This window comes from Flavobacterium tistrianum (assembly GCF_003254545.1).
In the GTDB taxonomy this organism is placed as follows: domain Bacteria; phylum Bacteroidota; class Bacteroidia; order Flavobacteriales; family Flavobacteriaceae; genus Flavobacterium; species Flavobacterium tistrianum.
Genome location: NZ_QJRH01000058.1, coordinates 1 through 57,671, shown reverse-complemented (window position 1 = coordinate 57,671; position 57,671 = coordinate 1). Strand labels below are relative to the sequence as shown.

Genomic DNA, 57,671 nt, shown 5'->3' with positions numbered 1-57,671 from the left:
ATCTTTAGACGATTTACTTCTGGCAAGAGCTTCAGTAAATATTCCGCTTTTGCGAAAAGAATTTATTGTAGACGAATACCAAATCCTTGAGGCAAAAGCACACGGAGCCGATTTGATTCTTTTGATTGCTGCAGTTTTAACCCGCGAAGAAATTAAATCTTTATCTGAATTTGCACAGAAATTAGGTTTAGAAGTTCTATTGGAAGTTCATAATCAGGAAGAACTAGAAAAATCGATTATGCCGACTTTAGATATGATTGGCGTGAACAACAGAAACCTAAAAACTTTCGAAGTAAGTTTAGATTTTAGTAAAGAATTAGCATCACAAATTCCAAATGATTTTGTAAAAGTTTCTGAAAGCGGTATTTCATCTATTGAAGCTATCCAAGAATTAAAACCATATGGCTATAAAGGTTTCTTAATTGGAGAAAACTTCATGAAAACTGATAATGCTGGACAAGCAGCAACGGATTTTATTAAAAATCTGGGCGTTTAAAAAATAGCCACGAATTCACGAATGATTGTAAATTAAATTCGTGAATTCGTGGCGGAAAAACTTTGCGAACTTTTTAGCATTTTACACAATACAAAACAAAAAACCTTAGCGCACTTTGCGGTAAAAAAACACAACGAAATGAAACTCAAAATATGCGGTATGAAATATCCTGAAAATATTCTCGAAGTAGGCGCGCTTTTGCCTGACTATATGGGGTTTATTTTCTGGGAAAAATCCGCGCGATATTTTAACGGAACAATTCCTGAACTTATAAAAACAGTCAAAAAAGTAGGTGTTTTTGTAGATCAAAGTCAGGAAGAAATTCTGGAAAAAGTCGCAAAATACAATTTACAAGCCGTTCAATTACACGGAAATGAATCCGTCGAATTTTTATCAGAACTAAAAGAACAATTACCTAAAAAGGTCGAAATCATAAAAGTTTTTTCTGCCGATGAAAATTTTGATTTTGAAGTTATAAAACCTTTTGAACCTGTCAGCGATTATTTTTTGTTTGACACAAAAGGAAAATTGCCTGGCGGAAACGGAACAACTTTCGACTGGAGTATTTTAAAAAAATATAATTCGAAAAAGCCTTTCTTTTTAAGCGGAGGCATCGGAATGAAGGAATTAAAAGCCATTGAAGAAATTTCAAAAACCAATTTACCGATCTACGCTGTCGATGTAAATAGTAAATTTGAAATTGAACCAGGGCTAAAAAACAGAAATTTATTTAGCAATTTCAAACGCAAATTTGATGTTGCCAACTTTTAAAATTTAAAAAAATGAGTTTTAACGTTAACGAAAAAGGATATTACGGAGAATTTGGAGGAGCTTATATTCCAGAAATGTTATATCCAAATGTAGAAGAATTACGTCAAAAGTATTTAAGTATAATGGACGAACCTGATTTTAAAGCTGAGTTCAATCAATTGCTAAAAGATTACGTTGGACGCCCTAGTCCATTGTATTTTGCAAAACGTTTATCTGAAAAATACAACACTAAAGTTTATCTAAAAAGAGAAGACCTAAACCATACCGGCGCGCATAAAGTAAACAATACAATCGGACAGATTTTATTAGCGAAACGTCTGGGCAAAAAAAGAATTATTGCCGAAACTGGAGCTGGTCAGCATGGTGTTGCAACTGCAACAGTTTGCGCTTTGATGGGAATTGAATGCATCGTTTATATGGGCGAAATTGACATTGCACGTCAGGCACCAAACGTTGCTCGTATGAAAATGTTAGGCGCAGAAGTTCGTCCAGCGCTTTCAGGTTCACGCACTTTAAAAGATGCCACAAACGAAGCAATTAGAGATTGGATTAATAATCCTGTTGATACGCATTACATTATAGGATCTGCAATTGGACCGCATCCTTATCCTGATATGGTAACTCGTTTTCAGAGCATTATTTCAGAAGAAATCAAATGGCAATTAAAAGAAAAAGAAGGACGCGAAAACCCTGATTACGTTGTGGCTTGTATCGGCGGAGGAAGTAATGCTGCTGGAACATACTATCACTTTTTGCATGAGCCAGAAGTTGGAATTATTGCGGTTGAAGCTGCAGGAAAAGGTGTTGATAGCGGTCACAGTGCTGCAACGAGTAAATTAGGAAAAGTTGGAGTTATCCATGGCTGTAAAACACTTTTAATGCAAACTCCTGACGGACAAATTACAGAACCTTATTCTATTTCAGCAGGTTTAGATTATCCGGGAGTTGGTCCATTGCATGCTCATCTAGCGCAAACCGGACGTGGTGAATTTTTCTCTGTAACTGATGATGATGCTATGAACGCTGGTCTGCAATTGACAAAACTAGAAGGAATTATTCCTGCGATCGAAAGCGCTCACGCTTTTGCAGTTTTGGATCAAAAGAAATTCAAGCCTGAAGATATTGTAGTGATTAGCCTTTCTGGACGTGGCGATAAAGATTTAGATAATTACATTGATTACTTTAAATTGTAATAAAAGTATTAATTTGCACGTCTCTAATCGCAACTATTAACGAGAAAATATAATTATGGAAAAGTTATTCTCATACGGAACATTAAGATCGAAACAAATTCAGATGCAGATTTTTAAAAAAGTACTAGTTGGAACTCCAGATCAACTTCTGGGTTATAAGCTAAAAAGTTTGCAAATCGAAGAAGAATTCGGAATGGCAGATTATGTGGTTGCAATTGCAAGTGAAAACGCGGAAGAAAATATACATGGTGTTGTCTTTAATGTTACCAGTGCAGATTTAGCAAAAGTCGATTTATTTGAATCTAATTCGTACCGAAGAGTTCAGGTTAAACTGCAATCTGGAACAGTTGCTTGGGTTTATACCGAAAACAAATAATTGAAAAAATGATTTTAGCGGCCGCACAAACAAAACCAAAACGTGGAAATATTGCTTCAAATTTATTAGACCATTATAGGCTTATTGAATTGGCGGCACAAAATGGAGCTCAATTGATCGCTTTTCCTGAAATGTCCATTACTGGATATGAAAGAGAAAATGCTTTGGAAATGGCTTTCGCCGAAGATGATTATAGAATAGACCATTTGAAAGATTTAGCAACTGACAATAATATTGTCATTATTGCTGGTGCTCCAATTTTAATTGAAAATCAATTGTTTATTGGCGAATATATTATTGCACCCAACGATTTGGTTTCTATTTATACAAAGCAGTTTTTGCATGAGGGTGAAGATGGATTTTTCCAGTCTTCGTTTGATAATAATCCGATGGTTACGATTGAAAATCAAAATATTGCTTTTGCGATTTGTGCTGATATTGATAATCCGAAACATCCTGAAAATGCTGCAAAAAATAACGCTGACATTTATGTTGCCAGCATTTTCTTTTCGCCAAACGGGATTCCGAATGCGTACCGAGATTTACAGAATTATGCCGAAAAACACAAGATGAATGTTTTGATGTCTAATTTCAGCGGTGAATCTTGGGGTTCACCTTCGGCTGGACAAAGTGCTTTTTGGAATACTAAAGGCGAATTAGTTGCCCAAATGAATGACTCAGACTCTGGATTATTGATTGTTGAAAAACAAAATGATAATTGGATAAGTAAAATCATAAAAGTTTAAGTTCCTGCAAGGTTTTCAAAGCCTTGTAGGCATTATTAAATTACATAAAATAAGAAAACCTACAAGGTTTTAAAAACCTTGCAGGAGAAAAACATACTAAAAATGAACAGAATAACTCAAAAATTACAAGAAGATAAAAAGATCCTTTCGATCTATTTTTCTGCAGGTTACCCTAACTTAAATGATACTGTGCAGATTATTCAGGATTTAAAAAAAAACGGCGTTGATTTAATCGAAATCGGACTTCCTTTTAGCGATCCTTTGGCTGATGGACCAACCATTCAAGCGAGTTCTACACAGGCGCTTCATAACGGAATGACAACTCAAATTCTTTTCGATCAGCTGAAAAACATCCGCGAAAGCGTGAAAATTCCATTGATAATTATGGGATATTTTAATCCGATGCTACAATATGGCGTTGAAGCTTTCTGCCAAAAATGTGCTGAAATCGGGATTGATGGTTTAATTATTCCAGATCTTCCTGTTGATGTTTATGCTGACGAATACAAAGCAATTTTCGAAAAATACGGTTTGATCAATGTTTTCCTGATTACGCCTCAAACTTCAGACGAACGTATTCGTTTTATTGACAGCGTTTCCAACGGATTTATTTATATGGTAAGTTCTGCAAGTGTTACGGGATCACAATCTGGTTTTGGAGATATTCAAGAAAGTTATTTTGAAAGAATCGCTAATCTAAATTTGAAAAACCCTCAAATTGTTGGTTTCGGAATTTCGAATAAAGAAACTTTCAATCAAGCTACTAAATATTCTAAAGGTGCAATTATTGGAAGTGCTTTCATTAAACATTTAAGCGAAAGCGGAAGTGGGAAAATTGAAGAATTTGTTGGAAGGATTCGATAATTTAGCAAAATAAACACACCGTTTGTCATTCTGAGGAACGAAGAATCACACTCGTAACTCGACAAAGATTGACGAAATAGATTGCGGAATTTCTAGTGTGATTCTTCGTTCCTCAGAATGACAAAAAAACGTACTAAAGCTGAAATACTAAAGTGTTTCAGCTTTTTTATTTTAACTAATTAAAGAACAAATTAACATAAATTATCGAAAACGCTTTATGTTAATATTATGTTAAAACAAAATTAAACAAGCGTTTAAATTAAACAAGTGTTTAATTTTGCATCCGATTAGAAGCAATACCATGTCACACATCGAATTGAACGATAAAAAAATTCAGATTCTTAATGTTGCAGAAAGGCTTTTTTCTGAGAAAGGATTTGAGGGTACATCGATACGGGATATCTCCAAAGAGGCCAAAATTAACATTGCCATGGTCTCTTATTATTTTGGGTCAAAAGAAAGACTTCTAGAAGCTCTTATTTTTCACAAAACTGTTGATTTAAAACTACAACTCGAAAATTTATTACAAGAAGAAATCGAACCTCTTGAAAAAGTCAATAAATTAATCGAAATTTACATCAACAGAATTTGCCTTAACAAAGGGATTTACAGGGTTTTACATTTTGAACTTTATAACAAAAAGAGAGAAAAAAGCCTTCAAGCTTTTACTGAACTTAAAAAAGGAAATTTAAAATCGGTTGAAAGCATTATCAAACAAGGTCAAGCCCAAGGAGTTTTTAGAAAAGATGTTAATATCCAACTTATTACGCCTACGATTATCGGAACCTTTTTTCACTTTCACATGAATCGCTCTTTCTTCGAAGAATTATTTGATTTAAAAACAGAAGAAATGTTTAACAATTACATTAAAAACGATCTTACAAAGCACATTCAACAAACTATAAAAGCGCTACTTGTTTATGAAAATTAGTCAATTAATGCTCTTTGGAGTTTTCTTCATCGGAATATCTTCAATAGAAGCACAAGAAAAAACAAGTTTAACCTTGGGCGAGGCCGTGCAAATGGCTTGGGAAAAGAGTAACGAAGTTACGCTTGCCAATACTAAGGTAAACACAAAAAAATACGAATTAAAAACCGTAAAAAACAATCAATACCCAGATCTTAAGATTTCTGGTCAATATCAGCGTCTTACAAAAGCATCGATTGATATGCCTAATCAAGGCGAAAGTGCTTCACTGGCTTCTCCAGACCGCGCAATGCTTGGAATGGCTAATTTAAGTCTTCCTATTTTTGCTGGATTTAAAATTCAAAACAGCATTGATGCCTATGAAGGAATGTACGAAGCGGAAACTGCCAATGCTGCAAAAACTAAAGAAGATGTTGCTTTAAAAGCAATTACTTATTACACAGCACTGTACAAGGCTCAAAAAACTTTAGATGTTTTAAACGAAAATCAAAAAAGCGCAAAACAGCGTGTTACTGATTTTACAGAGTTGGAGAAAAACGGAATTATTCCGAGAAATGATTTATTAAAAGCGCAATTATTAGTTTCTAAAACGCAATTATCTATTGATGAAGCTAATAATAATATTAATAACATCAATTACTACTTAACGACTTTGCTTAAATTAGACCCGAATGTAAAAATTGAGGTAAACGAACAAGATTTCTTTAATCTAAAAACAAGCAATTCTATAACATCTGATGCTGTTGCACTTGAAAGCAGAAAAGATTTAGAAGCAATAAGATTGCAAAGCAAAGCTTCTGAAGCTAATGTCAAAATTGCAAAAGCAGCATATTATCCTTCTGTTTCACTTTTAGGTGGCTATACTGCATTTGACTTAAAAGACATTGTAACTGTAAAATATGCGATGAACTTTGGAATCGGATTATCTTACGATTTATCTGGAATTTTAAAAAATAATGTTCACGTAAAAGAAGCAGAAAGCAGAGCTTTGGAAGTAAAAAATACCGAAGCAATTATGACAGACCGCATTAAAGTAGAGGTTCAAAAATCTATTGAAGATTATGACCTAGCAATTAATCAAAGTGTGGTTTATGAAGAAGCATTACAGCAAGCAGCAGAAAACTACAGATTAGTAAAAGATAAATTTGACAATGGTTTATCTGACACTAATGATTTGGTAGAAGCAGATGTAGAGCATTTAAATGCCAAAATTCAAACTGCTTTATCTAAAGCAACCATTATTCAAAAATATTACGAATTACTTTCAGTATCAGGACAATTATCACAATCATTCAATCTTTCTAAAATATAATCGATAGCTCTCATGGAAAAGAAAAAAACAAATAAAAAATTCATCATAATACTTGCAGTTCTGATTTTAGGAGGCGGAACTTACGGAATATCTAAATACCTGCACGGTCAAGCTCACGAAGAAACAGATGATGCTCAGATCGAAAAAAGAATGAACCCGATTATCCCTAGAGTTTCAGGATATATCAGCAAAGTTTATGTGAAAGATAATGATTATGTAAAAAAAGGAGATACTTTATTTACTATCGATAAGAGAGATTATCAATTAAAGATTGATGAAGCTAATGCAGCATTATTGGGAGCTGAAGGTCAATTTGAAGCAGCAAAAGCAGATATTGGAAGTGCTTACGCAAGCATCTCTGTTTCTGATGCACAAATGAAATCTGCAAGCGGTTCTATCGAAAGTGCAAAAATTAGATTGAGACAGCTTACAAACGATTATAACCGTTACAATAACTTGTACAAAACGCATACTATTACAAAACAACAGTATGAGCAGGCTTTGACAGCAAAAGAAGAAGCTGAAAATCAGGTACGTGTTTTAGAGCAACAGCAAAAAGCTAGTTCTTACCAAAAATCGGTTATTCAATCAAAATCTAAAGTTTCTGATAAACAGACAGAAGTTGCTGCTGCAAATATCAAAAAAGCAAAAACAATGCTTGATGTGGCTCACTTAAACCTTTCTTATACTGTAGTTACTGCTGCAATTGACGGTCAGGTTTCTAAAGTTGATATTCAGCCAGGACAATTGGTTCAGCCAGGACAATCTTTATTCTATATTATCAATAATAATGAGGCTTGGGTTGTAGCTAACTTTAAAGAAACACAATTGAACAAAATGGTTGTGGGACAAAAAGTGAGTTTAAAAGTTGATGCTTATCCAAACTATGAGTTTAAAGGAACAGTATCTTCTTTCTCTCCTGCAACAGGATCTCGTTTTTCATTATTGCCTCCTGATAACGCAACAGGAAACTTCGTAAAAACAATTCAGAGATTACCAGTAAAAATTACCATAGACGAATCTAACGATCCTGAAAAAGTGAAACTTTTAAGACCAGGTATGAACGTTGACGTAGATGTACATTTGAAATAAGATAAATGGCTACAGCAGTACAAGACGACGATTTAGTAGAATACGGTTTCAGACGTGTTATCATTACGATTACAGCAGTGCTTTGTGCACTGTTGGAAATTGTTGATACGACGATTGTAAACGTAGCGCTGACGGACATGCGCGGAAGTCTTGGTGCTACCTTGACCGATGTTGCATGGGTAATTACAGCATACGCAATTGCGAATGTTATTGTAATTCCGATGACGAGCTGGCTATCGCAGCAATTTGGAAGACGTAATTATTTTGTGGCTTCCATTATAATATTTACAGTCTGTTCTTTTTTGTGTGGTAATGCCACCAATATTTGGGAACTAGTAGCTTTCCGTTTCGTACAAGGTATGGGTGGTGGAGCATTACTAGTAACAGCCCAAACGATTATTACAGAAAGTTATCCAGTAGCAAAACGAGGAATGGCACAAGCTATTTACGGAATGGGTGTAATTGTTGGTCCAACATTAGGTCCGCCTTTGGGAGGATATTTGGTAGATAATTATTCTTGGCCTTATATTTTCTATATCAATATTCCGTTAGGAATTATTGCTACTATTTTGGCTTTAACTTTTGTTAGAAGTCCGAAATATGGAGAAAAATTAAAAGCCAATCAGGTGGACTGGTGGGGAATTATATTGTTGAGTACTTTCATTGGTTCCTTACAATTCGTTTTAGAACACGGGCAACAGGATGACTGGTTTAATGATTCACTAATTGTAACTCTAAGTGTTGTTACGGTTTTAGGATTGGTTCTTTTTATTTGGAGAGAGCTTACCTATGAATATCCAATTGTAAACCTAAGTGTTCTAAAAGATGGAAATCTTAGAATAGGAACTGTAATGTGTTTTATTCTTGGTTTTGGTTTGTACGGTTCTACTTTAATTATCCCAATTTACACACAGTCTATTTTAGGATGGACAGCAACAGATGCAGGATTATTATTGATTCCGGGATCTATCACAACGGCTATTATGATGCCATTTGTGGGTAATATGATTCAGAAAGGTGTACCTCAAGGATATATGGTGGGAATAGGATTTTTGATTTTCTTCTTCTTTACTTTCATGATGTACAGCCGTATGACACCTGACACAGGAGTTGAACATATGTACTGGCCATTAATTTTGAGAGGAATTGGTTTAGGATTGCTTTTCGTTCCTATTACAACGCTTTCGCTTTCAACATTAAAAGGGAAACAAATTGGTGAAGGAGCTGCATTTACTGGAATGATGCGTCAATTAGGCGGATCTTTTGGTATCGCGATTATTACGACTTTCATCACACGTTTCAGCCAGTCGCACCGAGTAGATTTGATTAATAACCTAGATCCTGCTAAATTTGACGTACAGCAGCGTATTGCAGGAATGCAGCACGCCTTTATGGCAAAAGGATATAGTGCAGATGTCGCTTTGAAAAAAGCATATCAAGCCATAGAATATTCAGTAATGAAACAAAGTACTGTAATGGCTTATATGGATATTTTCCTTTATCTAGGAATTATGTTCTTATGTTGCATACCGATTATTCTCTTTATCAAAAAAGGGAAGAACAAAATTAGTGCAGCCGACGCAATGCATTAATGATAATAGATTTATAATACGCAGAAACGCCGAATTCATCATTTAGAATTCGGCGTTTATTTTTTTAGTCACAGTTTTCAGTGCCAGTTTTCAGTTTATAAGCTTTATGCTAAAACCCCTCTGAACCTTTGCAACTTTGAGCCTTTGTCCCTCAAAAAATCTATCTTGTAAAAACCAAGTGATTTCCTTTAGAAAGATTCGCATCAAACTGATATCCTTCATAATTAAAACCTTTTAAGTCATCTATAGTTTCAGCATTTGTATCAATAATATAACGAACCATCATACCTCTCGCCTTTTTAGCAAAGAAACTGATCATTTTTAATTTTCCGTCTTTATAATCTTTGAAGTCTGGCGTAATAACTGGAACTTTTAAAGCTTTTACATCAACCGCTGAAAAGTATTCGTTACTAGCCAAATTCACAAACAATTCTCCTTTTTTCAATTCTTTGTTTAAAGCTTTTGTCACGGTTGGTTTCCAGAATTCATGCAAGTTTTTAAATTCGCCAACCGGCATTTTAGTTCCCATTTCTAAACGATACGCCTGCATTAAATCTAATGGTTTCAAAAGTCCGTAAAGTCCAGATAAAATTCTCAATTTATCTTGCAAAACATCTAATTTTTCTAACGGAATGGTATATGCATCTAAACCTGTATAAACATCGCCATCAAAAGTATAAACTGCTGGTCGCGCATTTTCCGCAGTAAAAGGCGTTTTCCATTCTTGGTTACGTTTCCAGTTTAAATCGGCTAGTTTGTCTGAGATAGACATTAGTTCTGATAATTCAGCTGGTTTTTTAGTTTTCACTACTTTATGAACCACTCTTGCTTCTTTTAAAAATGAAGGTTCAGTATATTGAGATGTTGGTAATTCTTTTTCGAAATTCAATGATTTCGCAGGAGATATAACAATTTTCATTTGTACGTTTTTGTATGATTCAAAAATACAAATTGAATTTCTAAAAATAGATTATCGCAATTGATTTGTTCTATTGGCGTATATTTTTTTTCTGCCACGAATTCACAAATTCTTTTTTTCAAATCTGTTAACTCAATTTGTATTAATTCGTATAATTCAACACCCTTTTTTTAAAATCAATTAAAAATAATTCGTGAATTCGTGGCGGAAAATTTAGATTAATTCGAATCGTTCGCCACCACTGTTTTTTATTTTAATAAAATTCAATTGAAAAATTGTGAATTTATTCAAAAAAGTGAGTAATAGATTGTAATAGGCATTTTCTATGTTGTAAATTTGCAACCATAAAATTCCAAAAACATTTTCAATACAAAATTGAAAGTTGTATTCTAAATAATAGCCACAAATTCACGAATTAACTTTTTAAAAAATAAATTAGAAAAATTCGTGAATTCGTGGCGGAAAAAATTTAGATTATGTCAAAAATATTGTATCAGCAGGAAAGCTATCAGATAATGGGAATTTTATTTGATGTTCATAGAAATTTAGGTGGAGGATTTTCTGAAATCTTATATAAAGATGCTTTAGAATATGAATTCAAGAAAGCCAATATTCCATTTGAAAGAGAAAAAGAATATTTGGTAAATTATAAAGACATAATATTAGATCACAGATTTTATGCTGATTTTGTTTTGTTTGATCAAATTATACTTGAAATAAAATCAAGCGATTATTTACATCCAAAATACATTTCACAATGTCTTAATTATCTAAAAGTTTCCAAAAACAATTTAGCGATTTTAGCAAACTTTAATTCTACCTCACTTGAACATAAACGTATTATTTTATAAAAATTAGTGAATTCGTGGCGATACAAACAAACTATAAAACTGCTTTACAAAACAAAATCTTCGATATCATTTCGAAAGCTTCTCAGGAATTAAAAGTTGACTCTTATGTGATAGGAGGATTTGTTCGTGATTTGCTTTTAAACCGAGGTTCTAAAAAAGACATTGATGTAGTGGCTGTTGGAAGCGGCATCGAATTGGCTCTTAAAGTTTCAGATTTACTTCCGAATAAACCAAAAGTTCAAGTTTTTAAAACTTACGGAACAGCTATGCTTCGTTTTGAAGATACGGATATCGAATTTGTTGGCGCTCGAAAAGAATCTTATACTAGAGACAGCCGAAATCCGATTGTGGAAAACGGAACTTTACAAGATGATCAAAATCGTCGTGATTTTACAATCAATGCGCTGGCTCTATCCTTAAATGAAAATAATTTTGGAGATCTTTTAGATCCTTTTAACGGACTAACCGATTTAGAAAATAAAACAATAAAAACACCTTTGGATCCAGATATTACCTATTCTGATGATCCATTGCGAATGCTTCGTGCCATTCGTTTTGCGACTCAATTGAATTTTGAAATTGAGGAAAATTCATTGAATGCAATCACCAAAAATGCTGATCGCATTAAAATTATTTCTGGAGAAAGAATCGTTGATGAGTTAAACAAAATTCTCATGACCGATAAACCTTCAACAGGATTTTTACTTTTATACAAAACAGGACTTTTAGATTTAATCTTACCCGAATTAACAGCGTTGAATCAGGTGGAAGAAATTGAAGGTCATACACATAAAAACAATTTTTACCATACGCTAGAAGTTGTCGATAACATTTGCCCAAATACAGATGATGTTTGGTTACGCTGGTCGGCATTACTGCATGATATCGGAAAGGCACCAACCAAACGTTTCACTAAAAAACAAGGTTGGACTTTTCACGGACATGAATTTCTGGGCGGAAAAATGGCGAAGAAAATATTCGAACGTTTGCATATGCCTTTAAACCATAAAATGAAGTTCGTTCAGAAAATGGTTATCATGAGTTCACGTCCGATTGTTTTGGCGCAGGATATCGTGACTGACAGTGCTGTTCGTCGTTTGGTTTTTGATGCTGGTGAAGATGTAGAAAACTTAATGACATTATGTGAGGCAGATATCACAACCAAAAACCCTTCAAAATTCAAGAAATATCATAAAAATTTCGAACTCGTACGCAAGAAGATTGTTGAAGTCGAAGAACGCGATCATGTTCGTAATTTTCAGCCACCAATTACTGGTGAAGAAATTATGGAAATGTTCGACTTAAAACCTTCACGAGAAATCGGAATTTTAAAAGAAGCAGTAAAAGAAGCAATTCTTGAAGGCGATATTCCAAACGAATATCAAGCGGCTTATGATTTTGTGATTAAACGAGCTGAGAAATTAAATCTAACACCTAAGAAGTAATGGATTTTTTAGGTGGCTTTTTTTTAGTAACATTTATTTTAATAATTTTTTACTCAAATTTTATATTTTTTAAAGAGCTAAAAAAGACCGAAAAAAAACATTTTAAACATAAATTATTCTACTTACTAATATCTATTTTTTTTCCTTGCTTTATAGTTTTCATTATCGCAGCTATCCTAACTAGTCCTGCTTTAATTGAAATGTCAGATTTAAAGATTAACATTAGTAACAACATCAATAGATTGATTTTTGGAAGTTCAATATTAATAACAAGTATTTTAATAAATCTATATATAGCAAAATTCTATTTAAAAAGAATTTTAAATACCAAAAAAGAAAACGAAATCGAATTAATCGGAAAAGAATGAAAAAAGAGAATAAATCAGTAATCATTTGGTTACTATCGGGCTGTGTTTTATTGTTTTTAATGGTTGTTGTTGGCGGTATCACGCGTTTGACCAATTCAGGTTTATCTATGACCGACTGGCATTTGGTAACCGATACTTTCCCGCCTTTAACAGAAGCCAAATGGCAAGCCGCTTTTGACGAATACAAGAAATTTCCAGAATATCAGAAAATCAATATTCACAACGATTTTCAATTAGCCGATTATAAATTTATTTATTTTTGGGAATGGTTCCACCGTTTCATCGGGCGTATTATTGGTTTGGTTTTCTTTGTTCCGTTTGTTTACTTTTTAGCGAAAAAGAAATTAGATACTCCAACCATCAAAAAATGCATCGTACTTTTGGCAATGGGAGCTTTCCAAGGATTTTTAGGATGGTTTATGGTAAGAAGCGGATTAATTGACAATCCAGATGTAAGCCACTTCAGACTTTCATTACACTTAACTTTTGCTTTTATCACTTTCGCTTACACACTTTGGGTAGCGTTGGATTTGATTTATCCAGAAAGAAATATCAACAAGATTTTACCTTTAAGAAATATTGCTCGTTATGCTTTGGTCGTGTTACTAATCCAAATTATTTACGGTGGATTTGTGGCAGGTTTAAATGCGGGATTAATTCACAATCATTGGCCTTTAATGAGTGACGGAGAATTTATTCACGAATCTGTTTTTATTGAGCAGTCTTCTTTAATAAAAAACTTAATTGAAGGAAAAAGCGGTGTTCAGTTTGTTCACAGAACTTTTGCTTATGTTGTAGTGGGGATCATTCTTTTCCTTTTCTTCAAAAGCAAAAAATATACACTTACTCATACTCAATCAAACGGAATCAAAACTTTAGTTGTTTTTGTTTTCATTCAGTTCTTGCTTGGCGTTTTCACTTTATTATATAGTGTTCCTTTGGCTTTAGGATTAATTCACCAAATTATGGCGTTTTTCCTTTTAAGTGCTATGACGTATACATTGCATAGATTAAGTAAATAAATCGAAATATATTAAAACGTTAAAAAAGCTGTCTCAAAAGGGCGGCTTTTTTTATAAGCTTCAGAGAAGCGAAATATTTATAGCAAAAGATAAATCTTTACAATATAAAAAGCTCCGGAGGAGCGACATATTCTTTTAGTCTTAATATATGTCGCTCCTCCGGAGCTTATTTTATTTTGTGTATTATAATTCTATAAATATTGCACCCCGCTGGGGTTTTTACTGAATTAAAATCTGCTTATTTTCTACTTTTAAAAATATAATTTTATCCCAACCAAGCTTTAAAATCCTGCACTTTTTCTCGGCTTACAATTACCTCATCATCTTTGTAGCTCGGCAAAATAACTTTTAAGCGTGAATTAGTATACACCTGAATTTCTTTAATCGCTTTCAACGGAACAATAAATTTTCTGCTTACGCGAAAGAAATCCTTTTTATCCAGTTCTTGCTCTAAGATTTCTAAAGTCGAGTCGATCAGATAATCGCGATTGTCATAAGTATGAATGTATGTTCCTTTATTTTCGCTAAAAAAACATTCGATTTCTTCTGTAGTAATTACTTTTAAATGCTGTCCGATTTTAACTGTAAATCTCTTTTTATATGTTTTCTCAAAAGGATTTGAAAGCATTTGGCGAATCTGCTCAAAATCCAATTGCATGTTTGAGCTTTCAGCTTTTGGAAGACGCGATTTGAATTTTGAAACCGCTGTTTCCAAATCATCTTCATCAATTGGTTTTAGAAGATAATCGATACTATTTAATTTGAACGCTTTTAAAGCATATTCATCATACGCCGTAGTAAAAATGATAGCGCTTTTAATGTCTATTTTTTCAAAGATTTCAAACGATAAACCATCTGACAATTGGATATCCAGGAATATTAAATCGGGATGCGGATTATTTTTAAACCAATGAACCGATTCTTCAACGGAATGAAGCATGGTTTCTACGGTTACATCTAGCTTTTCAAGTTTTCTCTGCAACAGTCTTGCAGCTGGTTTTTCGTCTTCTATAATTAATGTGATCATTTACTATACTATGAAATTTGAAAAAAATATGAATTCAAAGTTACTCCCATTTATTTTTATTTGCGGCATCTCTTTCCATGTATTTTTGAATTTTTCTTTTCTCCCAATCTGCACCAAAAATCCAATCAGCGCCAAAAACAGATAATGCGTGACCTAACAAACCAATTCCCCAATAAAATGCAGTAGAATAAGTGTGCCATTCTGTTAAACCGCTTAAATCCATTACCAGAAGACCTGCAGATCTGTCTCGAGTCAAACTCGATACAATGATAATAATATTTACTATAATGAAAATTTTCAAATGCGAGTAAAACCTTTTAAGTCTTTTTACTCTTCTATAAGCTGCATTGTAATTTGGATCGCCTGTATACTCTCCAAAATGATGTCTTGCATAATCTTCGTACATTTCTCTTCTAAAACGTCCCATAACTATATGTTAATTATTTCCACTTATTTTTATTCTGTTTTTCCTTCTCCATAAATTCTTTGATTTTTCTTTCTTCCCATTCCTTACCCATTCCTGGAAAAACCTCAAAGACTTTTAATCCATGAAAAACAACACCAACTCCCCACCACAGCAATGGCCAGAAGAACCATAAATATTGAGGCGATGTATATAAATTGATAAAGATTAAAATGGCATTTACTAAAATGTACGCTAAAAGATTTCCATAAAATCCTTTAATGTTTTCAACTTTCTTTTTGGCTTGGATATATTTTTCCTCGTCGCTTAAATTCCTTTCCATAACTATTCCCATTTTTGTTTTTTATACTTTTTTTCTAAAATGCTTTTTAATTTTCGCTCTTCCCATTCTTGTCCAAAAATCTTATAAGAAGCAAACAAATCGATTGCTGAACCTACAATTACAGCTGTCCAAATAATTACAATCACCCAATTGATATATTTTATAGGGAAGAATTGTAATGGCAAATTGGTATATTCCTTTAAAAGGAAAATAATCAATGCAATAGTGTAAATGAACAAATGCTTATAAAAATATTTCAGCTGAATTACTTTTTTGCTGGCTAATTCTTGCAGCATTGCTTCTTCTTGATCGTTATTCAAATTTGTTTCCATGACTATTTGCTAAACGTTGCTGGTTTTCTTTTTCTAGAATTTCTCTTATTTTTTTCTCTTCCCATTTCTTATTGAAGAAAGGAGGAAGACTAAAAACTTTCAGTCCGTGTAAAACAATTGCTATTCCCCAGCCCATTACAGACCATATCCACCACAGGTATTCTGGAGAAGTCATATAATTTACAACAATCACAATCGGGTTGCATAAAACGTAGACGGTCAAATGCTCGTAAAATCCTCTTATTTCTTTTACTTTTTTCTGAGCATCATAATAACGAACTGTTTCCGTGAAATCTTTTTCCATTATTTCCACGTTTTTTGGTTGTTATCTTTTTCTAAAATCTCGCGAATTTTTCTTTCTTCCCAATCAGAGCTATATCCAAAAACTTTAAAAGCATGCATCGCAACTCCAAATCCCCAGCCTAAAGCCGAAAACCAAAACCATTGAAATCCTGGCGAAAATTTTAAATTAATGAAGATCAAAAACGGAATTACACAGCAATATGAAATTACATTTCCATAAAATCCTTTGAGTTCTTCTACTCTTTTTTTAGCTCTATAATAAGCTTTTGCTTCGTCTGTATATTCTGCACTCATTTCCATAACGGCAATTTGTTTGGTTAAAATTGGAATTCTAACAGTGAAATTCTTTCCATCTTCCTCAATCTTCACTTTTCGATCGGTTATAATTCCGTATCTGTTTACAATATTCTGCAGTCCGACACCTTGCCTATCCTGCAAAACTTCTTTTTTCTGAAGATCATTCTGAATAGCCAGATAATCTTTATCAATAAAAATTCTAATGTGAAGCGGTTTTTGTTCGCTTACCACATTATGTTTTACGGTATTCTCTAGCAAAAGCTGTAGAGAAAGCGGTACTACTTTGGCTTCTGGATTGATGTTTTCTTTTGGCAATTCGTAAAACAAACTATTTTCGAAACGCATTTTCAGCAGATTCATATAGGTTTTTGCAAATGACAATTCGTCTTCAACCGAAACCAATTCTTTGTCTTTCTGTTCTAAAACATACCGGTAAATTTTAGATAATGAAGTTGTAAAACGCTGTGCATTATCTGGATTCTCCTCTATTAAAGAACTAAGAACATTTAAACTATTAAAAAGAAAATGCGGGTCAATCTGGTTTTTTAAACTTTCGAATTTAGCATTTGCCGTACCTGCGATAATCTTTTGCTGGGTAACTTTGTTTTCCTGATAAAGTTTATAAAAATTAAGTCCGTGAAAAAACAATAGGACAATAAAGGTCATTACTGCAGATTCTATATAATTTTCTGCCCGCTCATTTGCCAGAAAACCTATAATTGTCTTGTTGTCGATTATTACGCTCGTAAACAAACGCAATACAACAATGATAATCATCGACACAAAAAATGAACTTACAAAACCTATTAATATTCTCTTTACCGAATATGGATTTTCTCTAAATACTCTATCTAAAAAATCAAAAAGAACGACGTTTACGATATACAAAACCACACTGTAAAGCATGCAGTACAAGAAATAAATATAAAGATTCTTGTTAAAGACTGCTGTTCCTAAAGAAGCAAACCGAATTAGGAAAGAGAACAAAAATACTATTCCTCCAACTAAGCATGCTTTTAACAAATTAGGTTTTAATATCATCATATTTTATAAACTACTGATTATTTACAAGTTTTTTGAATTTCTAAAGCTCTATCCAATCCCCATTTTGGAGCGTAAGGCGTAGCTGGTTTAAAAGTATTAAAAAGTTCAATAGATTTATCAACTTGCGCGCATAAAGGTTTTGTATCTACTCCTGTCCATTTTGCTCCTCCTAATTGATAATCGGCTTCTCCAAAAACTGCTCTCGGGTTATTTGGATCTAATGCTTTAGCTTTCGCGTAAGCTTCCATCACTTTACTAGAATATTTCATTCCGTTTGTCATCGGGTCAGCCACAACATATCCTGTATAAATTAAAGCCTGCATTACATACAATTCAGAATTGGTTTGGTCCTTTATCAATTCGATATCCAAGGCATCTTGCGCTTTTGTCAATAACAAATCGATTTTTGTTTTGTCTTTTTCTGTAAAAACAGCCGTTGCATTAATTAAAGCTACGTAATAATTTGGCAAATAACTGTTTTTCTCCGCAGCAGCAATTCTTTCAAACAATGCAGAAGCTTCAGTATTTTTTCCTTCTTTCCAAAGTCCGAACGCTTTATTCATTCCTTGCTCAAATTGTGTTTGAGCTGAACTTACTACTACTACCAATAATGCGACTAATGTGATGATTTTTTTCATTTTATAAGTTATTTAAGTGGTTTGTTTTTATAGATTAGTTACTTATTTATTAAAATACAATTTCAATTTTTGAATCTTTAGTGACATTAAATTTAGCATCACTATACAAAGGAGGTCCCATAAATCCTTTTGCATTGTTTGAAGCCGCGTATTCTTCTATTGGCATTCCCATTGAGTTTCTGTCAAGCTTTCCGTTGATATTTTCATCATGATAAGTTGAAATTGCATATTCTCCAGCAGGAAGGTCCTCAAAAGTTACAACCGCCTGATTATTTTTAATTTCGGAAGCCAAACTTTTATAAGTTGTTTTAAGGAAAGTTCCATCTGAATTGTATAATCCTACTTTAACAACGCCTGTATCATTTTTTAAACCTGAAACAGCAACAGTTAATTTTACATTCTGTGCAGACATTAAACTGCAGATAAATAAGATAGTTATTGTAATAATTTTGGTCATGATTTCTTTTTTTTTAAGGTTCTAAGTTACTAAGGTTCTGAGGTTCTAAGTTTTTTATTGATGATTAAAACTCTTTTTTTAAGGTTCAGAGGAACAAAGTGGCAAAGTGGCAAAGGTTTCTTTTTTTAACTTATGTAAGATTCAAAACCTTGAACCTTTGTCACTTTGTTTCTTTGTTCCTTTTAATTTACACTTCAAAAGTATGCTGGTTTTTAGTCTTTTAAAATTAAATGATACTGAGTTGTTGATTTTGGTTACTGAATTGTTTTTTTCTTGAGGTTCAAAGGTTCAGAGTTACAAAGGGACAAAGGTTTTCTTGAGATTAAGAGAAACAAAGGCTGAAAGAGGCCGGTTTATTTATATTATTTTTTTTCCATTCAACGAAAATCTCTGAACCTCTGTCCCTTGGAACCTCTGCACCTAAAAAACTACAAGTTTTTTAATTGATTCTCATTCTTATTCTGACTAATCGTCCAGAAGAAACCTACGAAGAAGAATCTGTCTGCTGTTGGAACAACGGCTTGTCTTTGATAAACACCGCTTGCATCTGGTGTTTTGGCGTAATCGTATCCGAAGATATTTTGAGTTCCTAAAACATTTGAAACTGAGAAATAAAGGATTTTTTGTGTTGTTAATAAATACGCCCAACTAAAACTTAAACTATTGTACGATTTTGTTTTTCCGTTCATAAACTGCGTCTGATTCGGATCGTTGTACGGACGACCTGAGCTGAAACTGTTTGTTAAACTAACCTGAGATTTCCAATCTGTAATAAAATATTTTGCTACGACAGATAAATTATGATTGGCAATAAAACTTGGAGTTGCCATGTATGGAAAGTTTTTATACTGCCTTTCTGAATCGATATATGAATATGAAATCCAATATTCTAAGTTTTTGTGCAAATTGCTGTCTCTCCAAAATAAATCCAATCCTTTTGCATAACCAGATCCATTATTATTGAAAACCGAATTGTATTGAATATCTCTCGTATTGTACTGCACCAAATTGCTATAATCTTTGTAATAAGCCTCAGCTCTAAGCGTTTGTCCAGGTCTTGTAAACGTATAATTTAAAATATAATGACTTGCTTTTTCGCTCTCAAACTGATGGTATTTAGAAAACTTAATATAATCTACAACTGGCGTTTGAGAATAATCTCCGTAAGCAAAAGAGAACTGGCTGCTTTTTGAAGCTTTGTATCCTAATGAAGCTCTTGGTGCTATATTGTTTTCGTTTAACAGACTGTTGTTTGAATATCTTAAACCAACCTTCAATGCTAATTTTTTAGAAAACATAATATCTCCTTCAACATAAGATGCAAAGATGTTTGAATCGTATCCGTTTGTAACATCAAGCGTAATATGATCTGCTACATTTTCATCGTATTTTGTAATGAAATAATCGGATCCGAAAGACAACTTAAAATAGTTTGAAAACTTCTTGCTAAACTTCAATTTCAGCTGAGCTGCGTTTTCCTGGCTATCGATTCCTGTAATATCATATTTCAGTTTGTTTTTACTGTAACCGTAACTAACTCCAGAAGTTAACTGCCACCCCGTTCCGAAACTTCCTTTATAAGATGAATTCAAATAAAAGTTATTGTTGTTCATATCAGTTCGAATCGGATTCTCGAAATTGATGTTTTTTTGATTCAAATCAAATTTTTCAGAATCAAAAGAAGCATACAACTTAAATATTCCGTTTGTGAAATTATATCTGTAAACTGTCTCTCCCCCAAGTGATTGATACGGATTATTCCAATCTACGTTTTGTGGAATAACAGCTTGGTAAGGAGCCAAATTGATGTAAGCCATATTTACGCTTAAAGAGCTTTTTTTGAATTTCTGAGTATTTCCTAAACTCAAACCAACCGTCATTAATCCGATATCTGTTTTTTCATGATCTTCTTCATCCTGTGTATTTAAAAGCAAAACACTTGATAAAGCTTCGCCATATTCTGCAGAATAACCTCCAGTAGAAAATGCGATTCCGCTAAACAAGAAAGGAGAAAAACGGCTTCTAGTTGGCAAATTATTGGTTGTTGCACCGTAAGGCTGCGCGACACGAATTCCGTCAACAAAAGTTTGTGTTTCGCTTGCTTCTCCCCCACGCACAAACAAACGCCCGTCTTCACCAACCGTTTGCGTTCCTGGCAAAGTCTGCAATGCTGCCACAATATTTCCGGCAGAACCTGCTGTGGTAACAATATCTAAAGGTTTTAAAACTGAAACTCTCGCCTTATCTCCAGATTCTAAAGTTCCCGCTGTAATAACAACAGCATCTAGAGCATTAACATTTTCTCTTAATTTTACCGTTTGATCTTTATAATTCGCAACATCAATTTCTTGCTTGTAAGTTTCGAAAAGTAAAAAGCTTACTACTAAAAATTTATTTCCAGTTTCTGTAGTTTCAAAAGAAAAATCTCCAGTTTCAGAGCTTGTTGCTCCGTCGTAAGTTCCGTCAATATAAATATTTGCACCTGCAACTGGTTTTCCTTTTTGATCTACCACTTTTCCTGAAATAGTATTTTGAGCAAAAATTAAAGCTGTAAAAAATAAAAAGCTAATCGTAAAAAATAATCTGGTTTTCATGTCCTCTTTGGTTTTTGATGAAGCAAATGTATTTTAACAATTCATGTTAAAAAATATATAATAACCCAATTGTAGATTTTCGAGGATGAGTTGTAAAATACTAATTTGTATCTTAGCTAACGTGTTTCTAAAAACTATTAACTATGTCAGAAAGTAAAAGAGTTTCAAATTTGTATCAATCCATTTATAATGGAAATCCATGGCTTGAAGTGACCTTAGCAGATACTTTAAAAGATGTTACTGCGGCTCAGGCTTATAAGAAAATCAATCCTAACTTAAACACGATTTGGGAAATTGTCAATCACCTAATACAATGGAGAAGAAACATACTTAAACGTGTTAAAGGAGAAATAATAACAACTCCCGATCATAATTATTTTGTGCCTATTATAGATTCATCTGAACCCGCTTGGGAACAATCACTGCAAAATCTGGCAAAATCTCAGGAATTATGGAGTGCTTGCCTGAATGATTTTAATGATGAAGATTTTGAGAAAATTGATCTAAACAATAATCATAATTTTTATGAAGATATTCACGGAATCATTCAGCATGACGTTTATCATTTGGGACAGATTGTTATTTTGAAGAAATTGCTTTAAAGCGTCGTTTATGTCATTTCGACGAAGGAGAAATCGCACACGGGATTCCATATAGATTGGATAATTTGCTTTGTGGAATTTCTAGTGCGATTTCTCGTTCCTCGAAATGACAAAAATTGAGGCTAATCTTTAAATTTAAAATATCAGATGAAAAAATCCTTACTTATTCTAGCGTTATTACTATTCAGCACTATCGGCTTTTCACAGGAAACTGAAGTCAAATATGATGAAGCTCTAGCCAAATCTCTCCATGCCGATGAATACGGAATGAAGAAATATGTTTTCTGTCTTTTAAAATCTGGAAGTAATACAACCGCTTCTAAAGAAGAAAGCAAAAAACTTTTTGAAGGTCATATGGCGAATATTGGAAAATTGGCCAAAGAAGGAAAATTGGTTGTAGCCGGACCTTTCATGAAAAATGACAGAAATTATCGCGGCATTTTTATTTTTAATGTCGAAACGATTGAAGAAGCCAAAACTTTTATTGCAACTGATCCCGCAATAAAAGCTAATTTACTCGAAGCCGAATTAACGCCTTGGTATTGCACAGCATCTTTGCAGGAGATCCCAAAATTGCATGAAAAAATTGCCAAGACGAAAATGTAAAATATTTCTCTTTTGTTTTATGAATAAATCAATTTTAAGAATTTCATTTTTTACAATCTGCCTTGTCATATTATCTTCGGCTGGAAATTGCTATGGAAGAAGCATTTATATTGAGCCTGAAATTTCCGCAAAAACAAATCAAATTGTAAAAAAAATAGAAAATATTAATGTTTTAATGAGTTCTGCTGTTTTTGCTTCTGGAACGCGTCCAAAACAATATGATAACTTTGAAGAATTAAAAAAAAGTGCTTCTAAAGAGGAATTAAAAATACTTACTAAACATACAAATGGGGTTGTAAGGTGTTATTCTTTCTGGGCATTATTATATCATCCTGAAACCGATTTATTTTCGATCGTAAAAGAACATTTAAATGATGATACAATTGTTCAAACACAATTTGGATGCGAATCATCAGAACAAAAAGTTGGAGATTTTTTCATCAATCTTGTTACACCAAATTACGTAGATGATGAAATCAAAAAGTTAGACGAAAAGGAATTTAAAATTGTAGACAGTCTTTTAGTTTACGAAGAGAATAATCTTGATTCAAGGTTTAAAGCTATTGAAAGTGCAGAAATAACTAAAGAATTATATCCAAAAGTTAGAGAATTGGTAACTAAATATAATAACCAAAGTGCTTTAGTAACTCTTGCAAAATATAAAAATGAAAATGATATTGAACTTATTTTAAATAATAAGGACTATAATTATGGAAATTTTTACACCTATAAAGCAATACAAAATTTTCCAGATTTAAGATTTCAACAATTCTTAGAGAACAATCTTAATTCTACCTTCAATGATACTCATTATGATAACGAATGGAAAGAATTATATATCGCAATTGCAACCTACAAAAATCAAAAAGCATTAGAATTATTGAGTTATCCATTCACGAAAGTTAAACATCCAAACATAAAAAAATATCATATAAACTTTGTTTATGATGCAATCCTATTGAACAAATTCAATCTTTATGATAATTTACTATGGAAAATTTGGGAAGAAGAAAATGTTCTTACCCTTGATGGTTTCAAATATCTTTTGAAAATTGATCCATTAAGGACCTACCAATTAAGTAAAAGAACGTTAATCCCAAATTATGTCCTTGAGAATCAAATATCACTTCCTGTCATTAGTAATGACAATATATTTGGAGAAAACTTAGATGAAACAATCTTAAATTTCATTTTAATAAATGATAAAAATCAAGCTTATGAGATAATTACACATAAAATTTTAGAAGCTAAGGTTATTGAGTTTGAAATGTATTGTAATAAAGTTCTAGAACTTAAAGATTCTTATTTTGTGGAGCCCCTTTTTAAAAGATTAAAAATTGAAGACAATGCATATGTATATACACAAATTGTCATGACGTTAATTTCATTCAAGGATGAATCTATCAATAAAAGAATATTGGAAACAAGAAAACAGAATAAAAACATGAATAAAAATTGGGGAAGCGATTATTTAGATAAAATCCTCAAAAAGAACAATCTCAAATAGTGAAAACCGAAAAAGAAAAAATGATCTCTGGTGAATATTATAACGCCTTTGATCCCGAATTAATTAAAGGCCGTCGCGCCGCAAAGAATCTTTTGCACAGCTTAAATGTAAAAGAATACCGAGTTACCAAAAAAGCAAAAGAGATTTTAAAAGAATTAATTCCAAACGCTCGAGCTGGATTTTATATTGAACCTCCTTTTCATTGTGATTACGGATACAATATTTTTGCTGGCGAAAATGTTTATTTTAACGTGAATTGTGTTGTTTTAGACTGCGCACCTGTAAATATCGGATCGAATGTATTTATTGCACCAAATGTTCAGATTTATACTGCTTCTCATCCGCTAGATGCTGAATTAAGAAAAACATTAGAAAATGCATATCCTGTTACCATTGGAGACGATTGTTGGATTGGCGGAAACTCTGTTATCTGCCCTGGCGTAACCATTGGAAAAGGCTGTGTTATTGGTGCTGGATCTGTTGTTACAAAAGATATTCCAGACAATTCGCTTGCTGTTGGAAATCCAGCGAAAGTTATTCGAAAATTAAATCAAGAACCTCAACCCAAAAAATAATGCTTACCCTTAACAAAGTCCATCATATTGCCATTTTATGTTCCGATTACGAAAAATCGAAATATTTCTATACTCAGATTTTAGGTTTAACCATAATTAGAGAAATCTATCGTGAAGAACGCCAATCGTATAAATTGGATTTGGCTTTGAATGGTTCTTATGTGGTTGAATTATTCTCATTCCCGAATCCGCCGCAAAGACCTTCAAGACCTGAAGCGGTTGGATTGCGTCATTTAGCTTTTGAAGTTATTAATCTGGAAGAAACTATTGCCTTTTTAACTTCAAAAAACATAGAATCTGAACCGATAAGAATTGATGAGACTACAGAAAAACGTTTCACTTTTATTGCAGATCCAGATTTATTGCCGATTGAGTTTTACGAAAGATAAATTAAGTTATTTTTTAATCTCGCAAAGTCGCAGAGTCGCAAAGAATTTACTTAAAAAACTTTGCGACTCTGCGACTTTTCGAGCAATTTCTCTTCACTTTGCCAAGCAAAACACACGACAGAATTTTCCTGTTTATACCTATTTTAACACACTAAATTAAAGATTTCCTATAAAAAACCGAATTTGATGCTTAATTTTGTGATCCGCAGAAAAAAATGTGATTTCAAATTCAAAGTGATGAACAAAACGGCGCAAATCAAAAAAAACCATCAATTAATCAAACTCCGAAAATTAGTTATTGTTTCTATCTTAATTGGCTTTCTTTCTGCCTTTCTCGGAATTTCACTAAAAAAAATAACCGAATATTACGAAGAAATCTTCTTTCACGAAGTATCTGTCCATCCCATATTTTACATCATATTTCCTGTTTTCGGTTTGTCGGTAATTTATTTTTTAAGGCAATACCTTTTTAAGAAAAAAGAAAACAAAGGAATCAAAGAAGTTTTTGAAAGTACGGCTTCAAAATCTAAAAACCTTCCTTCATACAAAATTCCATCTCACTTCATAAACGGATTATTAACGGTTATTTTTGGAGGTTCAACAGGAATCGAAGTCTCTACAGTTGTAGCTACAGCAACTATTGGTTCTGTAGCGCACGAAAAAGAAAATGTTTTCCGTCAATACAAAACAGAACTAATCTGTGCAGGAGTTGCGGCGGGCGTTACAGCACTTTTCAGCAGTCCGATTGCGGGAGTTTTATTTGCTTTCGAAGTAATTTCCAGAAAAGTAACGCGAGCATTTGTCATTTCCAATTTAATTGCCGTTTCTATCGCATTTGGTTTGTTAACCATTTTAAAAGAAGAGCCACTGTTTGCGGTTTCAATTACGACATGGAATTTAAAGGCAATTCCGTACTTTATTCTTTTAGGAATTTTAGCCGGAATGAATTCGGTTTACTTAACTCGCTGTGTTTTATTTTTCAAATCTCAATTTGGAAAAATCGATACACATTATTATAAAATCATTTTAGGATCTGCTGTTTTAAGCATTTCATTATTCTTTTTCCCTCAATTGTACGGAGAAGGTTATCACGCCATTAAAGGGATTTTTGGAAATGCACATCAAGCGCAATTGACCATTACTTTAGCGTTGACTTTTATTGGTATTTTAATACTAAAACCAATTGTAACTTCAATCACATTGGCTTCTGGCGGTGACGGCGGTGTTTTTGCACCAAGTTTATTTATTGGAGCATTTTTAGGATTATTACTGGCTTCTATCCTAAACAGCTTTTTCCATGTAAATGTGATTCCGATTAACTTTATGATTATTGGAATGGCAGCTGTTTTAAGTGCCAGTATTCATGCGCCTTTCACAGCGATTTTCTTAGTTTGCGGCTTAACAAACGATTACACTTTATTTTTCCCGATTCTTGCAGTTTGCTTGATTTCAAAATATACAGCCAAAACCATTTATCCGTACACCGTTTACAGTTATTCTCCAAGTTTAGCTAAATAACTTCAGACTAGTATGATCTGAAGATTAAGAACATACAGCAAAGTATATTTAAAAACATAACGAGTAAAATATAATACCACAATAATGCCAACAGAAAAAATAAAAAGAAGCTATCGCAAAACACGTTACATTCTTTACAAGGAAACTTTAATTGATTATAAAGAGCATTTTTGGTCTTTTTTAGGTTCATTTGTCGGAATTGGAATTCTTGCCTATCTTGAATCTTCACAATTTACAGGAAGTGATGTCGTCTATTTAATTGGCTCTTTTGGTGCGTCGAGTGTTTTGATTTATGGAATCATACAAAGTCCGTTTTCGCAACCACGAAATTTAATTGGAGGTCATCTTATTTCTGCTTTTATAGGCGTTACGGTAAATAAACTCGTACCTGATATTGTTTGGATTTCTGCTCCACTTGCTGTTTCTCTTTCCATTATTTTCATGCAAATTACAAAAACACTGCATCCGCCAGGAGGGGCGACAGCGCTAATTGCAGTTACAGGTTCAGCACAAATAAAAGGTTTAGGCTATATGTATGTAATTTCACCAGTTCTAGTTGGTGTTTTAATTTTATTTGTAATCGCTTTGATTTTTAATAATATTACTTCAAGCAGAACTTACCCAAGTCACAGTACTTATCATAAACATTATCATAAAATTAGAAAAAGATTGGCGAGAAAGTAGTTTTCGTTCTTCTCCTGCAAGGTTTTCAAAACCTTGTAGGTATAAACTTCAGCATTAATAAGACCTACGAGGTTTTGAAAACCTATCAGGATTGCAAAACAAGTAAATTACAGAAAAACAAAAGATTAAAATCTTTTCAACAAATCGCAATTCGAGATTCGAATTTCGTTTTTTATATTTTACCTTTGACCTCTCAATAAAAACAAAGATTATGGTTTATAAATTTAGAGTTATTCTAGACGCCGAAGAAGATATTTTTAGAGACATTGCAATTCTTGAGGAAGATACTCTTGAGGATTTACACAATGCAATCTTCAATGCTTTTGGCTTTGACGGATCAGAAGTGGCTTCATTTTATACTTGTGATGACACATGGAATCAAGAAGATGAAATTCCGCTTTTTGATACAGGAGATGTTCCTGGCGAAATGAGAACCATGAACGATTATCCGTTATCTAGTATTTTAGATAAAGAAAATACAAAGATTATCTACGTTTACGATTTCATCAGCATGTGGACTTTCTTAGTTGAATTAGCAGCTATCGAAGATGAAACTGTTGGAGCAACTTACCCAGAAACTCTATTCTCTCACGGTGAAATGCCAGACGAAGCTCTTGAAAAAAACTTCGAAGCCGATGACATGCACGACGATATCTACGGAGAATTTGAAGACGACCTAGACGAAGACGATCTTGACATGTTTGAAGGTGATGACAGCTTCGAAGATTATGGATTTGAAGAGAATTGGAATTAATTTTTGAGGTTCAAAGAGGCATAGGTACAAAGGTTCAGAGGTTTTCTTAAAATCTGATGATTTTAAAAATGTAATATTTTTCTTTATTTTTATATTTTAATTCTTAAAATATAAAATGAAAACTTTTCGCAACCTTTTAATCTGGCAAAAATCTATGAATCTGGTAACTGAGATTTACCAATTAACAAATTCATTCCCAAAAGAAGAAATTTATGGTCTATCTTCACAAATTAGAAGATGTTCCATTTCAATACCGAGTAATATTGCTGAAGGTTATGGAAGAGATGGAAATAGTGATTATTTGAGATTTCTAAATATTTCAATTTCATCACTATTTGAAATGCACACACAACTCGAAATTTCATTCAATTTAAAATATATAACGGAGAACCAATTCAATAAAATTAATGGAGAAAGCAGAGAATTGGAACGAATGTTAAGTGCTTTTATTCGCAGAATAAAAGACAGAAAATAACCTTTGTCCCTTTGAACCTTTGCTACTCTGAACCTATACACAAATGATAAATCTTTTCAATACCCACATCGACACGCTGTCAATACACCGTGTAGGAAACAAAAGCCGCAACGAAGCGATTTTTTTATCGGAGCAGCCGTTTAATTTAAATGACGAAATTGTTCCTTTGATAAAAGAATTCTTTTTTAAGCCTTTTAGAGAAAAGGAAGAAAACTATTATCAGTTTGCACACGAAGTGGACTTGGATTACAACGACATGTTTAAATATGCAACTGAGATTTTTGCTAATCCGTCAAATGTTCATGAGGTTTCTAAAAGCATCACAAAACATTTATTTGAGCAGTCAAATCACCCGCATATTAAAAATGGAGAGGTTTACGTAACGTATTTAACCAACTTAAGCATTGATAATAATGTAGTTGATGCAATTGGTATTTTTAAAAGTGAGTTACAAGCAGACTTTTTACAGTTTGAAGAAAACGGAAGTAACCTTGAAATGATTTTACAGCAAGGAATCAACTTAAGTAAATTGGATAAAGGATGTTTGATTTTCAACTATAAAAAAGAAGAAGGATACAAAATCCTGACTGTAGACAGCAACCGTTACGATGCGCGTTACTGGTTAGAGCACTTTTTATCTGTTGATGCTTTTGAGGATGAAAATTTCATCACTAAAAAATATTTAAAATTCTGTCAAAACTTCGCCAAAGACGTTGTTTTGCCAGCAGAAGACAAGAAAGAGGAAGTAATGTTTATGAACCGATCTGTGAATTATTTCGCTAAAAATGATCAGTTTGAAGAGCAGAATTTCTTGAATGAAGTATTAGACAATCCTGATTTGATTCCTGAATTTAAAAATTATAAAGTTGATAAAGGAGAAAAATACAGCATCGAAGATGTAACCTCATTCCCTATCGCCAACGCAGCAGTTTCTGACGCTAGAAAATCGATTAAAAACGTAATTAATTTGGATACACACATTCAGATTAAAATGGATTTCATCAATCCAGAAAGTGCAGAAAAATTTGTTGAAAAAGGCTGGGATGAAGAAAAACAAATGTATTACTACTTAGTTTACTTCAACAAAGAAGAGAAAAGCTAAGAAGTTTTCATTTTCTATTACTTACTTATTAATACAAAAAACGGCGGTTACAAATGTAATCGCCGTTTTTTATTGCAACTGATTTTCTAGAATAAAGCGAAAATCGATTTCAAAATATCATCGTAAACTTGTTTGTCTCGCTCGCCTGTTCTAGCTAAAACACGGATTCCTGAATAATTATTAAAGATAAAACGAGCTAAAGATCGAGCTTCTTGTTTGTCAGAAATTTGGCCTAACTCCTGCCCTTTTTTTATGGCTTTACAAAAAATATCTTCAACCGTTTTCTGATTATCGTGAACAATTTTTGCAATTTCAGGATCGTGCATCGCCAATTCAACCGATGAATTTACCATAAAACAGCCTTTTGTAATTCGATCCTGAAGACTTTCTACAACTGCCTGTTTAAAAATATCAGTAAAAGCCGTTTTTATATTTGGCGCACTTTCAAGAAGTTCTATTAGAATATCGTGATTTTGCTTTTGATATCTTTTTAACGACTTTACAAATAGCTTTTGCTTATCGCCAAAAGTATCATACAAGCTAGAACGACTCAATCCTAAATGATTTACCAAATCCTGAGCCGAAGTTCCGTTATAACCTTTGTGCCAAAAAATCTCGATTGCTTTATCTAAAGCCTGATCTTCATTAAATTCTTTCGTTCTAGCCATGACATTCAAATTAAAATCCTTTACAAAGATATAAAAATACGGAACAATCGTTCCTGAATTATTTAAAAAAATTATAGCACGCTATTTACGATAAGTCCACCATCAACCACAATTTCAGATCCAGTAATAAACGAAGCATCGTCTGAAGCTAAGAAACTAACTGTTTTTGCAACTTCCGCAGATTGTCCAAAACGTTTTAATAAAATCTTTTCGCCTAAAGCTGATCCTAAACCTTCTACTTCTTCTTTTTCTAAACCAACTTTTCCGTACAAAGGTGTTTCAATCGGACCAGGAGAAACTGCGTTTACTCTAATTTTTCTTGAGGCCAATTCTACAGCAAAAACTTTATTTAAAGATAATACAGCAGCTTTACTTGCGGCATAAACGCTAGAATTTGGCATTCCGACATGAGCATTTACAGAAGTATTAAAGATAATTGAACCACCATCATTTAAAATAGGAAGCACTTTTTGAACGGTGAAATAAACTCCTTTTACATTGACATTCATAATACTATCGTAATGATCTTCTGAAGCAGAATCTACTGGCGCAAAAGCTGCAATTCCTGCATTTAAAAATAAAATATCTACTTTTCCGAATTTTGTTTTTACTTCTTCAACTAAATTATCGATTGATTTTAAATCAGATTGATCAGCCACAATTCCTGTAACATTCAATTCTTTTTCGGCTTTTGCCAAAGCTTCTTTATTTCTTCCTGTTACAATTACTTTTGCTCCTTTTGCGGCTAAATCTGCTGCTGCTGCGTATCCAATTCCGCTGTTTCCACCTGTCACGATTGCTACTTTGTTTTCTAAATTTTTCATTTTATTTGTTTTTAAGTTATTGATTATTCAATTATTATGATACAAAGATATAATAACGGAACGATCGTTCCGTTATTATTAGTGTTAATTTTTTGTTAAAACAAAAATTCTCCTTTTTAATGTCTTTATTTAATAGGCAATCCGTTATTTCACTATAAGCGAAAGAAATCGCAAAATGTCGGACATTCTTAATTTATGCTTAATTTTGCATTAAAAAATAACTCAGATGGATATTCAATTTTTTAAAGAAAGTCCTTTTACCACTATAATTTCATTTCATAAGCTTATTGAATCTTTTGAAGAAATTGCTAAATCAGATGTTGATTACCGATCAAATTATGCCAAAGCGATTTTAGAACAAATTGAACTAATTCCGGAACTTAGGACTGGAATCCAGGATTATTCAGTTATCAAAAACAATGAAGCTTTAATTAAAAATATTTTAGCCGATTTATTTCCGACTGCATTGACGCACAATGAAATAAAAGCGGTTACGGTTCCATTTCAAAATATCTCTTTTAATTATACAGAGCGTTTTAAGAAAATCTTGAAAAATGCGGGAGACGAATTTTATATGGAAATTCGTGACTTTAGCGACCATCAATTCTACATCAATAACTGCTGTTTGATTTTGAGCAGTTATTACAAACAGCATGTTGATTTCAATCAGCCATTTTTCTATGATATTCCAGATGAAAATGGAATTGAAAAACATTATCGCATTTTGTATAATGCGGATTTCATGGAAATTACTCCGACTGAAAACGCTATTCCGCTAACTCAAGAAGATATTGACCAATTATTAGATAATTATAATGATATCGCTTTATGGAAATCTAAATTCCCAAAAGGAAGCTGGATTTTAAGAGGTTTCGGAATTGTTTCTTTGTTTGATGCAACAACAGAAAGTGCTATTTCTATATTGAAAAGCAGTTTGTTAAAACCTGGTCCAAAAACAGTTGCCACAGATCAGGAAGTTTCTAATATTTTTCAGTCAATTTTTAATCTTCCAAATTTGAAAGTTGGATTTATTATTTATAATCCTGAGGAAGAGAAATTTATGAGGCCAGCCAAATACGAAAATCAGATGAAGAGCTTTTTGCTTTCTGCCGATCAAGAAGTAGATTGCAAAAATGCTTTTTTTGGATGCTCTTTTGAAAATCTATTAGATAAAAAAGAACCTTTTGTAATTTCAAACGTCAGCAAGTTTACTGAGGAATCAACAAACAAAAGACTTGGCGAACATTTATTAGTGCAAGGAATTCAGAGCTGTATTTTCGCTCCGGTCATTAAAAGTGGCCATTTATTGGGTGTTGTCGAACTGGTTTCAGAAAACCCTCGAGATTTGAACAGCGTGAATGCAACAAAACTAGATTTGGTTCTGCCATATTTAACTGATACGATCGATCGTTACAATACCGATATGCAACATCAAATTGAAGCGATTATTCAGCGTGAATACACTACGATTCACCCAAGTGTGTACTGGAAATTTAAAAGAGAATCGCAGAATTATTTTCAAAATATGAATCATACTAAAGATTATATTTTTAAAGAAATTGTTTTTAAAAATGTATATCCGCTGTATGGACAAATTGATATTAAAGGTTCTTCTGAGCATCGTAATGAAACGGTAAAAATTGATTTGAAAAGTCAGCTGACAGCTCTTATGGAAATTTTTGATAACCAAGAAGAAAACTCCAATCTAGTTCTTCTGGAACAAAGAAAATTTGAATTAGAGTCGCTTCGAAGCGAATTGGATTATCCATTAAAAGCAGATACCGAGCAACATATACAGCGCTATATCGAAGAAGAAATTCATCCGATACTGAAAAACACTAAAAGCAATCCTAAATCTGAAAAGTTAGAGCAATTGTACTTTGATAGTCTGGATGAAAAAACAGGAATGTTTTATCAGGAAAGAAAGAAGTTTGACAATGCCATGTCGATCATCAATAAAAGATTGGCAACGGTTTTAGATAGAAAACAAGTTGAAGCTCAGCAGATTTATCCGCATTATTACGAGCGCTTTAAAACAGATGGTGTTGAACATAATTTATACATCGGAGCTTCGATTTCGCCAACAAAACCATTCGATATTATGTATTTGCATAATCTTCGTTTATGGCAATTGCAGACTTTATGCGAAATGGAACTAGAACACCACGAACTCAAAGAATCTCTTCCTTACGAATTGGATGTTACTTCATTGATTCTGGTTTTCAGTTCTGCGCTTTCTATCCGTTTCAGAATGGACGAAAAACGTTTTGATGTTGACGGAACTTATAATGCGAGATATGAAGTCGTTAAAAAACGAATTGACAAATCGCATATTAAAGGAACAAACGAAAGAATTACTGAAAAAGAGAAAATCACAATTGTATATTCTCAAAATAGTGAGGAAGCAGAATATTTAAAATACATTAAATATCTACAGCACAAAAAAGTTCTTGAACCTTCAATAGAGCAATTTGAAGTTGAAGATCTTCAGGGAGTTTCTGGTTTGAGAGCGATTCGCGTGAAAGTAATCAACAATAATTCGAACCCAGGAATTAAAAAAATAACTTATCAAGATTTACTAGATGAGCTCAACTAAATAGTTGAGCTTTTTTTTACAACTTAACGTTTAAAAACTTTGTCAAAGTTTGAAACTTTGACAAAGTTAATTAGCTTTAAATAGACTTAAAAGCAATCACAAACGCAATCACCGTTATGATTATTCCGAACATAAAAAAGTTGTAGGCAATTCGGAGTAAATTATACTTTCGTTGTAAAACCAATCCAAGATAATACAAATCTTTGATCATGGTTGAATACAGATAATCACGGTCTTTCATCATTTCATTCATTGCCCAATCATAATCTTCGAGAGGCATTTTGTAGAAATTTCCAAAAAACATTAAATTCACTTTTTTAGCTTCTACATCATCACGCGTAAAAAATCCAGAGGTTACTTTTGGGCGTGTAGAAAGAATCGCAAAAATAATCGTAATTACACTCGACATTAGCATAATAAACGTTGGTACAACTAAATGTGCATTTTTTGGACTATCTAGTTTCGGAATAATCGATGATAAAGCAATAGAAATAATAATGGCATTTACCGACAGTAAAATATTGGCCTTGCTATCTGCAATACCGCTTAAACGCGTATGATTTCCGAGAGTGACACGAAATAAAGTATCAATTCCGCGATCTGGTTTTTCAGCTTTTTCAGCTTTCTCTTTCTTCTTATTTTCTTCTTCGAGTGCTGCGGCGGCTTTCAATTCCTGCTTATTTATTTTTTTTTGAATTAATAATAGATTTTTTTCTTTCAGAGGCTGCCATTTTCTCAACGCATAATCTGTATAAAATCTGTGTTTATTTAATAAAAAATTGAGGTTTTCTCTACTCCACTCCTCATTAGAGAAATTCACAATTCCTGCGTTTTTTAATTCCAAACGCAATAATTCACAAGTTGTGGCATATTCAGCTCCCATCAAATGGGCATAATCTGCATCACGAATAATCTTTTCTAAGTGTGTTCTAGGTTCATAATCTTTGACTGTAGCCAGAATTAAACTTGAAACTAAAGCTATAAATTCTTCCGATTTTCCTTTTTCTCGCAGAAAGGTAGCAGCAATTTCAGTACTCTTCTTTTCATGATTTTCATATCCTTCAATGTATCCACTATCATGAAACCATGCCGCAACCAAAAGGGCTTCCTTATCCTCTCCGCTTACATCTTCTTTTTTACAAAGTTCTTTAACTGCTGTAACAACCGTAAAAGTATGATTAAAATTATGGTAAGAATATAAATTAGAAAGTTTATCTTTGAGTAAATTACTCACGAAATCTTCGGATTGTTCTATTAGATTCATAAAGAATATTTTTATACCACTAAATTATGAAATTGTTTTTGGATAATCATTTTATTGCTAAGATTAAAAACTGTTTATTAGCAATAATAGCACTATTCATCGTTTATTCCTGTGCAACGCGCAAACCTCAATACGGAAAAAATGTTAGTGCCAACGAAACAGAAAACGCAACAGATACCATAAAAATTGCACATACTTTTTTCCTTGTTGGCGATGCTGGAAATGCCGATGAAGAACAGGCGCAACAAACGCTAGAACTTCTGCATCAAAAACTTAAGAAAGCGAGTAAAAAATCGACGCTTCTTTTCTTAGGTGACAACATTTACCCGAAGGGCTTTCCTAGTGATAAGCATCCAGAAGACAAGGCTTTAGCAGAGACCAAACTGACTAATCAATTAAAATTGACTGAAGGCTATAAAGGAAAAACAATCGTAATTCCAGGAAATCATGATTGGTATAGCGGTATCAAAGGTCTAGAACGTCAGGCTGATTTTGTAACAAAATATTTAAATGATAAAAAAAGTTTTCTTCCAAGGAAATCCTGTCCAATTGAAAACGTAAAAATTGACAGCACCAGTACTTTGATAGCTGTTGATAGTGAATGGTTTCTCGAAGATTGGAATGATCATCCAACTATAAATGATAATTGCGAAATCAAAACCAGAGAAGCCTTTTTTGAAGAGCTAGAAGGTCTTCTAAACAAAAATCAAGAAAAGACAGTTGTTTTAGCGATTCATCATCCACTATTAAGCAACGGAACACATGGTGGACAATTTTCATTAGAAAAACAATTATTTCCTTTAGAGCAAAAAATTCCGCTTCCAATAATTGGTTCATTCATTAATTTATTGCGAAAAACTTCTGGCGTAAATCCGCAGGATATCCAGAATAAACAATATACGATTTATACTAAAAGAATTAAAACGCTTCTGCAAAAGCAGAAAAATGTAATTGTAGTTTCGGGTCACGATCATAACCTACAATATATCAGCAAAGAAAATATTCAGCAGATTATCAGCGGTGCGGGATCAAAATCGGAAGCTGCGCGAGCTATTAGTCCGTACGATTTTTCATATGGCGGAAATGGTTATGTGACACTAACCATGTTTAAAAGCGGAGATGCAAAAGTTTCTTTTTACGGAAATGAAAATGGCAAAGAAAAGTTGCTTTTTGAACGCGAAATTATAAAGGCCAAAGAAATTAACTGGGCTTCAGATATTCCGAACAAGTTTCCTGCAACGGTTACCACTTCGATTTATTCTCCAAAAATGACTCAAAAAAGTGCGTTTCATAGATTTTTATTCGGTCAGCATTATAGAAAATATTATAGTATGCCTATTGAAGCTACAACTGCAACGGTTGACACTTTAAAAGGCGGATTGAAACCAATTCGCGAAGGCGGAGGACATCAGTCAATTTCATTGAGAATGTCAGATCCTCAAGGACGTGAGTACGTGATGCGCGCTATGAAAAAAAGTGCGACAACATTTTTACAATCAGTAGCTTTTAAAGATCAATATGTGGTGAATGAATTTGAAAAGACCTACGCCGAGGATTTCTTATTTGATTTTTACACGACTTCTCACCCTTACTCTTCTTTCGCAATCGGAAGCATGTCTGATCAAATTGGACTTCGACATACTAATCCAATTTTATACTATATTCCGAAGCAAAATGGTTTAGGCGAATTTAATGCAAGTTTTGGAGACCAATTATATATGGTTGAAGAAAGACCAGCAGATAATCATCTTGATGGTAAAAATTTCGGAAAGCCAAGCAACATCATCGGAACCGATGATATGATGCTGAACCTTCATAAAGATGAAAAATATACTGTCGATGAAAAAGAATATATAAAAGCCCGTTTGTTTGATATTCTATTAGGAGATTGGGATCGTCATAATGATCAATGGCGTTGGGCTGAATATAAAGAAGATGGAAAAGTAATTTACAGACCTATTCCGCGTGACCGTGATCAAGCTTTTGTAAAATACGACGGTGCTTTGCTTTCGCTTATAATGAATATGCCGCCTCTTCGTCATATGCGAACTTTTAAAGGTGACAGAATCAATGTGAAATGGCTTGGAAGAGAACCTTATCCAATGGATTTGGCATTTCTAAAAACTGCTGGAGAAAAAGAATGGGTTGAACAAGCCAAATACATTCAGGAAAATTTGACAGATGCAGATATCGATTTAGCTTTCAAAAACATGCCGAAAGAAGTTCAGGATGAAACGGTTGATGAAATCAAATCAAAACTAAAAAGCAGAAAAAAAGATCTTCAGAAATATGCACGCGAGTATTCTGATGTTTTAGATAAAACCGTTATGATTGCGGGAACAGACAAAAAAGATAAGTTTGTTTTAAATCATAATGTAAAGAAAAGAATTGAAATTCAGGTTTTCAGAATCAAAAAAGAAGGCGATGAATTGCTTTATACCAAAAACGTAACCGATGATAAAACCAAAAATCTTTGGATTTACGGATTAGATGATAATGATGTTTTTGAAGTAAAAGGAAACGAAAAATCTCGCATTAAAATCCGTTTGATTGGAGGTCAGAATAATGATACTTACAACATAGAAAATGGAAGAAAGGTTATTGTTTACGATTTTAAATCAAAAGAGAACACATACAATCTTGATTCGAAAACGCAAACACAACTTACAGACGATTATGATGTGAATGCTTATAACTATGAAAAACCTAAATACAATGTAATTGCGGGACTTCCAAACATTGGATATAATCCGGATGATGGCGTAAAAGTTGGAGTTAACGTAAATTATACTGTTAACAATTTCAAACAAAATCCGTACACGCAAAGACATATTTTTAATGCCTTCTACTATTTTGCTACTGGCGGTTTAGAGTTTAATTATGTCGCACATTTCCCAGGTTTATTAGGTAAATGGGTTATTGATGTGGAATCATTATATACGACTCCAAATTTTGCGATGAACTATTTTGGTTACGGAAATGAATCGCAATATAATGATGATTTAGGAATGGATTACAACCGTGTTCGCATTAGAAAATTTAATGCTTCGGGCGCTATTCGTCATGTTGGAAGATACGGAAGTGAGTTTAGCATTCAACCAATTTTCCAGAGAATGACCGTTGAAGATACTGAAAACAGATATATCAATATTCCAGGAATTGTAAATCCAGATGTATTTGATAGTCAGAATTACGGAAGTTTAAAGGTTAAGTACGTATTCAAAAATTCTGATTTTGCTGCGAAACCTACATTAGGAATGTATTTTATGCTTGCAGGAACTTGGACAACAAATCTTGACGAAACAAAAAAGAATTTCCCAACTCTTGAAAGTATTTTAGGTTTTACGCATAAGATTGATCACAACGGAAAATTGATATTAGCTACTTACCTTAAAGGAAAGGCTATTTTTAACAATAATTACGAATTCTATCAAGGTGCTTCTCTGGGAGGTGACACCGATTTGCGAGGTTATAGAAACGAACGTTTCTTAGGAAGTTCATATTTTTCTCAAAGTTCAGATTTACGTTTAAGCATTGGAAAAATCCGCAAAACGATTGTTCCTTTTACTTATGGTATTTTAGGTGGTTTTGACTACGGTAGAGTTTGGCTTGATGGCGAAGAATCACGAAAATGGCACCAAGATTACGGCGGCGGACTTTGGCTGAATGCTATAAACATTATTACAGCAAGAATCTCATATTTCAAATCTCCAGACGAAGTTGGAAGATTGATTTTTGGGGCGGCATATAGTTTTTAAAAAAGGCACTGAGATACTGAGATGCTAAGATTCTAAGGTTTTCTCTACTTTGAGTTAAAAAAAATAGCCACGAATTCACGAATTTAAATTAAATCATTCGTGAATTCGTGGCTATTTTTCTTAACACCTCAGTACCTTCGAACCTTAGCGACTTAGAACAAACTCATAAACCTTCCCTCCTATTTTATTAGTTTTTTCGTCGGCTATAAGTAAGGTGTTATTGTCTTTAAAAACGATGGCTTCTTTTTGTGAGAAGTGGTTCAAGTTTATTTCAGTTTTAGTTCCTTTGTGAAATAAATCTCCTTTAAATCCTTTAAACAAAAGAACTTTATCATGACTTAATAAAGCAACTTTTTTTCCGTCGGGGCTTATTGTGGCACTTGTCAAAACACAATGATTATAATTATTGCAAGTTTTAAATTCTCCAATTTTAACTGCTTTTTGAGTTCCTGCAGCATTTTTGATTTTGTAGATAAAAGCTGTTCCATCAAAACCTTTACTTCTGTTTTTGGTAAAAAGATAGAAATAACCGCCTTGTTCGAAGAAACCTTCAACATCGTAGAACATTTCCTTTTTCTTTGGCGGAAATTCTTTTTGTTCTGGGTATGAAAATGAAATTTTATATTCAGCTTTAGCTACATCATTATTCAGTTGATTTTTTGCCACTTTATAAATACACAAATCTCTTCTTTCGTTATCATTATTTCCAAAATCTCCTATATAGATATTTCCAGCTTTATCTTTTGTAATATCTTCCCAATCGACATTTGTAGCGTTTGAAATTATAATGGTTTTGGCCAATTTTCCTTTAGAATCAATAGCGTAAATAGCATTTTTATTTCCGCTGTCTTCCAACGTATAAAGTGTTTGCGTTTCAGGAAAATACGTAATTCCAGAAACTTCTTTTAATTTTTTCGGAAGCGAATAAAGTTCTTTTAAATCAGAACTGGATTGTTTCTGGCAAGCTAATAAAACTATAGAAATAACTATTAAAAAAGATTTTTTCATAAAACTATTTTTTTACTTAGCCACAGATTAAAAGGATTATAATGATTCCAAAATCTTTTTAATCTGTGAAATCTGTGGCTAAAACTTTAAACTAAGTTAGTGTTTTTAAAATTACGTGTAATAAACTCAAAAGCGGCATGCATGATGTGTCCCATAGATTTTGCATTTTTGAATTTCATATCGTTTGTATAACGGTATAATTCCATTTTTAATTGCAGTAAATGTTCCTGTGTTGATATGGTATCGTGGCACATAATATTCAGCAATTTTTTGATTCTCGTTTCGGCAGAATGTATACGCTTTGCCAAAATCGCTCTTTCTTCATCTTTATATTGAATGATCGAACGTTCTTCCAATTTTTCTTTGATCAATTGAATCATCGGGAAATTTTCCTTAAAAAACTGCGGACGATACACTTTAAAATTCCCCTCGTAACATTGCTGGTCAAAATCGATTGGGCGAATTTTATAAACCACCTGATCAAAATCGTGAATCGGGACAATTACATAATTATATGCTCTCATGTCACCCAAAAGCCGAATCATACAGCGTTCGTTAAATTTTACAAACTCTTTAGCAATTTGTGCTTTTTCCATTTCACTGCATTTGTCCAGCAGCGTATCCATAAAAACATCACCAGGAATTCCAATAATATGTTCTTCAATTAGAGTGTCTTTATAGACCAAAAAGTTGATTTTATCTGGCGAAAGAATATCTTCCAATTCTAATCCATAAATACGGGAAGCATCGGCCTTTTTGATATAAAAATGGACATAGTTATCATTGAGAATATTTCGAACTTTAATTCTAAAAGGCTTCGAATTTCCGAAAGTGCAATAGTCAATTGCATCGACATTTAGATATTGAATAATTTCGTTATTTCCATCAGAATGAAGAAGCGAATATATTTTCTTCAGATTTAAATCAATTTCATTACGCTCAAATTCGCTGTAATACACACGAATCCAAAGCGTATCTGTATCATGTTTATCATACACATTTATAGAACCCGAAAAACGAAGCAAGTCATCATAAAACACAGAAACTTTAGAAATACGTTCGTATCGTTCTAAATAACTTAAAAGTGGTTGTGTTAAAGGAAAAGACGGTTTTTTTAAAACCATTAAAGGCTCGCTCATTTTGAATATCTTTATTACAAATTTACGTCAATACGATTTAAAGTTAGAATTTAAAGTAACAAAAATCAAATTGGCTCGTCATACTAAAAACTAAAACCAGAAAAATTTGGAAACCATATTAACCATTGAGAATTTAAGTAAAAGATACGGCCGAATTCAGGCTTTGAAAAATGTATCTTTTCAAATACAAAAAGGTCGCGTTTATGGCATTCTAGGGCCAAACGGTAGCGGAAAATCGACTACATTAGGAATTGTTTTGAATGTTGTTAATAAATCGTCTGGCAGTTATCGCTGGTTTGATGGCAATGTTGAAACTCATGATGCGTTGAAAAAAGTGGGCGCTATTATAGAAAGACCCAATTTCTATCCGTACATGACAGCCGAACAAAATCTAAAATTGGTTTGCAAAATCAAAAACATCAACTATTCTAAAGTCAATGAAAAATTAGAATTAGTTGGTTTAAGCGAAAGAAAGGACAGCAAATTCAGCACTTTTTCATTAGGAATGAAACAGCGTTTGGCAATTGCATCGGCGCTTTTAAATGATCCAGAAATTTTAATTTTAGATGAACCAACCAACGGATTAGATCCGCAAGGAATTCATCAAATTCGTGATATTATTAAAAAAATTGCTTCGCAAGGAACTACTATTCTGCTTGCTTCTCATTTATTGGATGAAGTAGAAAAAGTATGCTCGCAAGTAATTGTTTTAAGAAAAGGTGAAGTTTTATATTCTGGTCCTGTTGATGGAATGTCTTCTAACGAAGGCTTCTTCGAGTTGCAAGCCGATGATAATTTAGTTTTAAAAACTGTTTTGGCAGAACATCCTGCTGTTGATAGAATTGCTGAAGAACATGATAAAGTTTTAGTTTACCTAAATTCTAATGTATCTGCTTCAGAATTAAATCAGTTTTTGTTTTCTAAAAACATTGTTTTAAGTCATTTAGTAAAACGCAAAAACAGTCTAGAAGCTCAATTTTTAGAATTAACCAAAAACGCTATCGCTCAAAAAAACTAAACCATGAAAAGACTTCTCTCTATAGAATTGCAAAAAATCTGGATGAATAAAGCCAGTAAAATATTAACTCTGACTTATTTTATATTACTTTCTTTTATAGCTTTAATTGCGGCCATAAAATTTGACATAGGCCCTTTTAAATTTCATTTGGCAGAAATGGGAATCTTTAATTTTCCTTTTATCTGGCATTTCAATACTTATGTTGCCGCTTGGATGAAATTCTTTTTAGCCATTGTAATTGTTTCAATGATGGCAAATGAATATAGTTACGGAACTTTAAAACAAAACTTAATTGACGGCCTTAGCAAAAAAGAATTTATTTTATCTAAATTCTTAACTGTAGTTTTATTTGCTTTTGCATCTACTGTTTTTGTTTTCATAATGAGTTTAATTTTAGGATTTTGCTTTTCTTCTTACACAGAATTTGGCATTATCTTTAGTGATTTAGACTATCTTTTAGCCTTTTTCGTAAAACTGACAGGCTTCTTTTCGTTCTGTTTGTTTTTAGGAATCTTAGTAAAACGCTCTGCTTTTGCACTGGGCTTTCTTTTGGTCTGGAACATTCTTGAAGGTATTATTAAAGGTGTTTTGGCATTTAAAGTTTTTCCTGACAGTAATACAAATCAGAAAATCATGCAGTTTTTTCCTTTAGAATCAATGTCAAATTTAATTGTCAATCCAGGCCCGAGATTATCTGTTGTTAAAAACATTGGCACGCAAATGGGAATTGAAACAGATGCTGACTTTAGCGTTGATTATTTTGCTGTTTTGATCGTTTTAATTTGGACTTATGTATTCATATATTTTTCTTACAAATTATTAAAAAATAGAGATTTGTAGTATATTTGTTACTATGAGTCCTTCAAGAATTTTATTTCTAACTTTCATCTTGTGCTGTTTTTGTAATAAAATCAGTGCACAGGCTATCTCTGTAAATTCTAATGCGACAGCTGCCGATTTAATTCAGAATGTTTTAATAAATAGTTCTTGTATCGATACTGAAAGTGTCAATGCATCAGGAAATCCAACTCCAAACCAGCAGAGTTTCGGCTCTTTTACGGGAGATGCAAATTTTCCATTTTCTAGCGGAATAGTTTTAAGCACTTCCCCAAGCAAAAAAGCTGAAGGCCCTTACATTCAGCAAGACTCAAAAGGCACACAAGTGCCAGGCTGGAATGGTGATATTGATCTCAATCAGGCTTTAGGTATTAATAATAGTACCCAAGCAACATTTTTAGAATTTGATTTTATAGCATTGACCAACTCTATCAGCTTTAATTATATTTTTGCTTCGAATGAATACCAACTTAATTTCCCTTGCATTTATTCAGACGGATTTGCTTTCTTAATTAAAGAATCTGAAAGCAGCGAAAACTATAAAAATCTTGCTGTTTTACCTAATACCACTACAGCGGTCTCGGCAACAACAGTCCATCCAAAAATAGACAACATGAATGGTGCTGGCGGAGAACCACTTATTGGCTGTCAGGCTGTGAATGAAAACTACTTTAATGGATATAATACCGCTACAAGTCCGATTAATTATGCAGGTCAAACTGTAGTAATGAATGCCTCTACAAGTGTAATTCCTGGCAAAAAATACCATTTAAAGCTGGTTGTTGCCGATGATGCTACGAGACAATACAACTCGGCAGTTTTTATTGAGGCAGGCAGTTTTGTAACAAAAATAAATTTTGGTGAGGATAGAACTGTGGCTAATAATAATCCTATCTGCTTTGGCGAAAATTACGTTTTAAACACTAATATAAGTTCAACAGCTTATACTTTTAAATGGTTCAAAAAAGATGCTTCCAATAATTACGTTCAAATTCCTGGAGCAACGTCTTCATCTTATGCTGTACAAACAACAGGAACATATAAAGTTGAAGCAAATTTGGCTACTACAACATGTATTTCGGTTGGAGAAATAACCGTTGAGTTTACACCTCAAATTCAATCTACCAATACTTCTTTGCTGCAATGTGATGATGACGCAGACGGTTTCACTATTTTTGATTTAACCAAAGTTGCTAATATTGTAAAAAATAGCAACTCGCAAATTATCAATCAAGGATATTACGAAACTCTAGCAGATGCACAAGCCAAAACAAACCCAATTTCAAATCCGCAACGCTATACTAATAAAATGCCAAATCAAATCGTTTTTGCAAGGATTGAAAATACGTTTGGCTGTAGTGCAATAGCTCAAATTACATTAAATGTTTCTAGTACTGTAATTCCAGATCAAGCGCCAATTGCCAAGTGCGATGAAGATGAAACACAAGACGGTTTATATCAATTTGATTTAGCAACAGAAGTAACTCCTCAAGTTTTAACAGATTTGCCTCCAGGACTGGTAATTAATTACTTTTTAACAGCTTCTGATGCAGTTACAGAAACAAATCAATTGCCGAATATTTTTAAAAATACTACGCCAAACAGTCAGACAATTTATGCTCGTGCTGCTAATGGTTCAAACTGTTATGACATTACACCTATCGAATTGATTGTAAACACTTTTGACCCTCCTAATTTTGAAGATGAAACACAATATCTTTGCAAAGGAGAACAAATAACATTATCTGTTGCTACAGGTTTTAGCAGTTACACATGGTCTAATAATGGCAGTACAACAAATTCAATCCCTGTTAGTAGTGCTGGTGATTACTCCGTAACTGTAACAGATGCAAATGGATGTCCAAAAACTAAAAAATTCAAAGTAATTTTATCTGAACCAGCTACAATTACAGGAGCAGATGTAAAAGATTTTTCTGGAACTGATAATTCAGTTAAGATTCAATATACTGGAGTTGGAAATTACGAATTTTCCCTTGATGGAACCGTTTTTCAAGACGATCCTACTTTCACGCAAATAAGCCCTGGAGTTTACAATGCGATTGCTAGAGACAAAAACGGCTGCGGTCCGTCTAATGTGTTTCAAATATATGTTTTAGATTATCCGCGTTTCTTTACTCCAAATGGAGATGGATTTAATGATTTATGGGTAATTAAGAACATTGACCAAATGCCTGATTATACCATCTCTATTTTTGATCGCTACGGAAAACTATTAAAACAAATGAACCAGAATGGCTCAGGTTGGAATGGAATTTTCAACGGAAGAGAAATGCCCTCAGATGATTATTGGTTTACTCTTTTATTTGTTAACGGAAAAAATGTAAAAGGACACTTTTCTTTAAAAAGATAACTTTTATAAATTTCAAACTCTGAAATTCCAAATTCCAAACTGATTAGGTAATTTTCCGCCACGAATTCACGAATTAATTAAAAAAAGATTCGTGAATTCGTGGCGGAAAAAATTACACAAAAAAAATCCCAAACTCCATATTGGAATTTGGGATTTTTATATTGAAAGTTAAATCGAATTAGATTTTGTATCTTTTTCTATCAGTTTCACTTAAGTAAATCTTTCTCAAACGTAAAGATTTTGGAGTAACTTCAACGTACTCATCTTTTTGGATATACTCTAAAGCTTCCTCTAAAGAGAATTTGATAGCTGGAATAATTCTAGCTTTATCATCAGCTCCAGAAGAACGTACGTTAGAAAGTTTTTTCGTTTTGGTAACGTTAACAGTCATATCGTCGCTACGAGTGTTTTCTCCAATTACCTGACCTTCATAGATATCCTCATTTGGATCAACGAAGAATTTACCACGATCTTGTAATTTATCGATAGAGTAAGGAATCGCTTTTCCGTTTTCCATAGAGATTAATGAACCGTTGTTACGTCCAGGAATTTCTCCTTTGTATGGTTCGTACCCGATGAAACGGTGCGCCATGATAGCCTCACCAGCAGTAGCAGTAAGCAATTGATTTCTTAAACCGATAATTCCACGAGATGGAATGTTGAATTTAATAATCATACGCTCACCTTTACCTTCCATAGAAAGCATTTCTCCTTTACGGATAGTTACGAATTCAACCGCTCTACCTGAAAGGTTTTCTGGTAAGTCGATCGTTAATTCCTCAATTGGCTCACATTTAACACCATCAACTTCTTTGATGATAACTTGTGGTTGGCCAATTTGAAGTTCATATCCTTCTCTTCTCATTGTTTCGATAAGAACAGATAAGTGAAGTACACCACGACCAAAAACCATGAATTTATCAGCAGAATCAGTTTCTCCAACTTTCATCGCTAAGTTTTTCTCAAGCTCTTTTGTTAATCTTTCACGAATATGTCTAGAAGTAACAAATTTACCTTCTTTACCAAAGAAAGGAGAATCGTTAATTGTAAACAACATACTCATTGTTGGCTCATCAATAGCAATTGTTTGTAGAGCTTCTGGATTTTCAAAGTCAGCGATAGTATCACCAATTTCGAAACCTTCAATACCTACAACAGCACAAATATCTCCAGCAACTACTTCTTCCACTTTTCTACGGCCTAAACCTTCAAAAGTGTGTAATTCTTTAATTCTAGATTTGATGATTTTACCATCTCTTTTTACCAAAGAAATTGGCATTCCTTCTTTTAAAGTACCTCTTTCAAGACGTCCAATAGCGATACGGCCTGTAAATGAAGAAAAATCTAAAGATGTGATCAACATTTGTGGAGTTCCTTCAGAAACTTTAGGAGCTGGAACATTAGCAATAACCATGTCTAATAATGGTTCAATGTTTTGCGTTTGAACTTTCCAATCATCAGACATCCAGTTGTTTTTAGCAGAACCGTAAACAGCTGGGAAATCTAACTGCTCTTCAGTAGCTCCTAATTCGAACATTAGATCAAAAACTTTTTCATGAACTTCTTCAGGAGTACAGTTTTCTTTATCTACTTTATTGATAACCACGCAAGGTTTCAATCCCAAATCGATCGCTTTTTGCAAAACGAAACGAGTTTGAGGCATTGGGCCTTCAAAAGCATCAACTAGCAAACATACACCATCGGCCATGTTCAATACACGTTCTACTTCACCTCCAAAATCGGCGTGGCCAGGAGTGTCGATAATATTGATTTTTGTTCCTTTATATTGAACCGATACGTTTTTAGAAGTAATTGTAATACCTCTCTCGCGCTCTAAATCATTATTATCTAAGATTAAATCACCTGTGTTTTCGTTCTCACGAAATAACTGACAGTGATACATAATTTTATCAACCAAAGTTGTTTTACCGTGATCGACGTGGGCAATAATTGCAATGTTTCTAATAGATTCCATCTGTGATTTTTAATGGGCGCAAAGGTACACTTTATTTTTTAAAAAAAAATGTTTCTGCCATAGTTTGCGTATATACAATCAATTAGTTAATATAAATCATAAAAATATCGTTTTCAAAATGACATTAAGATACGTTCTGTTATAGTTAAATTAACTATATTTGAGGTGATGAAAAGTAAAGCTCTCCAAATTACTCTTATTTATACCATCATCTCGATAATTATGGCTGTCTTATGTCATAAATTACTCATAACCTACTTTTCTTCTTCAGAATATTTATATCTTTCTTTAATAAAAGACATCGTATTTATTCTAATTACAGTATTGGTTTTCAGTCTTATTCTTTCAAAAAACGAAAAAAGAAACATAACCATCTTTGAAAAATTAAACAAGACCAATGAAGAAATAAAAGAATCGAATGAGAAATATGACATTGTTGCGAAAGCGACAAGCGATACGATTTGGGACTGGAAAATTCAAGAGGACAGTATTAATTGGAACAAGGGAATTGAAAGTGTCTTTGGTTACGATCCAGCAGAAGTGGGTAAAACTTCTAAATGGTGGTTTGACAAAATTCACCCGGAAGACAGCATCCGAATGTCAATAAAGTTATATTCTTTTATAGAACAAAAAACTGAAAAATGGCAGGATCAATACCGTTTTAGATGTGCAGACGGATCATACAAATATGTTTTGGATCGAGGTTTTTTATTGAAAGATGAAAATGGAAGAGCCATCAGAATGATTGGAGCTATTCAGGATATTACAAAGCAAAAAGAAGAAGAACAGCGATTAAAACTTTTAGAAACTGTAATTACGCAATCTAAAGATTCTATTTTAATTACGGAAGCCAATTCTTCTGAGAGAAAAATACCAAAAATAGTTTACGTCAACCCTGCATTTTCTCAAATGTCAGGCTATCAGTCAAATGAAATTATTGGAAAATCGCCCAACATTTTTAAAGGGCCAAAATCAGATTCTGATGAATTAAAAAAACTTTTAAGAGCCATAAAAAATGAAGAAGAATGCCTAATTGAAACCATTACTTACACCAAAAGCAAAGAAGAATATTGGGTACGTTTCTCTATGATTCCTATTTTTAATAATGAAGGAGTAATTTCTCATTGGATTTCAATACAGAGAGACATTACAGAGGAGAAAAAACTTGAAACAGAAAAAGAACATCTTATTCGAGAATTAACCCAAAACAATAAAGATTTAAAACAATTCTCATACATCACATCACACAATCTTAGAGCACCACTTTCTAATTTGATTGGACTTTTAAATTTAATAGAAGACATTCCTATAGAAAATGAAGAGCTTGAAGAAATATTAGCCGGCTTCACAAAATCAACACATTTGCTAAATGAAACCATCAATGATTTAGTAAAAGTTATTATCATTAAAGACAACCCTTCTATGCAGAAAGAAGAAGTATCTTTAAAAGAAGTTTTTGAAAATGTATTTAGTCAATTATCTTTTCAAATTGAACTACATAAACCAATAATTAAACTTAAATTTGACAAAGTACCTGAACTTATTACAAACAAGGCTTATATTGAAAGCATTTTACTAAATCTGCTAACCAATTCTATAAAGTATAAATCGGAGAATAGAAAACTAAAAATATCCATAATAGCAGAACAAATAGAACAAAGAACAATCTTAACCTTTAAAGATAACGGAATCGGGATTGACCTTGAACGAAATCGCGACAAAGTATTTGGACTTTATCAAAGATTTCATAATTATCCCGACAGCAAAGGCTTAGGATTATATCTTGTAAAATCGCAGGTAGAAACAATGGGAGGCACAATCTCTATTGACAGTGAAGTTAATAAAGGAACTACATTTACGATAACATTTAAAAATTAATTATTATGCTTGAGCAGATTTTATGCATTGATGATGACCCAATAACATTAATGCTATGCAAAAAAGTCATTTCAAAATCTTCATTTTCACATGAAGTTGTTACAGCTCAAAACGGCGAAGAAGCCCTTCATCATTTTAATGTCTTAAAATACACAAAAGACAAAACAAAAAAAAAGCCTGAATTAATTTTTTTAGATTTAAACATGCCAATTATGAGCGGATGGGAGTTTTTGGATCATTTCACTTCTCCAGACTACAGAGAGTTCAACACAGTTCCCGTAATCGTACTATCTTCTACTATAGACCCCGAAGATCTAGCCAAAGCAAAAAAATATCCTATTATAATAGATTTCCTTTCTAAACCAATTACACAGCCAATGCTAGAATACCTTAAAAAGAAAATTGATTTATAAAATTTAAAATCCAAAGCTTAAATTCCAAATTCCAAAATTCTTCAACAAACAAAAATTAAAACTGAAATTTTCAATTTGCAAAACAGCAAATTCCAAATCCCAGTCTTTACAGATATTGGAATTTGGAATTTATGTATTGGAATTTTATTGATCTAAAACAAAAAAAGTCCTCTTTTGGAGGACTTTTATATTTTCAGTAAATTGTTTTAATTACAATTTAGCAACATGTTTAGTTAATTTAGACTTCAAGTTAGAAGCTTTATTATCATGAATGATGTTCTTTTTAGCTAATTTATCAATCATAGAGATTACAGTTGATAATTTTGCAGTAGCATCAGCTTTATCAGTAGCTAATCTTAACGCTTTAATAGCATTACGAGTAGTTTTATGCTGATATCTGTTAAGAACTCTTCTTTTTTCGTTGCTTCTGATTCTTTTTAATGCTGACTTATGATTTGCCATTTTCTTTTAATTTTAGATGTAATAATTATTATAAATACTAGTTAAAAAAGAAAAACCTCCCACAATTGCTAGACAATCACTTTGGTTTTAACTAATAAAACAAAAACCGAGACACCAATCTTTGTTTTACAAAACTTATTTACAACTAATTTTGTAGTCCGTAGGGGAATCGAACCCCTGTTACCAGGATGAAAACCTGGCGTCCTAACCCCTAGACGAACGGACCTAAATTCTCCTAAGTTGGAAACTTTTCAATATGTAATATAACTTGTAGTCCGTGGGGGAATCGAACCCCCCTTACCAGGATGAAAACCTGGCGTCCTAACCGATAGACGAACGGACCGTGCTTCTGTATTGCGGATGCAAAGATACATCTATTTTTTATTTGCGCAACACCTAATGCAAAAAAATATATTTTTTTTTAATATGCCTTAGCAAAAAGCACTCTTTTAGACGATGGATTCCCAGTAAACACACAGGTTCCCGCCTCTTCAACAGCATCTAAAGGGATGCATCGAATTGTCGCTTTTGTCAATTCTTTTATCTTCTCTTCTGTCTCAGCAGTTCCATCCCAATGAGCAGATAAAAAGCCTCCTTTTCCTTCTAAAACTTCTTTAAATTCCTCAAAACTATTTACTTCCGTAATATGAGTATTACGATAATCTAATGCTTTAGTAAATAAATCCGTTTGAATCTGTTCTAAAAGATCATTAACATGTTCAACGATTTTTTCGCTAGCAACGACCTCTTTTGTCAAATTATCGCGTCTTGCAACTTCAAAAGTTCCGTTTTCTAAATCTTTTGGACCAACTGCAATTCGAACAGGAACTCCTTTCAATTCCCACTCTGCAAATTTAAATCCTGGCTTTTGAGTTGTTCTGTCATCAAATTTAACTGTGATTTTCAATTTTCTCAATTTAGCCGTCAAATCCTTAACTGCTTCTGTAATTTGAGCCAATTGTTCATCTGTCTTATATATAGGAACAATAACCACTTGAATTGGAGCCAAATTTGGAGGCAATACCAATCCTTGATCATCAGAATGTGTCATAATCAACGCTCCCATCAAACGAGTAGAAACTCCCCAAGAAGTTCCCCAAACGTGTTCTTGTTTTCCTTCAGCATTAGCAAACTTAACATCAAAAGCTTTTGCAAAGTTTTGTCCCAAGAAGTGAGATGTACCAGCCTGCAAAGCTTTTCCGTCTTGCATTAATGCTTCAATACAATATGTTTCATCTGCACCAGCAAAACGTTCTGTTTCGGTTTTAAAACCTTTCACAACTGGAATTGCCATAAAGTTCTCAGCAAAATCAGCATAAACATTCATCATTTTTTCAGACTCCTCAATAGCTTCTGCTTTTGTCGCATGAGCTGTATGCCCTTCTTGCCATAAAAACTCAGCAGTTCTTAAGAATAAACGTGTACGCATTTCCCATCGAACCACATTTGCCCATTGATTAATTAATAAAGGTAAATCTCTATAAGATTGCACCCATCCTTTATATGTAGACCAAATAATAGCTTCACTTGTTGGACGAACAATAAGCTCCTCTTCTAATCTTGCGTTCGGATCAACCATTAATTTACCTGGTCTTTCTTCGTCATTTTTTAATCTGTAATGCGTTACAACCGCGCATTCTTTTGCAAATCCCTCAGCATTCTTCTCCTCCGCCTCAAACATGCTTTTCGGTACAAACAAAGGGAAATACGCATTTTGATGTCCAGTTTCTTTGAACATACGATCTAACTCAGCTTGCATTTTTTCCCAAATAGCATATCCGTATGGTTTAATTACCATACATCCTCTAACTCCTGAATTTTCAGCTAGATCTGCCTTTACAACCAGTTCGTTATACCATTTCGAATAATCTTCTGATCTTGTAGTAAGGTTCTTACTCATATTATATATTTTGGCACAAATTTTGTTTTATACAATTTTAACTAAATAGTTTGACAAAACTAACTAATTTTGTAATGTGCAACAATAAAAAACACCACAGATATGAAAACTTACCTTTCACTCCGCCAAAACTCTAATCATTTTTACTTAATTGGATTATTGAGTTTATTGCTAGCATCGTGTGGTTCTTACCAAAATTCCTCATATTATGATAATGACGGAGTTTATGGTGGTTCGTCTGTTAAATATGTAGCAAATGGAACAAATAACCAATACAAGGAATATTTCAGATCACTACAAGATGACAATCAACCAACTGAAATTTTCACTGACGTTGACAATTATACTAATTATTCTGACAGCACTCAAACTGCCTCTGTAGCTTATCCTGCATGGGGAAGCAGCAGTTCTGATGTTTCTGTAAACTTCTACACTACCCCAACATGGTCATTTGGATTTGGATGGGGCTATCCTTATTATGGCTACGGTTATTACGGATGGGGCTACCCATATTACGGATGGGGATATCCAGGATGGGGATACTACCCTGGTTGGGGTTATCCAGGATGGGGATATCCGTACTATGGCTATAACTATTCATACAGCTACGGAAGAAGAGGATCTGCTGGTTATTATGGAGACAGAAACTATGCCTATAACAGAAATTACAGCACCAATAGAGGCTACACAACCAATAGAAATTACACCACTAACAGAGGATACACTACCAATAGAGGAGATTACACAACCAATAGAAATTATACCACAAATAGATCTAACAGTTATACCGATTTTAGAAGAACTTCTACTTTAAATAGAGGAACTACCAGCCCTACATTTACTAATAGAGGAAATTACAACAATAGTTCTAATTACAACTATAGCAACAGAAGATCTTACGACAATAGCGGAAATACCACAACAAACAGAAGCTATACTCCTAACTACAACAACGGCTCTTCTAGAAGCTATACCCCAAGCAGCAGTGGCTCATCAAGAAGCTACTCTCCTAGCATGGGAGGCGGCGGCTCTAGATCATACAGCGGCGGTGGCGGCGGTGGTGGAATGAGATCTGGCGGAGGTGGCGGAGGAGGAAGAAGATAATTTTTTCTCAGCACACTTAATTCAAACTAAAATTCATCAAAATGAAAAAAATACTTTTCCTATTTATAACAGGACTAACTGTCAGCGCGTCATATTCTCAAGAAGTTTCAGATGCTTTGCGTTATTCTCAAGAAAATCTTACTGGAACTGCAAGATATAGAGCTATGAGCGGTGCTTTTGGAGCTGTCGGAGGAGACATATCTGCTTTGAGCGTAAACCCTGCTGGTTCAGCGATTTTTAATAGCAATCAAGTTGGCGTAACATTCAGCAATCAGAACATCAAAAACAATTCTAATTACTTCGGAACTCAAACTTCAGAAAAAGAAAACTCTTTTATCTTAAATCAAGCAGGGGGTGTTTTTGTATTTAAAAATCACGACCCAAGAGTTGGCTGGAATAAAATTGCAATTGGAGCCACTTATGAAAATACAAATAATTTCAACAATGAAATTTTCTCAGCAGGAACAAACCCTACAAATTCAGTTGGTGCTTATTTCTTAGATTTCGCAAACGGCATTCCTTTAAAATATATAGACGGATTAGACTACAGAGATCTAAATTACACAGAACAGCAAGCATATATGGGATATTGGGGACATGTTATTGACCCTGCTGCTATTGATCCAGAAAATACTCAATATCTAAGCAATATTCCTCCTGGAGGAAATTATTACCAAGAAAATGATGTTTACACTAGAGGCTACAATAGTAAAGTAGGTTTCAATATTGCAACTTCTTATAAAGATCGCCTTTATTTTGGAGCGAATTTAAATGTTCACATAACCGATTACAGAAGATCTACTAGTTTCTACGAAGACAATAACAATCCGTTGCAACCATATGAAACAATTTCAAACTTACGCTTCAACAATGAACTATATACATACGGAAATGGTTTTTCTTTCCAACTTGGAGCAATAGGAAAAGTTACTGAGGCTTTTAGACTTGGTATAGCATACGAATCAAATACTTGGTATGAACTATATGACGAAACTTCTCAAAGCATCTACACAACAAGACAAGCAGACGGCGGACCTGCATTAAATGCTAATGTAAATCCAAATGTTGTAAACGTATATGATTCCTATACTCTACAAACACCAGACAAATGGACATTTAGCGCCGCTTACGTTTTTGGAAAGTCTGGCTTATTAAGTGTTGATTATGGTATAAGAAATTATGGAAACAGCAAATTCAAACCTACAAGTGATCCAGGTTTCAGAGGAATCAATAATGACATCAGCAATACTTTAACCAGCACAGGAGAGCTTCGTATTGGTGCTGAATACAAAATAAAACAATTAAGTTTAAGAGGAGGATATCGCTACGAAGGAAGCCCTTACAAAAACGGAATTACAGTTGGCGAATTAAACAGCTATTCTGCAGGTTTAGGTTATAATTTTGGATCTACAAAACTAGACTTGGCTTACTCTTATTTAGAAAGAGATTCAAATCAAGGTTTCTTTACAAGAGGATTCACTGACGGAGCTAACATTACTTCGAAACTAAACAATGTTACTATGACTTTATTATTTGAATTGTAATTAAAAATCAAAATAGATGATTGAAAATTTCCGTCAGGTTTTTCCTTGGCGGATTTTTTTTACACTTTCAAAAAAACCACTTGTTTTTAAATTCAACTCAAAAAACACAAGCAACCAAATCAGTTAACTTCATAAAAAACAGCTAAAACAAACTGCAAACTAGTGCGGTTTGAATAAAAAAAGTGTAATTTTGCACTCCAATTTATAAAAGTATGAGAACCAAGTCTTTAAAAAAGAACAAAATTAACGTAATCACTCTTGGGTGTTCAAAAAATGTTTATGATAGTGAAGTCCTAATGGGACAGCTTCGTGCGAATGGAAAAGAAGTTGAACATGAAGCTCCTGCAGAAAAAGAAGGCAACATCATTGTAATTAATACTTGCGGATTTATTGATAATGCAAAAGCAGAATCGGTAAATATGATTTTGGAATATGCAGATAAAAAAGATAAGGGACTTGTTGACAAAGTTTTTGTAACAGGATGTTTATCTGAACGTTACAGACCAGATTTAGAAAAAGAAATTCCGAATGTTGACCAATATTTTGGAACTACAGAATTACCTCAGCTACTAAAAGCTCTTGGAGCCGATTATAAACATGAATTACTTGGAGAACGTTTAACTACAACTCCAAAAAATTATGCTTATTTAAAAATTGCAGAAGGATGCGACAGACCTTGCAGTTTTTGCGCTATTCCGTTAATGAGAGGTTCTCACGTTTCTCAGCCAATTGAAAAACTGGTTAAAGAAGCTGAAGGTCTTGCTAAAAATGGCGTTAAAGAATTAATCTTAATTGCTCAAGATTTAACTTATTATGGTCTTGATCTTTATAAAAAAAGAAATCTTGCTGAGTTACTTGAAGCTTTGGTAAAAGTAGAAGGAATTGAGTGGATTCGTTTACACTATGCCTTCCCTACTGGTTTCCCTATGGATGTTTTGGAAGTGATGAAGCGTGAACCTAAAATCTGTAACTATATTGATATTCCGTTGCAGCACATTTCCGATTCAATTTTGAAATCAATGCGACGCGGTACAACTCAGGCAAAAACTACTCAGTTATTAAAAGATTTCCGCGCAGCAGTTCCTGGAATGGCAATTAGAACTACTCTTATTGTTGGTTATCCAGGCGAAACTCAAGAAGATTTTGAAATTCTGAAAGATTTTGTTCAAGAAATGAAGTTTGACAGAATGGGATGTTTTGCCTATTCTCATGAAGAAAATACTCATGCCTATTTATTAGAAGATGATGTTCCTGATGATGTAAAACAAGCTAGAGCAAACGAAATTATGGAACTTCAATCTCAAATTTCTTGGGATTTGAACCAAGAAAAAGTTGGCAAAGTATATAAATGCATCATTGACAGAAAAGAAGGAGCTCATTTTGTTGGCCGTACAGAATTTGACAGCCCAGATGTTGACAATGAAGTTTTAATCGATGCTTCTAAACATTATGTAAAAACTGGAGAATTTGTTAATATCAAGATAATTGAAGCTACAGAATTTGATTTATACGGAGAACCTACTTAAATTTACGCTGAACTATTGTTAATCACAGATAAAAATACTTTTATGAAACCTTTTCAAACTTTATTTATTTTAGTTTTTGGCTTATTTACTTTTACTGTTTCTGCTCAATATGGAGGAGGATACAATAATGGTTACGGTGGTGGTTATGGTAATGGTTACGGAAGAGGTGGCGGAATGGGTATGGACAGAAGCATGATGGCTGGACAACAGCAGGGTTCTCAAAGCAAACCTAAGGAGACTCCACCTGAAGAAACTGCAGCATATATTGTTGAACAAATGAAACCGCAGGTAAACTTAGACGAATTACAAGCAATTGCAATCACAAATGTTTTAGCGGATAGCGTTAGAGAACAAGGTATTTTATTAAAAAACGAAAGCAGTAACCAAGAGCAAAAAATTGAACAGATAAAAGCTTTACGTGAAAGTACTGATAAAAAAATCACTTCTTTTTTGAATCCAGATCAAATTGAAAAGTACAAAACTTTCATGGATACGTTAAAAGATATAAAAAAGACAAAATCTAAGAAGAAAAAAGATAAAGATTCTAAAGACTCAAAAGAAGTAAAAGAAACTCCAGATACGAAAATATCAGAATAATCGTTATTAACCTATAAAACAACGAATTATGACAAAAAAAAATTTTTGTTATCTGATTTTAGCAGTTATTGTCAGTGCTTGTTCTACAAATCCGTACAAGAATACTGAAAAAGCTTATGATCAGCAGCTGAAAAATTTGGAAAACCAGATTACAAGTAAAGAAGCTAAACCAATTCCAGCAGTTTCACCTGTTGTTATTGATACTTCGTATGCGCAGCAGTTGAGAATTGTAAAAGACACTTTATCTAAGACAAATTCTACTTATTTACAAAACGGAATTAATACCGAATGGATTGGTACGGTAAATTTCAATTTAAGAAAACCAAGCTTCGTAATTATTCATCATACCGCGCAAGATTCTCTCCAGCAGACAATTAACACTTTCACAAAAACCAAGACTCAGGTAAGTGCACATTATGTCATTTCTGAAAACGGAAAAGTAGTGCAAATGCTTAATGATTATTTAAGAGCTTGGCATGCCGGAAATTCTACTTGGGGAAAAACAACCGATCTTAACTCTTGCTCTATTGGTATTGAGTTAGACAATAACGGATTTAAGCCTTTTACAGAAGCTCAAATTAGCAGTTTGGTAGCTTTGTTGACCAAATTAAAAAAGGATTACAATATTCCGACACAGAACTTTTTGGGTCACGCAGATATTGCTCCTGGAAGAAAACAAGATCCAAGCGCCTTGTTCCCATGGAAAACCTTAGCTGAAAAAGGATTTGGAATCTGGCCAGACGAAGTCTTAGAACCAGCGCCGTTTGATTTTAAAATTGAACCCGCATTGAGAATTATCGGTTACAACACTAAAAATTTGACAGCGGCAATTCAGGCATTTAAACTGCATTATATTCAAACTGATGTAACATCGGTTTTAGACAGAAAAACTATTGATGCTATATATTCGATTTATAAAAAACAGGTTCAATAAATAAAAATCAATTTTAAAATACACTACCGCATTTCTTAGTTTTAGAAATGCGTTTTTTTTTCAACAATAAATACAATTTCACACAAATGAAAAGACGCACTGCAGTGCGTCTCTACAGTAATATAAATAAAAGACTACTCCACTTCATTCAACTCAAAACTCAAAACTCATAACTCATAACTCATAACTCATAACTCATAACTCATAACTCATAACTCATAACTCATAAC

53 protein-coding genes and 2 tRNA genes (1 of these 55 running past the window's edge) are annotated in these 57,671 nt (G+C 33.3%); 35 read left to right on the top strand and 20 right to left on the bottom strand.

The genetic code is table 11. The annotated features are described in order from the left end of the window. The 10 genes from trpC to DMB71_RS02455 form a co-directional block, all read left to right on the top strand. A protein-coding gene (gene trpC / locus DMB71_RS02500) for an indole-3-glycerol phosphate synthase TrpC (RefSeq protein WP_111363369.1) crosses the window boundary here: on the top strand, positions 1-496 show its 3' portion. Its footprint begins 290 nt before the window's first position; 496 of the gene's 786 nt are visible here — the last part of the coding sequence; its start codon lies beyond the left edge, outside the window; the stop codon is at positions 494-496. Between the two features lie 138 nt (positions 497-634). Beyond that, on the top strand, positions 635-1,267 hold the full coding sequence (locus DMB71_RS02495; RefSeq protein WP_111363445.1) for a phosphoribosylanthranilate isomerase: 633 nt from the start codon (positions 635-637) through the stop codon (positions 1,265-1,267). 11 nt (positions 1,268-1,278) lie between these two features. Next, a complete protein-coding gene (gene trpB, locus DMB71_RS02490) occupies positions 1,279-2,460 on the top strand; it encodes a tryptophan synthase subunit beta (RefSeq protein ID WP_111363367.1) in 1,182 nt (393 codons plus the stop codon). 55 nt (positions 2,461-2,515) lie between these two features. Continuing rightward, entirely contained in the window at positions 2,516-2,836 is a 321-nt protein-coding gene (locus tag DMB71_RS02485; protein WP_111363365.1) for a gamma-glutamylcyclotransferase family protein, read from the top strand. An 8-nt stretch (positions 2,837-2,844) separates the two neighbouring features. Then, entirely contained in the window at positions 2,845-3,582 is a 738-nt protein-coding gene (locus tag DMB71_RS02480; RefSeq protein ID WP_111363363.1) for a carbon-nitrogen hydrolase family protein, read from the top strand. A 102-nt stretch (positions 3,583-3,684) separates the two neighbouring features. Beyond that, positions 3,685-4,446, top strand: a complete 762-nt coding sequence (gene trpA, locus DMB71_RS02475) for a tryptophan synthase subunit alpha (protein ID WP_111363361.1) — start codon at positions 3,685-3,687, stop codon at positions 4,444-4,446. 301 nt (positions 4,447-4,747) lie between these two features. Further along, complete coding sequence (locus DMB71_RS02470; RefSeq protein ID WP_111363359.1) at positions 4,748-5,377, top strand: TetR/AcrR family transcriptional regulator; 630 nt, start codon at positions 4,748-4,750, stop codon at positions 5,375-5,377. Then, positions 5,367-6,686, top strand: a complete 1,320-nt coding sequence (locus DMB71_RS02465; protein ID WP_111363357.1) for a TolC family protein — start codon at positions 5,367-5,369, stop codon at positions 6,684-6,686. The genes DMB71_RS02470 and DMB71_RS02465 overlap by 11 nt, the downstream gene beginning before the upstream one ends. Before the next feature lie 12 nt (positions 6,687-6,698). Then, the gene (locus tag DMB71_RS02460) at positions 6,699-7,778 is read left to right on the top strand and encodes an HlyD family secretion protein (protein ID WP_111363355.1); all 1,080 of its coding nucleotides are present in this window, start codon (positions 6,699-6,701) and stop codon (positions 7,776-7,778) included. A gap of 5 nt (positions 7,779-7,783) precedes the next feature. Further along, a complete protein-coding gene (locus DMB71_RS02455) occupies positions 7,784-9,370 on the top strand; it encodes an MDR family MFS transporter (protein ID WP_111363353.1) in 1,587 nt (528 codons plus the stop codon). Between the two features lie 160 nt (positions 9,371-9,530). Here the strand turns inward: DMB71_RS02455 and yaaA are convergent, their stop codons facing one another. Next, positions 9,531-10,289, bottom strand: a complete 759-nt coding sequence (gene yaaA, locus DMB71_RS02450; protein ID WP_111363351.1) for a peroxide stress protein YaaA — start codon at positions 10,287-10,289, stop codon at positions 9,531-9,533. 476 nt (positions 10,290-10,765) lie between these two features. Here yaaA and DMB71_RS02445 point away from each other — a divergent pair, with 476 nt between their 5' ends. The 3 genes from DMB71_RS02445 (at position 10,766) to DMB71_RS02430 (ending at position 13,975) form a co-directional block, all read left to right on the top strand. After that, a complete protein-coding gene (locus tag DMB71_RS02445; RefSeq protein ID WP_111363349.1) occupies positions 10,766-11,140 on the top strand; it encodes a GxxExxY protein in 375 nt (124 codons plus the stop codon). Positions 11,141-11,154: 14 nt separating this feature from the next. Then, positions 11,155-12,585: a CCA tRNA nucleotidyltransferase gene (locus tag DMB71_RS02440; protein WP_162614762.1), complete on the top strand. Its 1,431-nt coding sequence runs from the start codon at positions 11,155-11,157 to the stop codon at positions 12,583-12,585. A 364-nt stretch (positions 12,586-12,949) separates the two neighbouring features. Then, on the top strand, positions 12,950-13,975 hold the full coding sequence (locus DMB71_RS02430) for a COX15/CtaA family protein (protein ID WP_111363345.1): 1,026 nt from the start codon (positions 12,950-12,952) through the stop codon (positions 13,973-13,975). A 265-nt stretch (positions 13,976-14,240) separates the two neighbouring features. Here DMB71_RS02430 and DMB71_RS02425 read toward each other — a convergent pair whose 3' ends face one another. From DMB71_RS02425 to DMB71_RS02385, 9 genes are all read right to left on the bottom strand, one after another. Further along, entirely contained in the window at positions 14,241-15,002 is a 762-nt protein-coding gene (locus tag DMB71_RS02425) for a LytR/AlgR family response regulator transcription factor (protein ID WP_111363343.1), read from the bottom strand. 40 nt (positions 15,003-15,042) lie between these two features. Then, positions 15,043-15,429 (bottom strand): 2TM domain-containing protein, encoded by a 387-nt coding sequence (locus DMB71_RS02420; RefSeq protein ID WP_111363341.1) that lies wholly within the window; start codon positions 15,427-15,429, stop codon positions 15,043-15,045. Between the two features lie 13 nt (positions 15,430-15,442). After that, positions 15,443-15,760, bottom strand: a complete 318-nt coding sequence (locus tag DMB71_RS02415) for a 2TM domain-containing protein (protein WP_111363339.1) — start codon at positions 15,758-15,760, stop codon at positions 15,443-15,445. Further along, entirely contained in the window at positions 15,751-16,080 is a 330-nt protein-coding gene (locus tag DMB71_RS02410) for a 2TM domain-containing protein (protein WP_111363337.1), read from the bottom strand. The genes DMB71_RS02415 and DMB71_RS02410 overlap by 10 nt, the downstream gene beginning before the upstream one ends. After that, complete coding sequence (locus DMB71_RS02405) at positions 16,061-16,384, bottom strand: 2TM domain-containing protein (RefSeq protein WP_111363335.1); 324 nt, start codon at positions 16,382-16,384, stop codon at positions 16,061-16,063. The genes DMB71_RS02410 and DMB71_RS02405 overlap by 20 nt, the downstream gene beginning before the upstream one ends. Beyond that, entirely contained in the window at positions 16,384-17,721 is a 1,338-nt protein-coding gene (locus DMB71_RS02400) for a 2TM domain-containing protein (protein ID WP_111363441.1), read from the bottom strand. Before DMB71_RS02400 ends, DMB71_RS02405 begins: the two co-directional genes overlap by 1 nt. Before the next feature lie 20 nt (positions 17,722-17,741). Next, positions 17,742-18,362: a hypothetical protein gene (locus tag DMB71_RS02395; RefSeq protein ID WP_111363333.1), complete on the bottom strand. Its 621-nt coding sequence runs from the start codon at positions 18,360-18,362 to the stop codon at positions 17,742-17,744. A 49-nt stretch (positions 18,363-18,411) separates the two neighbouring features. Then, a complete protein-coding gene (locus DMB71_RS02390; RefSeq protein WP_111363331.1) occupies positions 18,412-18,819 on the bottom strand; it encodes a DUF2141 domain-containing protein in 408 nt (135 codons plus the stop codon). A 428-nt stretch (positions 18,820-19,247) separates the two neighbouring features. Then, the gene (locus DMB71_RS02385; RefSeq protein WP_111363329.1) at positions 19,248-21,413 is read right to left on the bottom strand and encodes a TonB-dependent receptor; all 2,166 of its coding nucleotides are present in this window, start codon (positions 21,411-21,413) and stop codon (positions 19,248-19,250) included. A 143-nt stretch (positions 21,414-21,556) separates the two neighbouring features. Between DMB71_RS02385 and DMB71_RS02380 the strand changes: the two genes are divergently transcribed. The 10 genes from DMB71_RS02380 to DMB71_RS02335 all read left to right on the top strand — a co-directional run bounded on the left by DMB71_RS02380 (position 21,557) and on the right by DMB71_RS02335 (position 29,625). Then, a complete protein-coding gene (locus DMB71_RS02380) occupies positions 21,557-22,015 on the top strand; it encodes a DinB family protein (protein WP_111363327.1) in 459 nt (152 codons plus the stop codon). 147 nt (positions 22,016-22,162) lie between these two features. Beyond that, the gene (locus DMB71_RS02375; protein WP_111363325.1) at positions 22,163-22,621 is read left to right on the top strand and encodes a YciI family protein; all 459 of its coding nucleotides are present in this window, start codon (positions 22,163-22,165) and stop codon (positions 22,619-22,621) included. After that, positions 22,593-24,128 carry a hypothetical protein gene (locus DMB71_RS02370; protein WP_111363323.1) on the top strand — a complete coding sequence of 512 codons (1,536 nt, stop codon included), beginning with the start codon at positions 22,593-22,595 and terminating at the stop codon, positions 24,126-24,128. The genes DMB71_RS02375 and DMB71_RS02370 overlap by 29 nt, the downstream gene beginning before the upstream one ends. Then, on the top strand, positions 24,128-24,703 hold the full coding sequence (locus DMB71_RS02365; protein WP_111363321.1) for a sugar O-acetyltransferase: 576 nt from the start codon (positions 24,128-24,130) through the stop codon (positions 24,701-24,703). Before DMB71_RS02370 ends, DMB71_RS02365 begins: the two co-directional genes overlap by 1 nt. Further along, positions 24,703-25,092: an SMU1112c/YaeR family gloxylase I-like metalloprotein gene (gene gloA2, locus DMB71_RS02360; protein ID WP_111363319.1), complete on the top strand. Its 390-nt coding sequence runs from the start codon at positions 24,703-24,705 to the stop codon at positions 25,090-25,092. The genes DMB71_RS02365 and gloA2 overlap by 1 nt, the downstream gene beginning before the upstream one ends. Positions 25,093-25,278: 186 nt before the next feature. Further along, a complete protein-coding gene (locus tag DMB71_RS02355) occupies positions 25,279-26,610 on the top strand; it encodes a chloride channel protein (protein WP_239452907.1) in 1,332 nt (443 codons plus the stop codon). A gap of 84 nt (positions 26,611-26,694) precedes the next feature. Further along, positions 26,695-27,294: an HPP family protein gene (locus tag DMB71_RS02350; protein WP_111363317.1), complete on the top strand. Its 600-nt coding sequence runs from the start codon at positions 26,695-26,697 to the stop codon at positions 27,292-27,294. Positions 27,295-27,505: 211 nt separating this feature from the next. Then, positions 27,506-28,048 (top strand): IS1096 element passenger TnpR family protein, encoded by a 543-nt coding sequence (locus tag DMB71_RS02345; protein ID WP_111363315.1) that lies wholly within the window; start codon positions 27,506-27,508, stop codon positions 28,046-28,048. A gap of 115 nt (positions 28,049-28,163) precedes the next feature. Further along, a complete protein-coding gene (locus DMB71_RS02340; protein WP_111363313.1) occupies positions 28,164-28,523 on the top strand; it encodes a four helix bundle protein in 360 nt (119 codons plus the stop codon). Between the two features lie 43 nt (positions 28,524-28,566). Beyond that, entirely contained in the window at positions 28,567-29,625 is a 1,059-nt protein-coding gene (locus DMB71_RS02335) for a nucleoid-associated protein (RefSeq protein ID WP_111363311.1), read from the top strand. Positions 29,626-29,711: 86 nt separating this feature from the next. On the opposite strand, the gene DMB71_RS02330 is transcribed toward DMB71_RS02335, so the two are convergent. Together DMB71_RS02330 and DMB71_RS02325 are read right to left on the bottom strand one after the other, a co-directional pair. After that, positions 29,712-30,293, bottom strand: a complete 582-nt coding sequence (locus tag DMB71_RS02330) for a TetR/AcrR family transcriptional regulator (RefSeq protein WP_111363309.1) — start codon at positions 30,291-30,293, stop codon at positions 29,712-29,714. 71 nt (positions 30,294-30,364) lie between these two features. Next, complete coding sequence (locus tag DMB71_RS02325) at positions 30,365-31,117, bottom strand: SDR family oxidoreductase (RefSeq protein WP_111363307.1); 753 nt, start codon at positions 31,115-31,117, stop codon at positions 30,365-30,367. 226 nt (positions 31,118-31,343) lie between these two features. On the opposite strand from DMB71_RS02325, the gene DMB71_RS02320 reads away from it, so the two are divergent. Continuing rightward, positions 31,344-33,713, top strand: a complete 2,370-nt coding sequence (locus DMB71_RS02320; protein ID WP_111363305.1) for a GAF domain-containing protein — start codon at positions 31,344-31,346, stop codon at positions 33,711-33,713. A gap of 76 nt (positions 33,714-33,789) precedes the next feature. Here DMB71_RS02320 and DMB71_RS02315 read toward each other — a convergent pair whose 3' ends face one another. Next, a complete protein-coding gene (locus tag DMB71_RS02315) occupies positions 33,790-34,977 on the bottom strand; it encodes a Pycsar system effector family protein (RefSeq protein WP_111363303.1) in 1,188 nt (395 codons plus the stop codon). A gap of 26 nt (positions 34,978-35,003) precedes the next feature. Between DMB71_RS02315 and DMB71_RS02310 the strand changes: the two genes are divergently transcribed. After that, on the top strand, positions 35,004-38,735 hold the full coding sequence (locus tag DMB71_RS02310) for a metallophosphoesterase (RefSeq protein ID WP_111363301.1): 3,732 nt from the start codon (positions 35,004-35,006) through the stop codon (positions 38,733-38,735). A gap of 144 nt (positions 38,736-38,879) precedes the next feature. Here the strand turns inward: DMB71_RS02310 and DMB71_RS02305 are convergent, their stop codons facing one another. Continuing rightward, positions 38,880-39,743, bottom strand: coding sequence for an SdiA-regulated domain-containing protein (locus DMB71_RS02305; RefSeq protein WP_111363299.1), 864 nt, complete (start codon positions 39,741-39,743; stop codon positions 38,880-38,882). Between the two features lie 86 nt (positions 39,744-39,829). Next, positions 39,830-40,882, bottom strand: coding sequence for a hypothetical protein (locus DMB71_RS02300; protein WP_111363297.1), 1,053 nt, complete (start codon positions 40,880-40,882; stop codon positions 39,830-39,832). Between the two features lie 106 nt (positions 40,883-40,988). Here DMB71_RS02300 and DMB71_RS02295 point away from each other — a divergent pair, with 106 nt between their 5' ends. The 3 genes from DMB71_RS02295 to DMB71_RS02285 are packed head-to-tail and all read left to right on the top strand — an operon-like array spanning position 40,989 to position 45,108. Then, positions 40,989-41,900 (top strand): ABC transporter ATP-binding protein, encoded by a 912-nt coding sequence (locus DMB71_RS02295; protein WP_111363295.1) that lies wholly within the window; start codon positions 40,989-40,991, stop codon positions 41,898-41,900. 3 nt (positions 41,901-41,903) lie between these two features. After that, positions 41,904-42,740 (top strand): ABC transporter permease, encoded by an 837-nt coding sequence (locus DMB71_RS02290; protein WP_111363293.1) that lies wholly within the window; start codon positions 41,904-41,906, stop codon positions 42,738-42,740. A gap of 13 nt (positions 42,741-42,753) precedes the next feature. Then, the gene (locus tag DMB71_RS02285) at positions 42,754-45,108 is read left to right on the top strand and encodes a T9SS type B sorting domain-containing protein (protein ID WP_204251758.1); all 2,355 of its coding nucleotides are present in this window, start codon (positions 42,754-42,756) and stop codon (positions 45,106-45,108) included. 178 nt (positions 45,109-45,286) lie between these two features. On the opposite strand, the gene typA is transcribed toward DMB71_RS02285, so the two are convergent. Further along, positions 45,287-47,083, bottom strand: a complete 1,797-nt coding sequence (gene typA / locus DMB71_RS02280) for a translational GTPase TypA (RefSeq protein WP_091492101.1) — start codon at positions 47,081-47,083, stop codon at positions 45,287-45,289. Positions 47,084-47,251: 168 nt separating this feature from the next. On the opposite strand from typA, the gene DMB71_RS02275 reads away from it, so the two are divergent. Next, positions 47,252-48,961: a PAS domain-containing sensor histidine kinase gene (locus DMB71_RS02275; protein WP_111363291.1), complete on the top strand. Its 1,710-nt coding sequence runs from the start codon at positions 47,252-47,254 to the stop codon at positions 48,959-48,961. A gap of 5 nt (positions 48,962-48,966) precedes the next feature. Beyond that, positions 48,967-49,374 (top strand): response regulator, encoded by a 408-nt coding sequence (locus DMB71_RS02270; RefSeq protein ID WP_111363289.1) that lies wholly within the window; start codon positions 48,967-48,969, stop codon positions 49,372-49,374. 210 nt (positions 49,375-49,584) lie between these two features. On the opposite strand, the gene rpsT is transcribed toward DMB71_RS02270, so the two are convergent. The 4 genes from rpsT to proS form a co-directional block, all read right to left on the bottom strand. Continuing rightward, positions 49,585-49,836, bottom strand: coding sequence for a 30S ribosomal protein S20 (gene rpsT, locus DMB71_RS02265; RefSeq protein ID WP_073417115.1), 252 nt, complete (start codon positions 49,834-49,836; stop codon positions 49,585-49,587). A 154-nt stretch (positions 49,837-49,990) separates the two neighbouring features. Then, positions 49,991-50,062 (bottom strand) — tRNA-Glu (locus DMB71_RS02260). Between the two features lie 45 nt (positions 50,063-50,107). Then, a tRNA-Glu gene (locus tag DMB71_RS02255) sits at positions 50,108-50,179 on the bottom strand. A gap of 78 nt (positions 50,180-50,257) precedes the next feature. Further along, on the bottom strand, positions 50,258-51,736 hold the full coding sequence (gene proS, locus DMB71_RS02250; RefSeq protein ID WP_111363287.1) for a proline--tRNA ligase: 1,479 nt from the start codon (positions 51,734-51,736) through the stop codon (positions 50,258-50,260). 102 nt (positions 51,737-51,838) lie between these two features. On the opposite strand from proS, the gene DMB71_RS02245 reads away from it, so the two are divergent. The 5 genes from DMB71_RS02245 to DMB71_RS02225 all read left to right on the top strand — a co-directional run bounded on the left by DMB71_RS02245 (position 51,839) and on the right by DMB71_RS02225 (position 57,441). Then, a complete protein-coding gene (locus DMB71_RS02245; protein WP_111363285.1) occupies positions 51,839-52,840 on the top strand; it encodes a hypothetical protein in 1,002 nt (333 codons plus the stop codon). A gap of 41 nt (positions 52,841-52,881) precedes the next feature. Further along, on the top strand, positions 52,882-54,384 hold the full coding sequence (locus DMB71_RS02240) for an OmpP1/FadL family transporter (RefSeq protein ID WP_111363283.1): 1,503 nt from the start codon (positions 52,882-52,884) through the stop codon (positions 54,382-54,384). 212 nt (positions 54,385-54,596) lie between these two features. Then, complete coding sequence (gene rimO, locus DMB71_RS02235; protein ID WP_111363281.1) at positions 54,597-55,910, top strand: 30S ribosomal protein S12 methylthiotransferase RimO; 1,314 nt, start codon at positions 54,597-54,599, stop codon at positions 55,908-55,910. Positions 55,911-55,952: 42 nt separating this feature from the next. Next, complete coding sequence (locus tag DMB71_RS02230) at positions 55,953-56,507, top strand: hypothetical protein (protein WP_111363435.1); 555 nt, start codon at positions 55,953-55,955, stop codon at positions 56,505-56,507. A gap of 28 nt (positions 56,508-56,535) precedes the next feature. Continuing rightward, on the top strand, positions 56,536-57,441 hold the full coding sequence (locus tag DMB71_RS02225; RefSeq protein WP_111363279.1) for an N-acetylmuramoyl-L-alanine amidase: 906 nt from the start codon (positions 56,536-56,538) through the stop codon (positions 57,439-57,441). The last annotated feature ends 230 nt before the right edge of the window (positions 57,442-57,671 follow it).

Coding starts and splice junctions, on each gene's coding strand:
- DMB71_RS02495 (WP_111363445.1), top strand. CDS start 635: ATGAAACTCAAAATATGCGGTATGAAATATCCTGAAAATATTCTCGAA.
- trpB (WP_111363367.1), top strand. CDS start 1,279: ATGAGTTTTAACGTTAACGAAAAAGGATATTACGGAGAATTTGGAGGA.
- DMB71_RS02485 (WP_111363365.1), top strand. CDS start 2,516: ATGGAAAAGTTATTCTCATACGGAACATTAAGATCGAAACAAATTCAG.
- DMB71_RS02480 (WP_111363363.1), top strand. CDS start 2,845: ATGATTTTAGCGGCCGCACAAACAAAACCAAAACGTGGAAATATTGCT.
- trpA (WP_111363361.1), top strand. CDS start 3,685: ATGAACAGAATAACTCAAAAATTACAAGAAGATAAAAAGATCCTTTCG.
- DMB71_RS02470 (WP_111363359.1), top strand. CDS start 4,748: ATGTCACACATCGAATTGAACGATAAAAAAATTCAGATTCTTAATGTT.
- DMB71_RS02465 (WP_111363357.1), top strand. CDS start 5,367: ATGAAAATTAGTCAATTAATGCTCTTTGGAGTTTTCTTCATCGGAATA.
- DMB71_RS02460 (WP_111363355.1), top strand. CDS start 6,699: ATGGAAAAGAAAAAAACAAATAAAAAATTCATCATAATACTTGCAGTT.
- DMB71_RS02455 (WP_111363353.1), top strand. CDS start 7,784: ATGGCTACAGCAGTACAAGACGACGATTTAGTAGAATACGGTTTCAGA.
- yaaA (WP_111363351.1), bottom strand. CDS start 10,289: ATGAAAATTGTTATATCTCCTGCGAAATCATTGAATTTCGAAAAAGAA.
- DMB71_RS02445 (WP_111363349.1), top strand. CDS start 10,766: ATGTCAAAAATATTGTATCAGCAGGAAAGCTATCAGATAATGGGAATT.
- DMB71_RS02430 (WP_111363345.1), top strand. CDS start 12,950: ATGAAAAAAGAGAATAAATCAGTAATCATTTGGTTACTATCGGGCTGT.
- DMB71_RS02425 (WP_111363343.1), bottom strand. CDS start 15,002: ATGATCACATTAATTATAGAAGACGAAAAACCAGCTGCAAGACTGTTG.
- DMB71_RS02420 (WP_111363341.1), bottom strand. CDS start 15,429: ATGGGACGTTTTAGAAGAGAAATGTACGAAGATTATGCAAGACATCAT.
- DMB71_RS02415 (WP_111363339.1), bottom strand. CDS start 15,760: ATGGGAATAGTTATGGAAAGGAATTTAAGCGACGAGGAAAAATATATC.
- DMB71_RS02410 (WP_111363337.1), bottom strand. CDS start 16,080: ATGGAAACAAATTTGAATAACGATCAAGAAGAAGCAATGCTGCAAGAA.
- DMB71_RS02405 (WP_111363335.1), bottom strand. CDS start 16,384: ATGGAAAAAGATTTCACGGAAACAGTTCGTTATTATGATGCTCAGAAA.
- DMB71_RS02400 (WP_111363441.1), bottom strand. CDS start 17,721: ATGATATTAAAACCTAATTTGTTAAAAGCATGCTTAGTTGGAGGAATA.
- DMB71_RS02395 (WP_111363333.1), bottom strand. CDS start 18,362: ATGAAAAAAATCATCACATTAGTCGCATTATTGGTAGTAGTAGTAAGT.
- DMB71_RS02390 (WP_111363331.1), bottom strand. CDS start 18,819: ATGACCAAAATTATTACAATAACTATCTTATTTATCTGCAGTTTAATG.
- DMB71_RS02385 (WP_111363329.1), bottom strand. CDS start 21,413: ATGAAAACCAGATTATTTTTTACGATTAGCTTTTTATTTTTTACAGCT.
- DMB71_RS02380 (WP_111363327.1), top strand. CDS start 21,557: ATGTCAGAAAGTAAAAGAGTTTCAAATTTGTATCAATCCATTTATAAT.
- DMB71_RS02375 (WP_111363325.1), top strand. CDS start 22,163: ATGAAAAAATCCTTACTTATTCTAGCGTTATTACTATTCAGCACTATC.
- DMB71_RS02370 (WP_111363323.1), top strand. CDS start 22,593: ATGAAAAAATTGCCAAGACGAAAATGTAAAATATTTCTCTTTTGTTTT.
- gloA2 (WP_111363319.1), top strand. CDS start 24,703: ATGCTTACCCTTAACAAAGTCCATCATATTGCCATTTTATGTTCCGAT.
- DMB71_RS02355 (WP_239452907.1), top strand. CDS start 25,279: ATGCTTAATTTTGTGATCCGCAGAAAAAAATGTGATTTCAAATTCAAA.
- DMB71_RS02350 (WP_111363317.1), top strand. CDS start 26,695: ATGCCAACAGAAAAAATAAAAAGAAGCTATCGCAAAACACGTTACATT.
- DMB71_RS02345 (WP_111363315.1), top strand. CDS start 27,506: ATGGTTTATAAATTTAGAGTTATTCTAGACGCCGAAGAAGATATTTTT.
- DMB71_RS02340 (WP_111363313.1), top strand. CDS start 28,164: ATGAAAACTTTTCGCAACCTTTTAATCTGGCAAAAATCTATGAATCTG.
- DMB71_RS02335 (WP_111363311.1), top strand. CDS start 28,567: ATGATAAATCTTTTCAATACCCACATCGACACGCTGTCAATACACCGT.
- DMB71_RS02330 (WP_111363309.1), bottom strand. CDS start 30,293: ATGGCTAGAACGAAAGAATTTAATGAAGATCAGGCTTTAGATAAAGCA.
- DMB71_RS02325 (WP_111363307.1), bottom strand. CDS start 31,117: ATGAAAAATTTAGAAAACAAAGTAGCAATCGTGACAGGTGGAAACAGC.
- DMB71_RS02320 (WP_111363305.1), top strand. CDS start 31,344: ATGGATATTCAATTTTTTAAAGAAAGTCCTTTTACCACTATAATTTCA.
- DMB71_RS02315 (WP_111363303.1), bottom strand. CDS start 34,977: ATGAATCTAATAGAACAATCCGAAGATTTCGTGAGTAATTTACTCAAA.
- DMB71_RS02310 (WP_111363301.1), top strand. CDS start 35,004: ATGAAATTGTTTTTGGATAATCATTTTATTGCTAAGATTAAAAACTGT.
- DMB71_RS02305 (WP_111363299.1), bottom strand. CDS start 39,743: ATGAAAAAATCTTTTTTAATAGTTATTTCTATAGTTTTATTAGCTTGC.
- DMB71_RS02300 (WP_111363297.1), bottom strand. CDS start 40,882: ATGAGCGAGCCTTTAATGGTTTTAAAAAAACCGTCTTTTCCTTTAACA.
- DMB71_RS02290 (WP_111363293.1), top strand. CDS start 41,904: ATGAAAAGACTTCTCTCTATAGAATTGCAAAAAATCTGGATGAATAAA.
- DMB71_RS02285 (WP_204251758.1), top strand. CDS start 42,754: ATGAGTCCTTCAAGAATTTTATTTCTAACTTTCATCTTGTGCTGTTTT.
- typA (WP_091492101.1), bottom strand. CDS start 47,083: ATGGAATCTATTAGAAACATTGCAATTATTGCCCACGTCGATCACGGT.
- DMB71_RS02275 (WP_111363291.1), top strand. CDS start 47,252: ATGAAAAGTAAAGCTCTCCAAATTACTCTTATTTATACCATCATCTCG.
- DMB71_RS02270 (WP_111363289.1), top strand. CDS start 48,967: ATGCTTGAGCAGATTTTATGCATTGATGATGACCCAATAACATTAATG.
- rpsT (WP_073417115.1), bottom strand. CDS start 49,836: ATGGCAAATCATAAGTCAGCATTAAAAAGAATCAGAAGCAACGAAAAA.
- proS (WP_111363287.1), bottom strand. CDS start 51,736: ATGAGTAAGAACCTTACTACAAGATCAGAAGATTATTCGAAATGGTAT.
- DMB71_RS02245 (WP_111363285.1), top strand. CDS start 51,839: ATGAAAACTTACCTTTCACTCCGCCAAAACTCTAATCATTTTTACTTA.
- DMB71_RS02240 (WP_111363283.1), top strand. CDS start 52,882: ATGAAAAAAATACTTTTCCTATTTATAACAGGACTAACTGTCAGCGCG.
- rimO (WP_111363281.1), top strand. CDS start 54,597: ATGAGAACCAAGTCTTTAAAAAAGAACAAAATTAACGTAATCACTCTT.
- DMB71_RS02230 (WP_111363435.1), top strand. CDS start 55,953: ATGAAACCTTTTCAAACTTTATTTATTTTAGTTTTTGGCTTATTTACT.
- DMB71_RS02225 (WP_111363279.1), top strand. CDS start 56,536: ATGACAAAAAAAAATTTTTGTTATCTGATTTTAGCAGTTATTGTCAGT.